Source organism: Croceicoccus mobilis, assembly GCF_001661965.1.
Taxonomy (GTDB): domain Bacteria; phylum Pseudomonadota; class Alphaproteobacteria; order Sphingomonadales; family Sphingomonadaceae; genus Croceicoccus; species Croceicoccus mobilis.
On record NZ_LYWZ01000023.1, the window covers coordinates 285,826 to 342,946 of the forward strand.

General features: G+C 63.3%; 55 protein-coding genes (2 of these 55 running past the window's edge). 25 read left to right on the forward strand and 30 right to left on the reverse strand.

All coding sequences use genetic code 11. The features are described 5' to 3' along the window. On the forward strand, positions 1-334 hold the 3' portion of the coding sequence (locus A9D13_RS13345; RefSeq protein ID WP_066774503.1) for a DUF4136 domain-containing protein. 266 nt of this gene lie to the left of the window's left edge; only the last 334 of its 600 coding nucleotides appear in the window; its start codon lies beyond the left edge, outside the window; its stop codon occupies positions 332-334. A gap of 34 nt (positions 335-368) precedes the next feature. Next, positions 369-1,511: a M14 family metallopeptidase gene (locus tag A9D13_RS13350; RefSeq protein WP_066774505.1), complete on the forward strand. Its 1,143-nt coding sequence runs from the start codon at positions 369-371 to the stop codon at positions 1,509-1,511. A gap of 45 nt (positions 1,512-1,556) precedes the next feature. On the opposite strand, the gene A9D13_RS21295 is transcribed toward A9D13_RS13350, so the two are convergent. Continuing rightward, positions 1,557-1,691 carry a hypothetical protein gene (locus A9D13_RS21295; RefSeq protein ID WP_268235838.1) on the reverse strand — a complete coding sequence of 45 codons (135 nt, stop codon included), beginning with the start codon at positions 1,689-1,691 and terminating at the stop codon, positions 1,557-1,559. Between the two features lie 84 nt (positions 1,692-1,775). On the opposite strand from A9D13_RS21295, the gene dapE reads away from it, so the two are divergent. Continuing rightward, the gene (dapE, locus tag A9D13_RS13355; protein WP_066774508.1) at positions 1,776-2,903 is read left to right on the forward strand and encodes a succinyl-diaminopimelate desuccinylase; all 1,128 of its coding nucleotides are present in this window, start codon (positions 1,776-1,778) and stop codon (positions 2,901-2,903) included. Positions 2,904-2,910: 7 nt separating this feature from the next. Here dapE and A9D13_RS13360 read toward each other — a convergent pair whose 3' ends face one another. Continuing rightward, complete coding sequence (locus tag A9D13_RS13360; protein WP_229665447.1) at positions 2,911-3,342, reverse strand: YigZ family protein; 432 nt, start codon at positions 3,340-3,342, stop codon at positions 2,911-2,913. A 42-nt stretch (positions 3,343-3,384) separates the two neighbouring features. Here A9D13_RS13360 and A9D13_RS13365 point away from each other — a divergent pair, with 42 nt between their 5' ends. Both A9D13_RS13365 and A9D13_RS13370 read left to right on the forward strand, forming a co-directional pair. Beyond that, positions 3,385-4,623, forward strand: coding sequence for a dicarboxylate/amino acid:cation symporter (locus A9D13_RS13365; RefSeq protein ID WP_066774512.1), 1,239 nt, complete (start codon positions 3,385-3,387; stop codon positions 4,621-4,623). Next, on the forward strand, positions 4,623-5,009 hold the full coding sequence (locus A9D13_RS13370) for a hypothetical protein (protein ID WP_066774515.1): 387 nt from the start codon (positions 4,623-4,625) through the stop codon (positions 5,007-5,009). Before A9D13_RS13365 ends, A9D13_RS13370 begins: the two co-directional genes overlap by 1 nt. Before the next feature lies 1 nt (position 5,010). Here A9D13_RS13370 and nth read toward each other — a convergent pair whose 3' ends face one another. Genes nth through A9D13_RS13390 form a run of 4 tightly spaced genes read right to left on the reverse strand, consistent with a single transcriptional unit; the run spans position 5,011 to position 7,107 of the window. Then, complete coding sequence (gene nth, locus A9D13_RS13375) at positions 5,011-5,706, reverse strand: endonuclease III (protein ID WP_066774517.1); 696 nt, start codon at positions 5,704-5,706, stop codon at positions 5,011-5,013. Beyond that, complete coding sequence (gene dapB, locus A9D13_RS13380) at positions 5,706-6,434, reverse strand: 4-hydroxy-tetrahydrodipicolinate reductase (protein ID WP_066774518.1); 729 nt, start codon at positions 6,432-6,434, stop codon at positions 5,706-5,708. Before dapB ends, nth begins: the two co-directional genes overlap by 1 nt. Before the next feature lie 55 nt (positions 6,435-6,489). Further along, the gene (locus A9D13_RS13385; RefSeq protein ID WP_066774520.1) at positions 6,490-6,888 is read right to left on the reverse strand and encodes a hypothetical protein; all 399 of its coding nucleotides are present in this window, start codon (positions 6,886-6,888) and stop codon (positions 6,490-6,492) included. Between the two features lie 12 nt (positions 6,889-6,900). After that, complete coding sequence (locus A9D13_RS13390; protein WP_066774522.1) at positions 6,901-7,107, reverse strand: hypothetical protein; 207 nt, start codon at positions 7,105-7,107, stop codon at positions 6,901-6,903. A gap of 11 nt (positions 7,108-7,118) precedes the next feature. On the opposite strand from A9D13_RS13390, the gene A9D13_RS13395 reads away from it, so the two are divergent. Both A9D13_RS13395 and A9D13_RS13400 read left to right on the forward strand, forming a co-directional pair. Beyond that, complete coding sequence (locus tag A9D13_RS13395) at positions 7,119-7,829, forward strand: NAD-dependent deacylase (RefSeq protein ID WP_066774524.1); 711 nt, start codon at positions 7,119-7,121, stop codon at positions 7,827-7,829. A 136-nt stretch (positions 7,830-7,965) separates the two neighbouring features. Continuing rightward, positions 7,966-8,358 carry a response regulator transcription factor gene (locus A9D13_RS13400; protein ID WP_066774526.1) on the forward strand — a complete coding sequence of 131 codons (393 nt, stop codon included), beginning with the start codon at positions 7,966-7,968 and terminating at the stop codon, positions 8,356-8,358. A 15-nt stretch (positions 8,359-8,373) separates the two neighbouring features. On the opposite strand, the gene A9D13_RS13405 is transcribed toward A9D13_RS13400, so the two are convergent. Both A9D13_RS13405 and A9D13_RS13410 read right to left on the reverse strand, forming a co-directional pair. Then, positions 8,374-8,601: a hypothetical protein gene (locus A9D13_RS13405; RefSeq protein WP_156522063.1), complete on the reverse strand. Its 228-nt coding sequence runs from the start codon at positions 8,599-8,601 to the stop codon at positions 8,374-8,376. Positions 8,602-8,807: 206 nt separating this feature from the next. Continuing rightward, positions 8,808-11,081, reverse strand: a complete 2,274-nt coding sequence (locus A9D13_RS13410; RefSeq protein ID WP_066774530.1) for an NADP-dependent malic enzyme — start codon at positions 11,079-11,081, stop codon at positions 8,808-8,810. A gap of 208 nt (positions 11,082-11,289) precedes the next feature. Between A9D13_RS13410 and mutS the strand changes: the two genes are divergently transcribed. Further along, complete coding sequence (gene mutS, locus A9D13_RS13415) at positions 11,290-13,926, forward strand: DNA mismatch repair protein MutS (protein WP_483294806.1); 2,637 nt, start codon at positions 11,290-11,292, stop codon at positions 13,924-13,926. Between the two features lie 21 nt (positions 13,927-13,947). Next, on the forward strand, positions 13,948-14,418 hold the full coding sequence (locus A9D13_RS13420; RefSeq protein ID WP_066774535.1) for a YidH family protein: 471 nt from the start codon (positions 13,948-13,950) through the stop codon (positions 14,416-14,418). Here the strand turns inward: A9D13_RS13420 and A9D13_RS13425 are convergent. From A9D13_RS13425 to gluQRS, 5 genes are all read right to left on the reverse strand, one after another. After that, positions 14,415-14,735 (reverse strand): hypothetical protein, encoded by a 321-nt coding sequence (locus tag A9D13_RS13425; protein WP_066774537.1) that lies wholly within the window; start codon positions 14,733-14,735, stop codon positions 14,415-14,417. The genes A9D13_RS13420 and A9D13_RS13425 overlap by 4 nt on opposite strands. A 267-nt stretch (positions 14,736-15,002) precedes the next feature. Next, a complete protein-coding gene (locus A9D13_RS20565) occupies positions 15,003-15,890 on the reverse strand; it encodes a hypothetical protein (protein WP_156522064.1) in 888 nt (295 codons plus the stop codon). Between the two features lie 97 nt (positions 15,891-15,987). Further along, entirely contained in the window at positions 15,988-16,572 is a 585-nt protein-coding gene (locus A9D13_RS13430; RefSeq protein WP_066774539.1) for a cob(I)yrinic acid a,c-diamide adenosyltransferase, read from the reverse strand. A gap of 9 nt (positions 16,573-16,581) precedes the next feature. Continuing rightward, entirely contained in the window at positions 16,582-16,809 is a 228-nt protein-coding gene (locus A9D13_RS13435) for an HIG1 domain-containing protein (protein ID WP_066774541.1), read from the reverse strand. A 5-nt stretch (positions 16,810-16,814) separates the two neighbouring features. Then, the gene (gene gluQRS / locus A9D13_RS13440; protein ID WP_066774542.1) at positions 16,815-17,693 is read right to left on the reverse strand and encodes a tRNA glutamyl-Q(34) synthetase GluQRS; all 879 of its coding nucleotides are present in this window, start codon (positions 17,691-17,693) and stop codon (positions 16,815-16,817) included. A 367-nt stretch (positions 17,694-18,060) separates the two neighbouring features. Here gluQRS and A9D13_RS13445 point away from each other — a divergent pair, with 367 nt between their 5' ends. Next, positions 18,061-18,624: an HNH endonuclease gene (locus tag A9D13_RS13445; protein WP_229665451.1), complete on the forward strand. Its 564-nt coding sequence runs from the start codon at positions 18,061-18,063 to the stop codon at positions 18,622-18,624. Between the two features lie 15 nt (positions 18,625-18,639). Here the strand turns inward: A9D13_RS13445 and A9D13_RS13450 are convergent, their stop codons facing one another. From A9D13_RS13450 to A9D13_RS13470, 4 genes are all read right to left on the reverse strand, one after another. Further along, a complete protein-coding gene (locus A9D13_RS13450; RefSeq protein ID WP_229665448.1) occupies positions 18,640-19,518 on the reverse strand; it encodes a hypothetical protein in 879 nt (292 codons plus the stop codon). Between the two features lie 346 nt (positions 19,519-19,864). Next, on the reverse strand, positions 19,865-21,613 hold the full coding sequence (locus A9D13_RS13460; RefSeq protein WP_066774551.1) for an acyl-CoA dehydrogenase C-terminal domain-containing protein: 1,749 nt from the start codon (positions 21,611-21,613) through the stop codon (positions 19,865-19,867). Between the two features lie 99 nt (positions 21,614-21,712). Further along, a complete protein-coding gene (locus A9D13_RS13465; protein ID WP_066774553.1) occupies positions 21,713-22,327 on the reverse strand; it encodes a TetR/AcrR family transcriptional regulator in 615 nt (204 codons plus the stop codon). A 120-nt stretch (positions 22,328-22,447) separates the two neighbouring features. Then, positions 22,448-23,062, reverse strand: a complete 615-nt coding sequence (locus A9D13_RS13470) for an SDR family NAD(P)-dependent oxidoreductase (protein WP_172808175.1) — start codon at positions 23,060-23,062, stop codon at positions 22,448-22,450. Positions 23,063-23,910: 848 nt separating this feature from the next. Between A9D13_RS13470 and A9D13_RS13475 the strand changes: the two genes are divergently transcribed. The 7 genes from A9D13_RS13475 to A9D13_RS13505 all read left to right on the forward strand — a co-directional run bounded on the left by A9D13_RS13475 (position 23,911) and on the right by A9D13_RS13505 (position 29,831). Beyond that, entirely contained in the window at positions 23,911-24,825 is a 915-nt protein-coding gene (locus A9D13_RS13475) for a LysR family transcriptional regulator (RefSeq protein WP_066774557.1), read from the forward strand. 143 nt (positions 24,826-24,968) lie between these two features. After that, positions 24,969-25,895: a dihydrodipicolinate synthase family protein gene (locus tag A9D13_RS13480; RefSeq protein ID WP_066774742.1), complete on the forward strand. Its 927-nt coding sequence runs from the start codon at positions 24,969-24,971 to the stop codon at positions 25,893-25,895. Between the two features lie 3 nt (positions 25,896-25,898). Further along, the gene (locus tag A9D13_RS13485) at positions 25,899-27,122 is read left to right on the forward strand and encodes an NAD(P)/FAD-dependent oxidoreductase (RefSeq protein WP_066774559.1); all 1,224 of its coding nucleotides are present in this window, start codon (positions 25,899-25,901) and stop codon (positions 27,120-27,122) included. Then, positions 27,119-27,388: a (2Fe-2S)-binding protein gene (locus tag A9D13_RS13490; RefSeq protein ID WP_066774561.1), complete on the forward strand. Its 270-nt coding sequence runs from the start codon at positions 27,119-27,121 to the stop codon at positions 27,386-27,388. The genes A9D13_RS13485 and A9D13_RS13490 overlap by 4 nt, the downstream gene beginning before the upstream one ends. Next, positions 27,385-28,806, forward strand: a complete 1,422-nt coding sequence (locus tag A9D13_RS13495) for an FAD-dependent oxidoreductase (protein ID WP_066774563.1) — start codon at positions 27,385-27,387, stop codon at positions 28,804-28,806. The genes A9D13_RS13490 and A9D13_RS13495 overlap by 4 nt, the downstream gene beginning before the upstream one ends. A 111-nt stretch (positions 28,807-28,917) precedes the next feature. Further along, positions 28,918-29,409 carry a VOC family protein gene (locus tag A9D13_RS13500; protein ID WP_066774565.1) on the forward strand — a complete coding sequence of 164 codons (492 nt, stop codon included), beginning with the start codon at positions 28,918-28,920 and terminating at the stop codon, positions 29,407-29,409. Between the two features lie 23 nt (positions 29,410-29,432). After that, a complete protein-coding gene (locus tag A9D13_RS13505) occupies positions 29,433-29,831 on the forward strand; it encodes a RidA family protein (protein WP_066774566.1) in 399 nt (132 codons plus the stop codon). A 115-nt stretch (positions 29,832-29,946) separates the two neighbouring features. On the opposite strand, the gene A9D13_RS13510 is transcribed toward A9D13_RS13505, so the two are convergent. From A9D13_RS13510 to A9D13_RS13545, 8 genes are all read right to left on the reverse strand, one after another. Further along, entirely contained in the window at positions 29,947-30,963 is a 1,017-nt protein-coding gene (locus tag A9D13_RS13510; RefSeq protein WP_066774568.1) for a succinylglutamate desuccinylase/aspartoacylase family protein, read from the reverse strand. Positions 30,964-30,986: 23 nt separating this feature from the next. Next, the gene (locus tag A9D13_RS13515; RefSeq protein ID WP_066774570.1) at positions 30,987-32,198 is read right to left on the reverse strand and encodes a DUF819 family protein; all 1,212 of its coding nucleotides are present in this window, start codon (positions 32,196-32,198) and stop codon (positions 30,987-30,989) included. Positions 32,199-32,349: 151 nt separating this feature from the next. Continuing rightward, on the reverse strand, positions 32,350-34,635 hold the full coding sequence (locus tag A9D13_RS13520) for a TonB-dependent receptor (protein WP_082922405.1): 2,286 nt from the start codon (positions 34,633-34,635) through the stop codon (positions 32,350-32,352). 254 nt (positions 34,636-34,889) lie between these two features. Next, the gene (locus A9D13_RS13525) at positions 34,890-36,554 is read right to left on the reverse strand and encodes a M28 family peptidase (RefSeq protein WP_066774572.1); all 1,665 of its coding nucleotides are present in this window, start codon (positions 36,552-36,554) and stop codon (positions 34,890-34,892) included. A 235-nt stretch (positions 36,555-36,789) separates the two neighbouring features. After that, positions 36,790-37,716, reverse strand: coding sequence for a bifunctional Delta(1)-pyrroline-2-carboxylate/Delta(1)-piperideine-2-carboxylate reductase (lhpI, locus tag A9D13_RS13530; protein WP_066774753.1), 927 nt, complete (start codon positions 37,714-37,716; stop codon positions 36,790-36,792). A gap of 44 nt (positions 37,717-37,760) precedes the next feature. Continuing rightward, the gene (locus A9D13_RS13535; RefSeq protein ID WP_066774574.1) at positions 37,761-39,227 is read right to left on the reverse strand and encodes an indolepyruvate oxidoreductase subunit beta family protein; all 1,467 of its coding nucleotides are present in this window, start codon (positions 39,225-39,227) and stop codon (positions 37,761-37,763) included. Positions 39,228-39,244: 17 nt separating this feature from the next. Beyond that, the gene (locus A9D13_RS13540; RefSeq protein WP_066774576.1) at positions 39,245-41,377 is read right to left on the reverse strand and encodes a ferredoxin family protein; all 2,133 of its coding nucleotides are present in this window, start codon (positions 41,375-41,377) and stop codon (positions 39,245-39,247) included. A 3-nt stretch (positions 41,378-41,380) separates the two neighbouring features. After that, a complete protein-coding gene (locus tag A9D13_RS13545; RefSeq protein ID WP_066774578.1) occupies positions 41,381-42,160 on the reverse strand; it encodes a cyclase family protein in 780 nt (259 codons plus the stop codon). 111 nt (positions 42,161-42,271) lie between these two features. Here A9D13_RS13545 and A9D13_RS13550 point away from each other — a divergent pair, with 111 nt between their 5' ends. From A9D13_RS13550 to A9D13_RS13560, 3 genes are all read left to right on the forward strand, one after another. Further along, positions 42,272-42,736 carry a MarR family winged helix-turn-helix transcriptional regulator gene (locus A9D13_RS13550; protein WP_066774756.1) on the forward strand — a complete coding sequence of 155 codons (465 nt, stop codon included), beginning with the start codon at positions 42,272-42,274 and terminating at the stop codon, positions 42,734-42,736. Between the two features lie 15 nt (positions 42,737-42,751). After that, positions 42,752-43,918: a pyridoxal phosphate-dependent aminotransferase gene (locus tag A9D13_RS13555; protein WP_216635507.1), complete on the forward strand. Its 1,167-nt coding sequence runs from the start codon at positions 42,752-42,754 to the stop codon at positions 43,916-43,918. An 86-nt stretch (positions 43,919-44,004) separates the two neighbouring features. Then, the gene (locus A9D13_RS13560) at positions 44,005-44,376 is read left to right on the forward strand and encodes a RidA family protein (protein ID WP_268235842.1); all 372 of its coding nucleotides are present in this window, start codon (positions 44,005-44,007) and stop codon (positions 44,374-44,376) included. A gap of 15 nt (positions 44,377-44,391) precedes the next feature. Here A9D13_RS13560 and A9D13_RS13565 read toward each other — a convergent pair whose 3' ends face one another. Genes A9D13_RS13565 through A9D13_RS13585 form a run of 5 tightly spaced genes read right to left on the reverse strand, consistent with a single transcriptional unit; the run spans position 44,392 to position 51,272 of the window. Next, positions 44,392-45,105 (reverse strand): GntR family transcriptional regulator, encoded by a 714-nt coding sequence (locus A9D13_RS13565; RefSeq protein ID WP_156522065.1) that lies wholly within the window; start codon positions 45,103-45,105, stop codon positions 44,392-44,394. A gap of 10 nt (positions 45,106-45,115) precedes the next feature. Beyond that, positions 45,116-46,345, reverse strand: coding sequence for a metal-dependent hydrolase family protein (locus A9D13_RS13570; RefSeq protein WP_156522066.1), 1,230 nt, complete (start codon positions 46,343-46,345; stop codon positions 45,116-45,118). 26 nt (positions 46,346-46,371) lie between these two features. After that, a complete protein-coding gene (locus A9D13_RS13575) occupies positions 46,372-47,574 on the reverse strand; it encodes an MFS transporter (RefSeq protein WP_066774587.1) in 1,203 nt (400 codons plus the stop codon). 3 nt (positions 47,575-47,577) lie between these two features. Next, positions 47,578-49,221: a hydantoinase B/oxoprolinase family protein gene (locus tag A9D13_RS13580; protein ID WP_066774589.1), complete on the reverse strand. Its 1,644-nt coding sequence runs from the start codon at positions 49,219-49,221 to the stop codon at positions 47,578-47,580. After that, positions 49,218-51,272, reverse strand: coding sequence for a hydantoinase/oxoprolinase family protein (locus A9D13_RS13585; RefSeq protein WP_066774591.1), 2,055 nt, complete (start codon positions 51,270-51,272; stop codon positions 49,218-49,220). Before A9D13_RS13585 ends, A9D13_RS13580 begins: the two co-directional genes overlap by 4 nt. 213 nt (positions 51,273-51,485) lie before the next feature. Here A9D13_RS13585 and A9D13_RS13590 point away from each other — a divergent pair, with 213 nt between their 5' ends. From A9D13_RS13590 to A9D13_RS13610, 5 genes are all read left to right on the forward strand, one after another. Continuing rightward, complete coding sequence (locus tag A9D13_RS13590; RefSeq protein WP_156522067.1) at positions 51,486-53,732, forward strand: TonB-dependent receptor; 2,247 nt, start codon at positions 51,486-51,488, stop codon at positions 53,730-53,732. Between the two features lie 62 nt (positions 53,733-53,794). Further along, positions 53,795-55,093, forward strand: a complete 1,299-nt coding sequence (locus A9D13_RS13595) for an NAD(P)/FAD-dependent oxidoreductase (RefSeq protein ID WP_082922409.1) — start codon at positions 53,795-53,797, stop codon at positions 55,091-55,093. Continuing rightward, positions 55,086-55,463 carry a hypothetical protein gene (locus A9D13_RS13600; RefSeq protein WP_066774597.1) on the forward strand — a complete coding sequence of 126 codons (378 nt, stop codon included), beginning with the start codon at positions 55,086-55,088 and terminating at the stop codon, positions 55,461-55,463. Before A9D13_RS13595 ends, A9D13_RS13600 begins: the two co-directional genes overlap by 8 nt. Before the next feature lie 41 nt (positions 55,464-55,504). Next, positions 55,505-56,674 (forward strand): pyridoxal phosphate-dependent aminotransferase, encoded by a 1,170-nt coding sequence (locus tag A9D13_RS13605; RefSeq protein ID WP_066774599.1) that lies wholly within the window; start codon positions 55,505-55,507, stop codon positions 56,672-56,674. Positions 56,675-56,728: 54 nt separating this feature from the next. Then, positions 56,729-57,121, forward strand: partial view of a MarR family winged helix-turn-helix transcriptional regulator gene (locus A9D13_RS13610; RefSeq protein WP_082922421.1) — the 5' portion only. 117 nt of this gene lie beyond the right edge of the window; 393 of the gene's 510 nt are visible here — the first part of the coding sequence; its start codon is at positions 56,729-56,731; its stop codon lies beyond the right edge, outside the window.

Sequence of the window (57,121 nt, forward strand, 5' to 3'; positions counted from 1 at the left end):
CCGGATGCGCCGTGACATCTGGCAACCGGGCAAGGACCGCAATCCCGTCAGCGTCGGGGTGGGCGGTTCGACCGGCAGCTATGGATCGGGGCTTGGCGTGGGCGTCGGTATCGACCTGTCCGGCCCTCCGCCCGAACAGGCAACGACGCAGCTTTCGGTGGTCATCCGCGACATCGCGACCGGGCTTTCCATCTGGGAAGGGCGCGCCAATCAGCGTGTTCCGCGCAAATCCCCGCTGGCCATGCCCGAAACCTCTGCCCGGCTGCTGGCAGACGCACTGTTCATGGACTTTCCGGGCGAGAACGGCGAAAGCTTCACCGTAAAGCAGAAATAACCCCGCGAACTCATCACCCCCCAAGGCCCCTTTCATGACCAATATCGCGATCCATTCCGCCTTTGATTCAGGCAATATCGAATTGCGCCGTATCGAAGGCGCGGCCGCATGGCTGCTGATCCCGCCTGACCACGGCAGCAATTTCCGGCAGTGGTTCCATTTCGGCGTGACGGGGGGAAAAGGGCGCGAGCTGGTGCTGAAGATCGGCGATCTCAACGCTTCGGCCTATCCGGGCGGGTGGCCGGGATACAACGCCTGCGTGTCGGAAGACCGCCAGATCTGGACCCGCGCCGCCAGCAGCTTTGACGCAGGTGAGGATAATGGCACGCTGACCATACGCTTCACGCCCGACAGCGATGTGTGCTGGTTCGCCTATTTCGCGCCCTTCTCGCTCGAACGGCACATGGAACTGGTCGCGCGCAGCGCATCGGCGCCGGGCGTTTCGCATCGCGTGCTGGGCCGGACGCTGGATGGGCGGCCGCTCGATTGCCTCGAAATGGGCGAAGGCGAAACGCAGGTATGGCTGTTCGCGCGCCAGCATCCGGGCGAAAGCATGGCCGAATGGTGGATGGAGGGCGCGCTCGACATGCTGACCGATCCGTCGGATCCGGTCGCCCGCAGCCTGCGGCAGAAGGCGCGTTTCCATATCGTGCCCAATTGCAATCCCGACGGATCGTTCCGCGGTCACCTGCGCACCAATGCCGTCGGCACCAATCTCAACCGCGAATGGCACGAACCCACGATGGACAAATCGCCCGAAATCGTCGCCATCCGCGCCGCCATGGACGAGACGGGCGTGGATTTCGCGATGGACGTGCACGGGGACGAGGCGATCCCGCATGTCTTCCTTGCAGGGTTCGAAGGGATGGCCGGGCTGAAATCGGGGCAGCAGGACGGCTATGACCGATTCAGCGCGATCCTTGCCGCGCAGACGCCCGATTTCCAGACGCGCCACGGCTATCCGCGCACCCCTGCGGGCCGGGGCAATCCGGCGATGGCGACGAACCAGCTCGCCATGCGGTTCGGCGCGGTGTCGATGACGCTGGAAATGCCGTTCAAGGACCATGACGACATGCCCGATCCGCTGCAGGCTTGGAGCCCGGAGCGATCCATCCTTCTCGGCCAGTCCTGCATGCGGGCGCTGCACCTGTGGCTGGACGGACGGCACGCGGGCTAGTCGTTAACGCGCATTTACGAATTGGTAGGGTTTGGGGCGCATGATTCATTCATGGCCCAGAGAATCGCCCGCGCAGTCACCCTCCCCCTCCAGCGTCCCGCCGTGGATCTGGTTGAGATTGCGCGGGTCGCGATCGTTGCCGGCAGCGCGATTGCCCTTACCCTTGCCGGGATCTGGCATCCTTTCTGATTTCCTGATGATTTGACGAATTGCGCCACGTGCATGCTTTGCGCGGGCGCAGGCTTGCGCTAGGCGCTCAGCCTTATGACCGATACCGCACTCGACCTCGCCCAGAAGCTGATCGCCTGCCCCAGCGTCACCCCCGCCACCGGCGCTGTCTTCGATGCGCTGGAAGCGATGCTCACGCCCTTGGGGTTCGAGGTGCTGCGCACCGTCGATGGCGAGGAACCCGATGGCCCTGTCGAGAATCTCCTCGCCGTCAGGAAAGGCCCGGAAAACAGCCGCCATTTCGCTTTTGCCGGTCATCTCGATGTCGTGCCTGCGGGCCATGGCTGGTCGACCGATCCTTTCGAGCCGGAAGTCCGCGGCGAGCTCCTCTATGGCCGCGGCGCGGTGGACATGAAGAGCCAGGTCGCCGCCATGGCCGCCGCCGCTGCGCGCATTCCGGCAGAGGCGGGCACGATCAGCTTCCTCATTACCGGGGACGAGGAAGGCCCCGCCATGTTCGGCACCCGCGCGCTGATGAAACACATGGCGCAGCGCAATGTCGTCCCTGACCTGTGCCTTGTCGGCGAACCGACCAGCGTGAATCGGCTGGGCGACATGATGAAGATAGGCCGGCGCGGCAGCGTCAATATCTGGCTGGAGGTGCATGGGACCGAGGGGCATGTCGCCTATCCGCATCTGGCAGAGAACCCGATCCCGAAAATGGTCGCCATGCTGGCCGAACTCGATGCGCTGGTGCTGGATGAAGGGACGGACTGGTTCCAGCCCTCCAACCTTGAGATCACGGAGATGGAGGTCGGCAACCCGGCCACCAATGTCATCCCGGCCGTCGCCAAGGCGCGGCTGTCGATCCGCTTCAACGACCTTCACACCGGGGCGGAACTGTCCGACCTCGTCACGAAAATCGCCGAAAAGCATGGCGGCATTGCGCGGCCCGTCATCAGCGGTGAGCCGTTCCTGACCGAACCGGGCACTTTCTCCAGCCTGCTGGCAGACGCAATCCGCGCCGAAACCGGCGTCGAGCCGGAACTCTCCACCAGCGGCGGCACCAGCGATGCGCGTTTCCTAAAAGACGTGTGCCCGGTGATCGAATTCGGCCCATGCAATGCGACCATGCATAAGCGTGACGAGGCCATCGCGATCCCCGATCTCGAAACCCTCACCCGTATCTACGAACGCACGGCGCGGGCGGCCCTGGCGCTTTAGGGGCGCCCTAACGCTTCAGCGCGTCGAGATAGATGCGCACCGCTTCGGTCACATGACGGAAGCGGTCGCCGCCCAGATGCTTGCCGCCATACCAGCGCGTGACGACGACCAGATGCTCGTACAGCTCCTCCCGTTCCAGCATTTGCAGGATGATCATGCCCGCGCCGCTTTCGCCGTCGTCGTTTTTCACCGGGCCATCGGCGCCGATCAGGCCCCAGGTGTTATGCGTGGCCTTGGCGAATTTCTTGGTGCGCTTCAACTCGGCCAGCAGGGTCGCCGCTTCGTCCGCATCGCGGCAGGGCGCGCCGGACACCGCATATTTCGACCCACGGTCGGAGATGATCTTGTCGAGCACCAGCATCACCGCCTGCGCATAGGCATCCACAGCCCGTTTCGCAAACGCGGCAAACCCCTTGCGGCGCAGGAAAACGCGCGGCACAACACCGTCTTTATTGCCGCATCCTAGGGGGATTGCACTTACATGCTCGGTTTCTGGTTTCGCATTCCCCTATGGCAGCGCGTCATCGGTGCGCTCATTCTTGGCGTCGCGCTGGGCCTGTTCTGGGGGCCGGATGCTGAAGCCATCAAGATCATCGGCGATGTCTTCATCGCCTCGATCAAGATGCTGGTGGTGCCGCTGATCTTCTTCAGCCTCGTTTCGGGCGTGGCGGCGATCGGGGATCTGAAAAAGCTGGGCGCGGTCGGCGGGCGGGCGATGCTGTTGTTCGTAGTGACGGGGCAGATCTCGGTCTGGCTTGGCCTATTGATGGGCACGCTGATCCAGCCCGGCGCAGGGCTTGACCAGTCGCGCATCCAGATGGGCACGGTGCCAGAGGCCGCGACCCAGAGCTGGCGCGAAATGATCCTGTCCATCGTGCCGCAAAGCCCGGTGCAGGTGATGGCCGACGTCAACGTGCTGCCGCTTATCGTCTTCGCGCTGCTGATCGGCATCGGCATCCTGATGGCCAAGGAAGAGGGCGCGCCGCTGATCCGCATTTTCGATGCGGGATCGGTCGTCATGCAAAAGGTCACGATGATCGTGATGGAGCTGACCCCGTTTGGCGTTTTCGCGCTGATGGCGTGGGTCGCGGGCAGCTTTGGCACCGATGCACTGCTCTCTCTGGCGAAGCTGGTAGGCCTTAATTACGCGGGCTGCCTGATCATCATTTTCGGCATGTATTCGGCGATGATCAAACTGCTGGCGAAACTGCCGGTGAAGCCGTTCTTCCACGGCATCGTCGATGCCATGGCGGTTTCCTACTCCACCGCCAGCTCCAACGCGACGCTGCCCGTCACCATGCGCTGCGCCGAGGAAAACCTCGGTGTGTCGAATTCGGTGGCGAGCTTTGTCGTGGCGCTGGGCGCGACGATCAACATGAACGGCACGGCGATGTATCTGGGCCTTGCGACATTGTTCGGCGCGCAGATCTTTGGCGTAGACCTGTCATGGGCGGATTACTTCATGATCTCGATCACCGCAACTTTGGGCGCGGTCGGCGCGGCAGGCATTCCGGGCGCGGGGCTGATCATGATGACCTTGGTGTTCTCGTCCGTCGGCGTGCCGCTTGAGACGATCGCCTTTGTCGCGGGCGTCGACCGCATCATGGACATGATGCGCACCACTACCAATGTGTCGGGCGACGCAGCGGTGGCGACCACGGTGGCAGTGATGACGGGCGAGATCGACCGCGAGACGATGGTGAGCCTCGAGGACGTTTGATGGAAGAGGTTCTCACCCTTGCGATCGTATTCGGCTTTACCGGCTATGTGATCGACCAGCTTCGTCGCGTAATCGTGCGGCTCCTGCTGCATCGAATAATTGGGCGCGCGATGGAAAGGGCGCCGGACCAAGTCCCCAACCTAATTGCGCGCATGGAGTGTCAGGCCGCTGGGCCAGTTTCTGGGCTCGGACTGGCGATTACAGCATTCGGACTGATCGCACTGGTCGCGCTTGGCTTCAACGACAACGCCAACGCCGAGGATTTTGGCATCGGCCTGTCCGTATTGGCTGGGGGCCTCGCAATGGTGGTGGCACGCTGGATAAACTGGCGGCTGAGCTTGCGGCGGGAATCTCGCCTTGCTGCACAGGTGCAAGCAACGAACTAACCTACCGCCCCTTGGGCTTTTCCAGCACCTTGTCCTTATACCCGCACAGATCCACCACCGGGCAGCGCCAGCATTCGGGGGTGCGCGCCTTGCACAGGTAACGGCCGTGCAGGATCAGCCAGTGATGCGCGCCGAGCCGGAACGGTTCGGGGACCTTCTTTTCCAGCTGGGCCTCGACCTTTTCGGGGGTCTTGCCGCGCGCGATGCCTGTCCGATTGCCGACGCGGAAGACATGGGTGTCGACCGGGAACACGGCCTCACCAAAGGCGCAGTTCAGCACGACATTGGCGGTCTTGCGCCCGACGCCCGGCAGCTTGACCAGATCGTCGCGATTGCCGGGGACCTCGCCGCCGAAATCGTCGACCAGCATTTGCGCGGCGGCGATCACGTTCTTGGCCTTGGAATTGAACAGGCCGATGGTCTTGATGTGCTCTTTCAGCCCCTCTTCACCCAGATCGAGCATTTGCTGAGGGGTCTTCACCTCTTCGAACAGCTTCTTCGTCGCCTTGTTGACGCCGACATCGGTGGCCTGCGCCGACAGGGCAACGGCGACGACCAGCTGGTATTCATTGCCGAACTCCAGCTCGGTCTGCGGGTCGGGATTATCCTCGGCCAGCAAGCGAAAGAATTCGAAGAGTTCGGCCTTGTTCTTCGGTGCGTGGCCGCGCTTTTCCGGCTTTGGCTTCTGGGCCGCCATTACAGGCCCAGCACGTCGGGCATGGTATAGCGGCCCGCAGGTTTGCCGATCAGCCAGAGCGCGCCCTTCACCGCGCCGCGCGCAAAGATGGCGCGGTTCTCGGCGCTGTGCGAAAGGGTGATGCGCTCCTGCTCTCCGGCAAGGATCACGCTGTGCTCGCCCGCGACCGTGCCGCCGCGCAGCGCCGCAAAGCCGATCGCGCCCTGCGCCCGTGCGCCGGTTTGACCATCGCGCCCGCTTTCGGTGTTGCCAGACAGGTCGATGCCGCGCCCGTCAGCCGCAGCCTCACCCAGCAGGATCGCGGTGCCCGAGGGTGCATCGACCTTGTTTCTGTGATGCATCTCGACGATCTCGATATCCCAGTCATCGCCCAGCCGCGCCGCCGCTTCGCGCACCAATGCGGCCAGCATGGTCACGCCCAGCGAGGTATTGCCGGTCTGCAGCACGGGGATAGACTTTGCCGCCGCGTCGATGGCGGCGTGGTTGTCCGCCGTCAGCCCGGTGGTGCCGATCAGCAGCGGAATGCCCGCCGCCACGACCGCGTCCAGCGTCGCGCCCAGCGCATCGGGGCTGGAGAAATCGACCAGCGCATCGCTCTTTGCCGCCAGCGCCGCAATGTCGTCGCCGCGATCCGCGCCGCCTGCGTGTTCCTCGCCCAGTTCCTTGATGGCGTCGGCGATGGCGTGCCCCATCCGGCCAGAGGAACCCACGATACCGATACGCGCCATTTCATTCTCCTGTCAGTGCGCGCTTCATGGCGATGAAGGCGCACTTGCGCAATGCTCAGACCGAAGATCGCCGCAGGGCCCATGGCCATGCCAGCCATGCGCACCCGAACAGCAGGCAGGCGATAGCGATCAGCATCATGGCGTTCTCGCGGTTTGGGGTATCGGGCACCGCGACATTATTGTTGCCGGAAGGGACGCCATAACAATCGAACCATTCGCCCCGCCAGCGGTGCAGGATGAAAGCATCGCCCGCCGTATTCTCGAAACCGAATTCGGGCTGCGCCGCGCTACAGGCAAGGCTGCGCCCGCCGGGCCGGGTCGCGCCGAAATCCGTCCATCCGTTGTCGAAACCGCGCCCGGCGGCCCAATCCCTTAGCTGCTTGTCGGTGGGCCAGTTGCCATGCTCGGTCCGATAGGCCTGCGAATAGGCGCTCGCTGCGCGATAGCGCGCCAATTCGGCGGCGGCCTACGCCCGGCGTTCGTCATGTCCGGTAAAGCCACCGACTGCGGCCCAGACCAGCACCGCACCCAGAAAAAGGCAAAGAGCTGCAAGCATCAGCCGCAGAAGATTGACCAGGACAAGCATGACCATGTCGTGCCGGGCGCAGCCGCCGTTCGCAACGCTGGCCGAGCAACGCTCAACACCATTGGACTTCGCCTGCCGATACGCCATGGTGCGCGGCCATGACAGACATTCGCAATATCGTGATCCTCACCGGCGCGGGCGTTTCCGCCGAAAGCGGGATCGACACCTTCCGCGCCGATGGCGGCCTGTGGGAACAACACCGGATCGAGGATGTCGCCACGCCCGAAGGCTTTGCCCGCGATCCCGATCTCGTCCTGCGCTTTTACGAAATGCGCAAGGAGCAGATCCAGACCAAGCTGCCCAACCCCGCGCATCAGGCGCTGGCCCGGCTGGAGGCGGAATGGGACGGCAATCTGCTGCTGGTGACGCAGAACATCGACGATTTGCACGAACGCGGCGGGTCGAAATCGGTGCTGCACATGCATGGCGAGGCGCTGCTGGCCCTGTGCTCTGCCTGCGAGGCGCGGAGCCCATGGCCGGGGGTGATGGTCGAACGCCCGCCCTGCCCTTCATGCGGCGCGGCGGCGCTGCGGCCCGATGTCGTCTGGTTTGGCGAAATGCCCTATCGCATGGACGAGATCTATGCGGCATTGGGGGCGTGCGACCTGTTCGTGTCGATCGGCACATCGGGCGCGGTCTATCCCGCCGCCGGCTTCGTGCGCGAAGCAAAGGCGCATGGCGCCCAGACGCTGGAGCTGAACCTTGAGCGCAGCCAGGGTTCGGGCTGGTTCGACGAAACGCGGCTGGGCCCTGCAGGAGAGATCGTTCCAGAATGGGTGGATCAGATGCTGGGCGGAAGTTTCACCTAAACCCAATAGGTTCCGCCCTAGGTATTGATCCCTAAGCGGAGCCACACGCCACCCTTACCTCCATAGTCGATGGGTCTGAACTTGCCGATCGCAGGGCTTATCGCCCATCCCCCATTGGCGAGGAGGCAGGAGTTTCATGGGCCGCATCATTTACGCCGAAGACGACGATATCGTTGGTGAGATCGCCACCAGTGCTCTGTTTGGCGCAGGCCATGCCGTGGGCTGGCTGCGCGACGGACAGGCCGCGCTGGAGGCGATGCGTTTTCGCACGCCCGATGTCGCCGTGCTTGATCTGCATATGCCGAATATGGACGGGATGCGCGTGGTGCGGGCGATGCGCGTCGATCCGCATCTGGCCATGGTGCCCGTGCTGATGCTGACCGCCGTATCGGGCCGCAGCGACAAGGATATCGCCTTTTACGAAGGGGTGGACGATTACCTGACCAAGCCGTTCGACCCGGATGAGCTGATTTTTCGGGTCGAGCAGCTGATGGGTGGCAATATCCGCCGCACCGGCATGTTCGCCTGACCGGCAGGAAAAACCTCAGCCCGGCTCCTTTGAACGGCTGGCGTATTGGTGCATCATCTTGGCAATATCGACCCTTTCCTCCCGCTCGGCATAGCTTGCGACGGTCAGGAACAGGCTCGTGCACTCGTTGCGCGCACGGCGCTGGAGAAACGGTTCGGAGACACGGGTCTCGACGAGATGGATGATGGTATCGGACAGGGCTGCGGACAAGGTCTCGCAGATGTCGGGGGTTTTGCCCGGCAAGATGACCTCTCTTTTCGTGAAATAGCCGACGCGCTTGGCCGACACGGTATTTGAGCGACCCGTCTAACGGCTGCTCATAATACGATTGAGGTATACAATTGTTCCCGAACAAGCGTTTGTTCGCGCATGCGAAATGCCCGGCCAGCGGGAACCGGCCGGGCATTTCCTGATGCTCTTTTCCGGCGTAGGCCGGACAATTCAAACGATCAGCTTAGCACTCCAGCCGCGGCCAGCACTGCCAGCGTCAGCACATCGGGCGCGATGGCCGTCATCGGCGCGATCTGCACCGGCTTTTCCATGCCGACCATCATCGGGCCGATGGTGGAGGCACCCGCCAGCTCGCGCAGCAACTTGGCCGACAGGTTCGCCGACTGCAGCCCCGGCATGATCAGCACATTCGCCGGCGCCGACAGGCGGCTGAAGGGATAAAGCTTCATCACCGTTGGGTTCAGTGCAGCATCGGGCGCCATTTCGCCCTCATACTCGAAATCCACGCCCTCATCGTCGAGGATATGGACCGCATCGCGCAGGTTCTCGAGCCATTTGCCCGACGGATTGCCGAATGTGGAGTAGGACAGGAAGGCAACGCGCGGATCATGCCCCAACCGCCGCGCGACCTTGGCGGTCTTCTTGGCGATATGGGCGAGCATTTTGGCATCGGGCCGCTCGTTGATCGTCGTGTCGGCAAGGAAGACGGTATAGTTCTTGCCAATCATCAGGTGGATGCCGAACGGCACCTCGCCTTCTTTTTCATTCAGCACGATATTCACTTCGCGCGCGGTCTGCGCAAAGGGGCGTGTGAGGCCGGTCACCATCGCATCGCCCGCGCCGATCGCCAGCAGGGCGGAGCCGAAGATGTTACGGTCCTGATTGACCATGCGGCGCACGTCGCGCTCGGTATAGCCGCGTCGCTGCAGGCGGGCGTAGAGATATTCGACCATCGCGGGCACATGATCGCTGTCGGCCGAATTCTGGATCTCGAAGCTGTCGGGATCCTCGACGCCCAGGGCGATCAGCTTGTCGCGCACTGCATTGGTACGGCCGACCAGGATCGGATGGCCATAGCCGAAATCGCGGAACTGGATGGCGGCGCGGATGACCACGTCTTCCTCGGACTCGGCAAAGACGACGCGCTTGGGGTTCTTCTTGGCGTCCTCATACACCTTGGTCAAAACCGAGGTGGTGGGATTGAGCCGCGACTTCAATGCGAGCTTGTATTCCTCGAAATCCTCGATCGAATCCTGCGCCACGCCGGTATCCATCGCGGCCTTGGCGACGGCGGCGGACACGCGCTCCATCAGGCGCGGGTCGAACGGGGCGGGAATAATGTATTCGCGCCCGAACTGGTGATCGACCCCGTATGCAGCCGCGACCTCGTCGGGCACGCGTTCGCGCGCCAGCTCGGCGATGGCTTCGGCGGCGGCGATCTTCATTTCCTCGTTGATGGCGGTGGCGCGCACATCCAGCGCGCCGCGGAAGATGAAGGGAAAGCCCAGCACGTTATTGACCTGGTTCGGATAATCCGAACGGCCCGTGGCGATGATCGCCTTGGGCTTCACCGCCTTGGCTTCCTCGGGCAGGATTTCGGGGATGGGGTTGGCCATGGCGAAGATGATGGGCTCATCGTTCATGCCCTCGACCCATTCGGGCTTCAGCGCGCCGGCGGCCGACAGGCCAAGGAACACGTCCGCGCCCTTCAGCGCTTCTTCAAGGCTGCGCGCTTCGGTCTGGACGGCATGGGCGCTTTGCCACTGGTTCACCTTTTCGCGGCCCGGATAGATCGGGCCGGACCGGTCGCACATGATGACGTTTTCGTGTTTCACGCCCAGCGCCTTGATCAGCGCGGTGCAGGCAATGGCCGAGGCGCCCGCCCCGTTCACCACCATCTTCACGTCTTCCATCTTGCGGCCCGTCAAATGGACCGCATTGATGAGGCCAGCGGCCGCGATGATCGCGGTGCCGTGCTGGTCGTCGTGCATGACCGGGATGTTCATCTTCTCGCGCAGCGCCTGCTCGATGATGAAGCATTCGGGGGCCTTGATATCTTCAAGATTGATGCCGCCAAATGACGGTTCCATCAGCGCGATGGCGTTGATCAGCGCCTCGGGATCTTCGGAATTCAGCTCGATATCGATGGAATCGACATCGGCGAACCGCTTGAAGAGGACCGACTTGCCTTCCATCACCGGCTTTGACGCCAGCGCGCCCAGATTGCCGAGGCCAAGGATGGCAGTGCCGTTCGAAATCACCGCGACGAGGTTCGAGCGAGCCGTATATTTAGCAGCAAGCGCGGGATCGCGGGCGATCGCCTCGACCGGGGCGGCAACGCCCGGCGAATAGGCGAGGCTCAGATCGCGCTGTGTCGCCATGGGTTTCGAGGGGATGATCTCGATCTTACCGGGACGGATCGTCTCATGGTAAAACAGCGCCTCGCGCTCGGTGAAAGACACGTCTGGCTTGTTGCTATCGTCACTCGACACGGACTGGCTGCTCCTCTTCCGGTCCCTCTCCACGGGATCGACTATCGGCCTATAAACATTTCACCCCTGTGCGACAGGGGGGGCGCTACCCTTTTTTTGCATGGATCGTTGCGCAATGTGCATCGCAGGCGGCAGAAGCGAAGCGCGCCGGGGATAGCCTCGGGCCCGTTCTTGGTCGAATCGAGCCACTCTCGCTAACGCATGCGGCATGGCGAAAACGGCGGAAAAATCGGCGAGCAAGAGCGGCGTTACGCCGATGATGGCGCAATATCTGGAGCTGAAGGACAAGGCCGGAGACTGCCTGTTGTTCTACCGGATGGGCGACTTCTTCGAATTGTTTTTCGACGATGCGAAGATCGCCGCGCAAGTGCTCGACATTGCCCTCACCAGTCGGGGGGTGCACGGGGGCGAGCCGATCCCGATGTGCGGCGTGCCGGTCCATTCCGCCGAAAGCTATCTCGCCCGCCTGATCCGCGCCGGATGCCGCGTCGCCATTGCCGAACAGACCGAGACGCCCGCCGAAGCCAAGGCGCGCGGAGGATCGAAGGCGCTGGTCGCGCGCGACATCGTGCGTTTCGTGACCGCCGGCACCTTGACCGAGGACACGCTGCTGGAAGCACGCCGCGCCAATGTGCTGGCGGCGCTGGCCCCGGTGCGTGGGGCTATCGGCATAGCCGCGATCGACATCTCGACCGGCGAAATGGCGCTGGAAAGCGTGGAGCCGGAAGCGCTTGGCGCGGCATTGGCGCGGATCGGCGCGGCAGAGATCGTGGCGCCCGAAGATGCGGACCCGCTGCCCGACGACGCGATCCTGCGCCCGGCCCGCGAATTTGCGAGCGAAAAGGGCGAGGCGAGGCTGAAGGAACTGCACGGCGTTGCGACCTTGGACGGGTTCGGCAGTTTCGACCGCGCGGCGCTGGCGGCTGCGGGGGGCCTGATCGCCTATCTCGACCATGTCGGGCGCGGCACTTTGCCTTTGCTGCTGCCGCCACGGGCGCGGGCGGCGGGCCATCACCTCGCCATGGACGAGGCGACGCGTTCCAGCCTCGAAATCCTCGTGTCATCGGGCGGCACACGCAAGGGCAGCCTGATCGATTGCGTCGACCGCTGCCTCACTGGCGCGGGAGCGCGTCTTCTGGCCGAAGACCTCTCCGCCCCGCTGTGCGACAGCGGCGCGATCCGGGCGCGGCTCGCTTCGGTGGGCTGGCTCTACGCCGAACCCTTGCTGCGCGAAGCCCTGCGCGACAAGCTGCGGGCCCTGCCCGATATTGGCCGCGCGCTGGGCCGGATCGTCGCGGGGCGCGGATCACCGCGCGATCTGGGGCAATTGCGCGATGGCCTGGGGCTGGCGCTCTCCATCCGCGAGCGGCTCATGGCCAGGGCGGAAGTGCCCGGATTGATCGAGGCGCTGCTGCCGCGCCTTGCCGGGCATGGCGCGCTGATCGAATTGCTGACCCGCGCGCTGGTAGAGACTCCGCCGACCGAGCGGTCGCAGGGCGGTTTCGTCGCCACCGGCTATGACGCGGCCCTCGATGAATTGCGCGAAATCTCGAAGAACGGCCGCCGCGCCATCGCCGCGCTGGAGGCGAAGTACCGCGAGCAGACCGGCATAGCCTCGCTGAAGATCAAGCATAATGGCGTGCTGGGCTATTTCATCGAAGTGCCCGCAGGGCGCGCCGATGCGCTGATGGCCCCCGATAGCGGCTTTACCCATCGCCAGACGATGAAGGGCGCGATCCGCTTCAACGCATTGGCCCTGCACGAGGAAGCCAGCCGCATCGCCGAAGCAGGCGGACGCGCGCTCGCCGCCGAAGAAGCGCATTTCGAGGAGCTGATCGCGGCCGCCGACAAGGCCCGCGAAGCCATCGCCGCCACCGCGCAGGCTTTGGCCCGCATCGACGTCTGCGCCAGCTGGGCCGAGCGCGCAGGCGAACGCGCGGGCTGGGTCATGCCAGAGATTGCGGATGACACCGGCCTTGCCATCAAGGGCGGGCGGCATCCGGTGGTGGAGGCAGCGCTGGCCAAGGATGGCGAGCGGTTCGTCGCCAATGATTGCGCCTTGGCGGAAAAATCGCGGCTGTGGCTGATCGGCGGGCCGAACATGGGCGGCAAATCGACGTTCCTGCGGCAAAACGCGCTGATCGTCCTGATGGCGCAGGCCGGCGGCTTTGTCCCGGCAGAGGCGGCGAAAATCGGTCTTGTCGACCGGCTGTTCAGCCGCGTCGGCGCATCGGATAATCTGGCGCGCGGACGTTCGACCTTCATGGTCGAGATGGTGGAGACCGCCGCGATCCTCAGCCAAGCCAGCGAACGCAGCTTCGTCATCCTCGACGAGGTCGGGCGCGGGACCAGCACCTATGACGGCCTCGCGCTGGCGTGGGCCGTGGCGGAAAGCGTACACACGTCGATCCGCTGCCGCTGCCTGTTCGCGACGCATTACCACGAACTCTCCCGCCTTGCCGAAAGCTGCGAGGCATTGTCGCTGCACCATGTGCGGGCGCGGGAATGGAAGGGCGATCTCGTCCTGCTTCACGAACTGGCCGAGGGGCCGGCGGATCGCTCCTATGGCCTGTCGGTGGCGCGACTTGCGGGCCTGCCCGCGCCGGTGATCGCGCGGGCGAAATCGGTGCTCGCAAAGCTGGAAAAGGGCCGCGCCGAAACCGGCGGTCTGGCGGCGGGGCTGGGCGAATTGCCTTTGTTTGCCGCAGCGGTGGAGGCGGCCGAGGAGCAATGCGACACATTGCGCGAGAACCTGCGCGCACTGGATGTCGATGCGCTATCCCCGCGAGAGGCGCTGGAGATGCTCTACAAATTGAAGGCCGAGGCGGGCGAGGAACCGGCCTGATACTGGCGCATTTCTCCCGGTATGGGAGACTGCGAACCCTATCGCCACGGGGAAGAGACCAACGGCGACAACCGTGAGGAACTCGCCCTCGACCGGACCGAGATGGCCGAAGACCGCACCGTCATGGCGGTCGAGCGGACATTCGCCGGCTGGATCCGCACGGCCTTTGGCGCCATCGCCATCGGCCTCGGCTTCCGCGCCTTGTTCGGAGAACTGGACCCGCCTTGGCTGGCGCGGGTCATCGCCACCATCTTCATCGGGCTGTCTGCCGTGCTGGCCATAGTTGCCGAACGCCGCGCCTGTCATGCGCTGAAGCGGATGCACGGCCACGCCATCGACAGCCCCGATGCGCCGCATTTGCGCTGGATCGCATGGTCGGTCTGCGCCGGTTCGGTGGCGCTGGCCATATCGCTGTGGATGATGGAAAGCGCACCTGATGTCGCCAGCGAGGCCGCCGATATCGCATCATCGGCGGCCAGCGCGATCGATTAGCTGTCGGAGTTCTGCGGCTCGTCTTCCATCACGTTGGACTTGCCGTATTTGTTTTCATTGTCGTCCATGTTCGGCTCACCGCGATAGGCGCTCATGTCGATGCCGCCGGTGTCCATCTGCTTCATGTGATCGACAAGGTCTTCGGTATCGTCGTCCGAAGTAACGCTGTCGGCGCGCTTCTCGCTCGCCTCGTCCAGCACCGCGCCAGAGGGGCGGCGTCCGCGCGCCTGCTCGGCCACGGTCTGCGCCTGCGCGTCCTTGTCGACCTGCTCTTCATTCACCGTTTCGGGCGGGAGATCGTTTTCGGGATTGGCCATGGGTGTTTCCTTTGTCTGGGGTCTTTGGAAAGGAAACGGGTGGGGAGCGCGGGTGGTTCCTAGGCATCGCCCACGAATTAGGGCGAGCATTGCGCAGCAAGCGCAGCGCTAATTCGCCAGAGGCGATGCCGCGGCTGGCGGACGCGAGGGCGTAAAGCCCGCAGCGCGCCGTTCGACGTGACAGCCGCGGCTTTGCCGTGGCTGCGGCGGGTTTTGGGAGTTTGGATTTTATGCGGGAATGACCGGGACGGGGTGGATTGCGGACGTTCAATTTTCGCCTGATTGATCTCTAGCCTCGGCGTTGGGCGCCATCCATAGCCGTTCATGTGGAAATGGTATTCGGTAAGAGGCAGCCCATTTGCGGCCGTTAATCTCTACGGCGCCTTTCGGGTTTCTCCGAGCGAGAAAGCTCTGGAGGGCTCCTAATTCGGAGGAAGGCAAGAATAGGCTGTAACTGTCTCCTCGTTGGATAGTCGACGGTGCAGATAAGTCGGGCCACTCCTCGTTCCAATGAATCGACGGTTCGGGCGCATACTCGTAAGGCCAGATCATCACCTCGACCCTTGCTGGCATCCACGGTTCCGATTGCGCGGAATTGAAAATTCTTACCGTATCAAAAGCTTTGGCTACCGCTGCCGGCAGCCTTGAAGTTACTTGCTCGTCATCAAGTGAACCGTAGACACTAAAAAACATGGACGGATCGCCGTACACAAGCAGACTACTCTCGGGTTGGTCAGTCGCTTCAGCGACGACATATTCCCCATAGAGTTTTGGGGAAGCAGCTTCTGAAAGAAAATTCCTGATTGAAAGTGCCTCTGCTGCCTTCAATCGGACCGAACGGAAGCCATCTTCGGTTCGATAGATCACCTGCCCATCGCTGTAGAGCGCAAATCGCGGTGACTCTGATCCTACGACCATTCCCAAAGGGTCGCGTTCCAGAAGAACTATCTCAGGCACAGGCCCTTTGCCTTGCCGCATCTCTGCAAGCATTTTTGGCCGCTCAAAAAAACGCACATTTTGGGGAAGAGGGGCTATTGGTACATCAGCGTATGGCAAATCGAATGAGGGCGCCTCGGGCGCATCCCCTTTGCTCGCGTCGCATGAAGCAAGCGCAAGACTGATCGTAATCGCAATCGCTTGTTTTGCAGGTAGCATTCACCGAATGTGCATAAAGAGTGTAACGTCCGCAATCGGTCGTTAGCCGACTATCCGCTTTTGCCGAACAAACCGCAAAAGCAGACACCGCCCAAACTCACCGCCCCGCAGCCGGCACCCATTTCACATCGCCCTTGCCGCCATCGTTGGCCAGCCGCGCCAGCACGAAGAGCAGGTCCGAAAGCCGGTTGATCAGCTCCAGCGCCGCAGGGTTCACCTCGTCCGCTTCGGCCAAGGCCACCATCGCGCGTTCGGCGCGGCGGACGCTGGCGCGCGCGACATGGAGGCGCGCCGCTGCCTCGCTGCCGCCGGGCAGGATGAAGCTGGTCAGCGGTTCAAGGCTCGCGGTCGCCTTGTCGATCTGGGTTTCCAGCCATGCGACCTGCGTGGGCACGATGCGCAGCACCATTTCGGATGGCGTGAAATCCGCCCCGCCCACTTCGCCCAAGGGCGTGGCGAGATCGGCGCCAAGGTCGAACAGATCGTTCTGCACCCGGCGCAGCGCATCGGCGGTATCACCCGTTTCAAGCGCGCATATGGCAAGGCCGATGGCGCTGTTTGCCTCGTCCACCGCGCCGATCGCTTCCATGCGGGCGGCGTGCTTGGGAAGGCGCGAACCGTCGACAAGGCCCGTCGTACCATCGTCACCCGTGCGGGTGTAGATCTTGTTCAGTTTGACCATGTGGCCGGATCAGCGCGCGATCAGCAGCAGCAGCGCGACCACCGCGATGGCCGCGGCCTGGTACTTGATGCGCGACATCATCGCCTTGTTCTGGCGAAGCTGCATTTCCTTGATCCGCTCTTCCCCGCCTTCAAGGTCGAGCTTGGTCGTTTGCATGAAAGCGACAATGCCGCGCACGAGCGAGACGACGACCATGATGGCAAGGCCGATGATGACGAGAATGAGAACCGTGTACATGCCCTCTAGATAGGCATGTCCGCGTCTGAAAGCGAGTCCCCTGCCCCTTCGCCTTCCACGCCCAGATGAAGGCCATCGGGAAGCCGCCCTGCCCTGAGCGCATCGGCCAGCGCCAGTCCGTCCTCTCCCGCCAGCCGCATGTCTGCCAGCGAAGGCGAACCGCGCCGTTTCGCCAGCTTGCGCCCATCGCTTTCAAGCAGCAGCGGGTGATGGTGCCAGACCGGCACCGGCAGGCCGAGCAGTTCCTGCAAGAGCCGGTGCACATGGGTGGAGGCGAACAGGTCCATGCCGCGCGTGACGCAGCTGATGCCATCGGCGGCATCATCCAGCGTCACGGCAAGGTGATAGCTGCCCGGCGCATCCTTGCGCCCCAGCACGACATCGCCGAACGCCTCGGGCGCGGCGACCTGAAGCCCGTGCACCTCGTCCTCCCACACCAGCGGGCCTGCGCGATAGACCGCCTCTGCCATGTCGAGCCGCCATGCGACCGGCCCGTCCACCGCGCCGTGACGACCCCGGCAGGTGCCGGGATAGACCGGCCCGTCCGGCCCGGTGCGCGTAGCCGCCGCCGCGATTTCGGCCCGGGTGCAGCGGCAGGGATAGACGAGACGTTCGCGCTTCAACCGATCCAGCGCGTCGGCATGGGCGGCGATGCGATCCGATTGCCTTATCGCTTCCCCATCCCATTGCAGGCCCAGCCAGCGCAGATCCTCCAGCGTGCTTTCCGCAAATTCGGCGCGGCTGCGAGCGCCGTCGATATCCTCGATCCGCAGGAGAAAGCGCCCGCCATCGCGCCGCGCCCGGTCATGCGCGGCGATCGCGGCATAGGCATGGCCCAGATGCAGCGGGCCATTCGGACTGGGGGCAAAACGGGTGACGGTCATGACCGGGCCTGTCTGCCGCGCCGCTGCGCCTTGTGCAAACCTGTGTGGATAAATCCGGGATGGGCTGGGCAAATCATGGGGGTAAACCGCGCATAACCCACCACCAATTGTGGATATTGCCCACAACAGCATCTTGACCGATCGGGCGCTCTTGGGCAGCAATTGCACTTAACATGCGTCATCATGCGGTCATCCAACCCTGCCACTCAGCGCCCGTTACCGGCGCGTTTGGCAATATGGCCGTGTGGCCAATGACCGTCGATGCGCACCGTGGGAGGGCCGTCCAAAGGCCCTTCGCTCAAAAGGAGGCGCGGCGAAGGATATGTTCAGGGCGGAGCTGATCGAACGAAGAGCCAAGCTCGCCAGCATGATGGACGATCCCGTCCGCAAGCTGTCGAGTTGTCCGGCACTGGTGCTGAACGCAGATTTCACCCCGCTATCCTATTACCCCTTAAGCCTGTGGCCATGGCAGACAGCGATCAAGGCGATCTTCCTCGACAGGGTCAATGTCGTCGCCAGCTATGACCGCGAGGTGCACTCCCCCTCGCTCGATATGAAGATCCCCAGCGTGATCGCCCTCAAGGACTTCGTGAAACCGTCCGAGTTTCCCGCCTTTACCCGCTTCAACCTGTTCCTGCGCGACCGGTTCTGCTGTCAATATTGCGGCAGCCCCAAAACGCTGACTTTCGACCATGTCGTCCCGCGCCGCCTGGGCGGCAAAACCAGCTGGGAAAACATCGTCACCGCCTGCGCACCCTGCAATATGAAAAAGGGCGGACGAACGCCGAAACAGGCGCATATGCACCTGCATGTGACCCCGATCCGCCCGACCAGCTGGCAGCTACAGGAAAAGGGCCGGGGCTTTCCTCCCAACTATTTGCACGAAACCTGGCGCGACTGGCTCTATTGGGACATCGAATTGGAGGAATAGCGCAGGCCCCGCGCCCTACATCCCGTAATCGATCCTGATCCGGACCCATTCGCCGACCATCGGGCGGCCACCGATACGCGGGGGCCGCACCTTGAACTGCCATGCCGCCGCAAGGATGGATCGGTTGATGTTCGAGCCCACCGGATATTCGGCAATCGGAACGCAATCCTCCACCCGGTAATCGGGCACGGTCCGGCATGCGATCAGGCCCCAGCCGGGGCCGGTCGCGGTCGACAGATAGCCCCTGAGTTCGCCGTCGCGCGGTTCGCGGTACCATGATGCGGCATATAGCGGTTCGCCATTGGGGCCGGAACCTTCGACCCGGCGGCTATCGGGCGTGCGCGAACGCGGCACGGGCGGCCCCATCATCGGCCCCATCTCCGCCTGCGGCGGCTTGGGCGCGGGAGGGGGCGGAGGGGGTGGCGGCGATGGAGCGGGGGGAGCGGCCTTTGGCACGATCGGCTTTATCGGGATCGGCGGCGGCAGGTCCTCCACCTTCGGCTCGGTCGGCTTGGGGCTGGGCGGCGGCTGTGAAGCGGGTTCGGGTTCGGATTGCGCCGGTTCCAGTTCGGGTTCGCTCGGTTGCGGCGCGGCTTTGATATTGACGCTGGTCAGGCTTTCGGGCTCGGGCGATCCGGGCAGCATCGGCGCACCCAATGTCAGCACTGCGAGGATGAACAGCGCCTCTATCGCCAGCGCGAGCACGATCCCGGCCCCGCGCTGGCCGAATTGCGCCTTTACCCTATCAAGGCTGAAGTTCGCGCGATCTGGAAGGGACAGCGGCATAAAGCTCTGCATATGGCGGGGGGACACGCGGCGGCGCGAAAATCTTACCGCAACTGCGATAAGGCCGCACACGGCGGTGGGCAAGGGCGATCGCGTGTCAGTCTGCATCAGGGCCTCGCCCTGCAATCGCGACGGGCAATTGCTCCGGACCCGCCTCAGTCCGCAATCAGCGCCGCGCGAGGGCCCAGATGTCGTGAACGGCTGTCTAAGCGACAATGCCGGCGCGAAGGATACGGCACAATTGATTGAACGAGCGGGGCGGCGCTCTGCGCTGGTCAAGGGCGATATCGCCTAATCGGAAACTGCCCGAAGGCTGGTCGAGGTGGCCGTTTCAGGCAACTTCAGCCAGCCCGCGGATTGGCGGAATTTGCCTGCATGGCGGATCGCGTTCGATCGTTTTCGCGAGATAGGGCGGTCGCGAAGCTGCCGCGATCGCCCCTGATTTCGCCTCGGTTCAGAACGCCTCGGCGTCCATCGCCATGATCGGCCCTTCCCCTTCGGAAATGCTGGCAGCCAGACCCTCCGTCTGCGGCAGGACGCGGGTCGCGAAGTAATGTGCCATCTCGACTTTCGATTTATGGAAAAGCGTATCGCCGCCAGCAGCGGCTGCGGCCATGCGCGTCCACATCCAGCCAAAGGATACGAGCGCGAACAGCCGCAGGTAATCATGTGCGGCAGCGCCCAGCGCATTGACCTCTGCGCCCTGCAATCCGGCGGTCGCTTCACGAAGAAGGCCCAGCGCCGTTGCCGTGCGCTGCGCGACCGGTGCGGCAGCATCGGTCTGCGCATCCGCCTCAAGATCGGCAGCGATGAGATCGAAGAACTCCTCGGCCACCTTGCCGCCTGCCATCGAAAGCTTGCGTCCGACGAGGTCCATGGCCTGCACGCCATTGGTCCCTTCATAGATCTGGGCGATCCGCGCATCGCGGACATATTGCTCCATACCCCATTCGCGGATGTAGCCGTGCCCGCCAAAAACCTGCTGGGCCTCGACCGCGCCTTCGAATCCGAAATCGGTAAAGGCCGCCTTGACGACCGGGGTCAGCAGCGCGACCAGACCGTCGGCCTTTGCCCTTTCCTGCGGATCGGCATGGCCATGCGCGCGATCAAGCTGCAACGCGGTCCAGCCAGCCAGAGCGCGGCCCGCTTCGACAAAGGCGCGCACGTTCAGCAACATGCGGCGAACATCGGCATGTTCGATGATCGCAACCGGGCTGCGCGCGCCATCGGCGCTACGCCCCTGAAGCCGTTCGCGCGCATAGGCGGCGGCCTGCTGATACGCGGCCCCCGCAATGCCCAGCCCCTGGATGCCGACCATCAGCCGTTCGGCGTTCATCATCGTGAACATTGCCGCCAGCCCGCGATGCGGTTCGCCCACCAGCCATCCGGTGGCTTCATCGTAATTCATCACGCAGGTGGGCTGCGCGTGAATGCCCATCTTCTTTTCCAGCGCGCCGACCGACATGGTGTTGCGGATCGTGAATTCGCCATCGGCATCGGGCAGGAACTTGGGCACCAAGAACAGGCTGATCCCCTTCACCCCCGCCGGCGCATCGGGAAGCCGCGCCAGCACGAGGTGGACGATATTGCCGCCAAAATCATGATCGCCCGAGGAGATGAATATCTTTTGCCCGGTCACGGCAAAGCTGCCGTCGCCCGCATCGACCGCCTTGGTCTTGAGCAGGGCAAGATCGGTCCCCGCACCGCTTTCGGTCAGCGCCATGGCGCCGGTCCATTCGCCGCTCACCATCCGGGGAAGATAGGTCGCCTTCAATTCCTCGGTCGCGTGGTCGGCGATCGCTTCGGCTGCGCCGCGCGTCAATCCGGGGAACAGGCCGAAGGACAGGTTCGCCGCCGACATCATCTCGTCAAGCCAAAGCTGCAGGATGAACGGCAGGCCCTGCCCGCCCCATTCGGGATCGCCTGAAAGCGCCGCCCAGCCGCCTGCCACGAATTCGCGGTAGGCATCGGCAAATCCCGGCGGCGTCCGCACCGCGCCATCGACCAGGCGGCTGCCCTCCTCGTCGCCTTCGCGGTTGATGGGGGCAAGCGTTTGCGCGCACAGCTTGCCCGCTTCTTCCAGCACGGCGGCGGCAAGATCTGCGTCAATGTCCTTGCCCATATCCGCCATGGCCGCCTCGAAATCGAGAACGTCGTTCAGCAGGAAACGATAATCTTCAACGGGCGGCGTATATTCGATCATGCACTCTCTCCGGACCAGCGGCCGAAGCAGCTACACCAAACGACTGTTACAATCAATATGCCACTGCAGCCATGCAGGTGTATTGCCACTTGGCCTGCGTCACTCGTGCCGGAAGATGCCGACGATCTGGGCGGCGATTTCCGCCGGTTCCAGCCTGCCGGGGCGGAACCAGTCGCTGGCGGAATTCAATTGGGAAAGCAGAAGGTTGCGATAGACCGAGCGATCAAACTCGGCCGGCAATGGCAAGTCGTCGACCAGCGATCGGAACACATCCTCGAACGCGTCGCGGCGCGCGATCAGCGCGCTGCGGATCTCGTCAGGCACTTCGCGAAAATCGTTCATCAGCGGCATCGTCAGGGAATCGGGCGCCAGCTGGATTTCCAGCATGGTCGCGCAGGCCGCCTCAAGTCTTTGCCATGCCCCCTCGGCTGCGCCGACAGCTTCTTCGATCCGCACCTGCGCAGCGCCAAGCGCGGCATTGTGCAGTTCGAGGAACAGCGCATCCTTCGATTTGATGTGATGATAGAGCGAACCGCCAAAGACACCGGCCTTCGCCCCGATATCGCGGAGCGACGTGCCCCGATATCCCTTGAGCGCGAATAGCTGCGCCGCGATTTCGAGAATCTCCCGCTTGCGCGGGCTGATATCCCCATCAAAAATGGCTTTGGACGCGGCGCCATGCGGTTCGGGGTTCGACTTTTCAGATGTATTCATGGGCACCGGGTTTAGCGGGTTTTGCCGGGCATGCGATAGCGTTCCGCACCCGCCTGCGCTTTGCGTGCAGCACGCATTAGCTCAACCGCACCGGCGCTGCCCCGCGCCCGTTCGCGCTTTTCAGGCGAGGATGGTCATCGGGTTTTCGACCAGCGCCTTGAACTCTGTCATGAACCGGGCGGCCAGCCCCCCGTCGATGGCGCGATGGTCGAAGCTGGCGGCGACGCCCATGATCAAGGCCTGCGGCGGATTGATCACCGGCACCATCCCGTCAATGCCGGACATGCCGAGGTTAAACAGGGAAACCGTGCCGCCCGAATAGTCTTCGGGGGCAAGCCTGCCTTTGCGCGCTTTCTCGGCCTGTATCTTCGCCTCTGCCGCGATCGCCGTCAGCGATCTGGCCGCAACATCGCGCACCACGGGCGTGACCAGTCCGCCATCGACCGCCACAGGCTCCACCTCGTGCAGCGGGCTTCCACCGGCGCTGCCCCCGGCGTTGTTGAACGCCAGATCGATCGTGCCATAAATCTCGCGCGTCTTCGCCACTGCCTCGGCGACCGATGCAGCGTCGGTGACATCGCAGGCGACCGCGCTTGCGTCCAGATCCTGCGAACGCAGCTCTTCGATCAACTCGTCCAGCTTTTCGCGCCTTCGCGCCGCAGCGACTACCTTGGCTCCTTCTGCTGCAAACAACCGAGCCGCACCGATACCGCTCGACGCACCGGTGATGAGCACGGTCTTGCCCGCCAGACGGTCGTAATGTTTCTCCAGCTTCGGGGGGGCTTTTATAGGTCATGCTCTCTCTCCATCCTGCGGTGTGCGCACCGTCAAAATTCAGAAGCGCGGCATACACGGCGTCTGCCTGGTGCCACCACGCGCGATGGCACGGTGTCAGCCTAGCGCCGCTCTGGCCCCGCACCTCTCACATGGAAGACAAACGCGGCCGAACCCTTCCGGCTCGATCAAAGTCCGGACAATCGAAAGCGAACCGATATGTCTTCTCCGGGAGTGGAAACCGATCAATTGGTTAAGCACAACGGTCCGCCCTCAGGAGATTTGGCATAGAGCTCGTCCCTCGTTTGATGAGTGCTGCCTAGTCTAGAGATGTAATTTCAAGCGACTTCCTCGCGCCGCGCCGCCCAGCACGGCCAATGCGCCATCATAGTCGAGCGCAAATAGCCACGCCGGGAACAGCGAGGTGCGCAATATTATTGGAGTGAGTGAGGGAGTTGCTGGTTGCGGGGGTGCGATTTGACCGCTGTAGAACACAGCTTCGATTATGACGGTATCAGCCTGGTTGGAGACAGGTAGCTTTCGAGCAATTTTCGTCGATAGAATACGATCGCTTCAGCTAACCGATTCTCGCATGACGCAAGCTCATCGATCAAGATCCGACTGAGGTGGCAGGAAGTTCAGGCTCATACGACATTGTTGGCCTTTATCGGTAATGCTCCGAACGCTCACCTTATGTCTTGGCACGCGCTTGGCCTGAAAAACGCTCTCATGCTAGATGCCCGCAGCGCACGATTTTTTCGAAAGCATTGCGCTCAAAGCATCACAGTCACGCCAGCTGGACCAAGGCAATGTCGGAAACCGGACTAAACTATCTCCTTGCCGCCCTCAACGCAGGCTCGATGCGCGCTGCCGCCGACAAGCTCAACGTTGCCGCCTCTTCCATCAGCCGCCAGATCGCGCAGCTTGAACAGGTCTATGGCATGCCGCTGATCGAGAAGGCGCGCCGCGGAGTTCAGCTTACCGAAGCGGGCCGGATCGTCATCGACCATTACCGCGACGAACTGGCCAATCGCGAGGCGCTGTCGGCCCGGCTGGAGGAATTGCGTTCGGTCCGGTCGGGACGCGTGGTCATCGCCGCTGGCGAAGGGTTTCTCGGCGATAGCTTCATGGAACTGATCCAGCGCTTCAACGACGGCAATCCGGATATCCGGGTCGAGATCCAGATCGGAAGCTCAGTGGACGTGACCCATATGATCGTCGACGACGAGGCGCATCTTGGCCTCGTATTCAACACCGCGCCCGACCCGAAAGTTCGCGTGCGCGCCTCGATCGCGCAGCCGCTGATGGCGATCATGCGGCCCGATCACCCGCTTGCGTCGCTTTCCAGCGTGTCGATCGCCGAACTGGCGCAGCACCAGCTTTGCCTTGCGCCGCGCAATTTCCGCCTTGCCCAGATCCTGGCCGCGGCAGAGCAGCAGGCGGGCCATTTCCTCGAACCCTCGATCATGACCAATTCGATCTATGTCATGCGCGAGGCCGTTCGGTCTGGCACCGCGATATCCATCCTGCCGCGCGTCACCGTCTGGTCCGAATTGCAGCGCGGCGAATTCATCAGCATCCCGGTCGCGAACAGCGCGATGGAAACGACCACGCTCAGCCTGATCCTGCGCGCAGGGCGCCAGCTGGAAGGCGCGCCCGTGCGCATGCTGACCCAGCTTGAGGCGCAGATGCGCCAATGGGGCAAGACCGCGACGCAGGGGTAAGCGCCCAGCAGGGCGTTGCTTTTGGCGCAACGAAATTGCCGCTTGCCGCACGTTGTTGATCATCAAACGCTCTGCCACTCCCCATGACAGGGATGGCGGCGACCGATGTTTCCGCCCGATTTCATATCGAGAGCGGAGATTTCATGAGCGCCTCCAAGCGATCCAGAGTGGACTGGAAAGGCTATCTGCCAGCGATCATCACGCCTTTCGGCCAGGACCTTGAGATCGACGAGAATGGCTTTGGCCAGATGCTCGAATGGCTGCATGGCGAAGGCATGCACGGCCTGATCGTGCAGGGCACCACGGGCGAATGGACCGCGATGAGCCGCGAAGAGCGTGCCCGCTTGTTCCGGCTTGCCGGCGCACAGATGGGCGGAAAGCTTCCGCTGATCGCAGGGTGCAGCAGCTTTACCGCCGATGAGAGCATCGCGCTGGCCAAGGTCGCCAAGGAGGCGGGGTTTGAAGGCATATTGCTGACGGTGCCGCCCTATGTCCGCCCGGGCCCGGCAGAGATCCTGAACTTTTACGAAACCGTCTCCCGCGAAGTCGACATGCCGATCTGCATCTATAACTGGCCGCCGGGCACCGGGATCGACATGTCGCTCGACCTGCTGACGCGTCTGGCAGAGATCGAGAATGTCGTGGCGATCAAGCAGTCGACCCCGAATTTCGAGCGCTTCTGTGACACGTTCTTTGCCCTGAAGGACGAGGTGCGCGTCTTCGGCTTCCCCATGAACGAGGCGGGGTTGACGATGCTGCGCACCCATGGCGGCGACGGCACCATGGGCGCAGGCGGCGTGCTGGGCCGGGCGCAAACTGGTTTCTACGACAATCTTTGGAAGGGCGACATTGAGGCGGCCCGCGCCTGCGGCGCCAAGGACCGGGTGCTGATGGCCGAATGGTACACGCCCGATCTCGTCGGCAAGTTCGGCTCCGGTCCGGCTATCCTGAAAGCCGCATTCGAAGCGCGCGGCATTCCGGGCGGACGAGTGCGTTCGCCGCTCCTTGATGTTGCACCGGCGGACCGCGAAATGATCGCAGCAACTTTGAAAAAACTCGGTATGATCTGATTCATGCGATCCAGCGCCCCGCCTTCCCGTGTGCCCGATGTCTTGATCGTGGGCGGCGGCCTGGTGGGGTGCGCCTGCGCGTTTCATCTGGCGCGGGCGGGCGTGCAGGTCCTCTTGGCCGAAGCGTCGAGCCTGAATGCGGGTGCATCGGGCCAGACGGCGGGATCGCTGCATTTCCAGATCGAGCGGCGTTTCCTTGAAGACGACGGCAACGGATCGGGCGAGATCGACCGCATCGTCAGCCTGAACCGGCTGGCGATCGAGGAATGGGCAGGGCTGGAAAACGCGCTGTCGCGCGACCTCGACATCACCATGGATGGCGGGCTGATGCTGGCCGAGAATGAGGCCGACCTTGCCTTGCTGCAGCAGAAATCGGCGCGCGAAGCCGCAGCAGGGCTGGCTACGCGCCTGCTGGACGCAGGCGAGGCACGCGCCATGCTGCCGGGGCTGTCGCCCACGGTGCGCGGCGCGGCGTTCCAGCCGCATGAAGGGCACGCCAACCCCCGCATTCTTGCCGATGCCTATGCCGACGCTGCCCGCCAGCTGGGCGCGACGATCCGCACCGGCACACGGCTGGATGCATTATCCATGACCGAAGCGCGCCAATATCGCGCCACCTTGGTCGGCCCGGCCGGTGTCGAAACGCTCGTGGTGCCGCAGATCTTCGTAGCCGCAGGTGCATGGACTGCGTCGATCGTCGGGCGGCTTGGGCTTCAGCTGCCGCTGTTTCCCGTGCCGCTGTCGCTGAACGTGACCGACAAGGGCGGGCCCGAACTGCCCTATCTGGTGCAGCATGTCGGCAAGCGGCTGTCGCTCAAGCAGAGCGAGGCGGGCAATTTCCTGATCGGCGGCGGCTGGGCATCGCGCTTCGCCTTTCGCGCCGACGGGTCCATCGACCTCGACACCCCGCCCCTGCCCGTGGCCGAAAGCGTAAGCGGCAATTTGCAGGCCGCCATCGACGTGATGCCTGCATTGCGCCACCGCTCGCTTGTGCGGAGCTGGACCGGCATCACCTGCATCAGCGCCGATCAATTGCCCATCGCCGGCATGCTGCCGGCAGCGCCCGGGCTTTTCGTGGCGGCGGGCGGTTCGATGTTCACCATGGGCCCGGTGATCGCCCGCCTGCTCGCCGCGCAAATCATGGGTCGTGCAGAGGAAGCGGATCCGATCGCTCCCTTCACCCCTGCCCGCTTTGCCCATCTCAACGCATTCGCGGTGCTGCCATGACCGGGCCTGTTTCCATCACCATCGACGGCGAAGCCGTCACCGCTCCATCGGGCGCAAGCGTTGCGGCCGCCATGCTGGCAAGCGGGCGGCAGCGGTTTCGGGACGATACGCGCGGATCGTCACGCGGCATGTTCTGCAACATGGGCACGTGCTGCGAATGCATGGTCTGGATTTCCCATGGGACAGGCTGGACCCGGCTGCGCGCCTGCCTTGTCGCTGTCGCGCCAGGAATGGCCGTGCTGAGGCAGGAGCCTGAGCTCGCATGACCGGAACCACCGACAAGATTTACGATCTGGCCATCGTCGGTGGTGGCCCGGCGGGACAGGCGGCGGCGCTGCAGGTCGCGGCGGCCGGGCTTTCGGTCTGCGTCATCGACGAGCAGCCGCTGCCGGGTGGACAAGTCTTGCGCCAGCCTGCCGCGGCAGGCGCGGGCGCGGGCTGGATGAAGGCTGCGCCCTATCGCAGGCTTGCCGCCCAGCACGCCGCGTTCGTCGCGGAAAAGCGGATCGACTGGATCGGCGGTTTTTCCGTCCATACTGCCAGCAGGCAGGCTGAACATTTCCGCCTATCGCTTGTCGGCGCGACATCGCGCAGCATCTCGGCACGGCGCATGCTGATTGCGGCAGGCTGCTATGACATTCCCGTGCCGCTCCCCGGCTGGACCTTGCCCGGGGTGATGAGCGCGGGCGCGGTGCAGACCTTGCTGAAAGCACAAGGTATAGTGCCGGGAGAGCGGTGCCTCTTGTTCGGCACGCATCCCCTGATGCTCGTCCTTGCCGAACAGATCGTGGCGGCGGGCCACCGACCGGCGGCTGTCTGCTTTGCCCAGTCACAGCGCCAGATGCTGGGCCGCGCTCTGCCCCATGCGCTGCGCGCCATGCGCACGCCCGGCCCGCTGCTGGCCGGGTTGGGAGCCATGGCGCGATTGCGGCGGGCTGGCGTGCCAGTGCATTTCGATGCCTCGGTCCAGCGCCTTGTGCCCAGTACCGACGGAAACGGCCTCGGCGCGGCAGAGGTGGCGATTGCGGGCCGGACCTGCAGCATCGATGCCGATCTTGCCGCCATGTGCTTTGGCTTCATGCCGCAATCCGACCTGCCGCGCGCCATGCGCGCCGCTGTCGCCCCGGCACATCCCGCAGGCTGGCGCACATTGAATGACGCGCAGATGATGACCGATGTGCCGGGCCTCTATGTCGCGGGGGAAACCGTGGGCGTTACCGGCGCGGATGCCGCCATGGCCGAAGGCAAGATTGCGGGCGCTGCCATCACGCATGATCTGGGCGCGCTGGATGCCGTATCGCATGCGCGCATCGCCAGCGCCGCGATCAGGCAGCGCGAAAGGCTGAACGGCTTTGCCGACCTGCTGGCAGCCATGGCCGATCCACGCGAACACTGGCCCGAAGTCGAGGCCGACACACTGCTTTGCCGGTGTGAGGATGTGCCCTGCACCGAAGTGGACCGGGCTATCCTCCAGCACGTCGACACCGCCGCCAGCGGCGGAGCCAGCGCCGCCAAGCTGCGCTGCCGGGCCGGGATGGGGCCGTGCCAGGGACGCGGATGCGAACACAGCGTGATGCGCCGCATGGCGCAGGCCCGCGACTTGCCGGTGGCGGACATTGCAGGGTTTCGCGCCCGCTTCCCGATCCGCCCCGTGCCTTTGGGCAGCCTCGTCGATCCGGACTGAGAACCGATCGTGCGTTGCATGCTACGCAACGATTTCGACTGATTGCCGCCATTGTTCGCAGAACCGGTGCGATTAGGCTTTTCCTTCAAGAGCGCAATCGAAGGATAGCCAATGTCAGCCACTCCGCCCGCCGCCCCGCAATTCCTTGCCGCGGACCATGTTTCATGGACCGTCGACGATGCCGACGCGGTCGCAAAGTTCTACTGCGACGTATTCGGTGCGAGCGAGATGTTTCGCATGGGCCCGATGGATGCGGCAGCCATGCCGGTGGACGAAGAAGGCCGTGACTGGATGGAAACCCATGTCAATGTGCCGGGGGCGTGCCTTTCGCTCATCATGCTGAAGCTGACCGACAACCTGAACCTGCAGCTGGCGCAATATGACAAGCCCGCCGACCGCAAGACCGAATTTCCGCGCCACTGCGACGCGGGCGGGCATCATCTGGGCCTGCGCGTCGACGATGTCGAAAAGGCCGCCTCCTATCTGGCCGCCTATGGCTGCACCGTCATGGAGATCATCGAGATCCCCGAAGGGCCGCTCGCCGGCCACAAGAATCTTTACGTCACCGATCCCTTCGGCCTTCCGATCGAGATCGTGGACTGAGCCTGCAGCAAAAGGATAATTCCATGGCAGCAAAGCGCATCAATCCCGCCAGCCTTTACGAAAGCGTCGGCTACGGCTTTTCGCATGCCGCGCTCGATGAAGCGAATGGCACGCTTCACCTCGCCGGGCAGGTTGCCTGGGACAAGGATTACAACGTCATCGGCGAAGATGTCGCTGCACAGGCGCGGCAGGCGCTGGCCAATATCAAGATTGTGCTGGAAGAAGCGGGCAGCAGTATCGACAAGCTGCTGCGCCTTCGCACCTATATCGTCGATTACGATCCTTCAAAGCTGGAAGCGCTGGGCCCGGTGCTGGGCGAATTCTATGGCGATGTCGTGCCTGCTCCCAACAGCATCATCGGCGTGCAGGCACTGGCCCTGCCCCCCTTCCTGATCGAGATCGAGGCGATTGCCACGGTCTGAACCCGTTCCTCCCGCCGGCCTCCCTCGCCGGCAGTCCCAAGGAAAACGCCCGGTCTTTCGGCCGGGCGTTTTTTTATTTCGCAATGGGATGCCGGGGCCGTGCCCCGGCGGCTAATCAGACGACGTTGCCCATCACGTAAAGCATGTCGCCCGGGTTCGCGATGCCCAGCACAATGGTGTTCGAAACGACGCAGTGCCCCGGCGCGCGGATCTCTTCCAGCACCTCGCCCTTGATGTCGAGGATGGTGCCCAGCACTTCGCCTTCGGTCACTTCCTGCCCGGCCTTCGTGCGGTTGAGGAACAAGCCGCCTCGCGTGGCGAACAGCACGTGGCCGCCGACATAGGTGCGAACCGGTCGTTCCTGCGCCTCGCCCGCGATCATGCCATATTTCTTGAAAACATTGTCGATGCCCGCGACGGTCTTGTCGACGAGCGCTTCATCGAGATGCCCTTCGCTACCGACTTCGCAATAGACGGCGGGCTTGCCGGCCTTCATCGCCTCCATCACCGCGCCGCCGCGTTCGGGATAGCTGGGCATTTCGGGGATCGAACCCTGCGGCACTTCCCAGATTTCGTCGAACAGGAAGGCGCGGGCGAATTCGCGGCTGCGCTCGTTCGTCTCGTCATCGGCGACGGTCAGGATCTCGATGTTTTCCTTGAGCGATTCGAACAATTCGCCGCCATGCAGGTCGATCAGCATGTCGGCAGGCGCGATGATATGATCCCAAACCGCCTGCGCCGTGCTGAACGACAGCGACGTGCCCTGGTGCGAAACATTGCCCGTGCCCTCGACCGTGACGCCCGCGACCGGGAAAGCCTTGCCGAAGTTCACCCCGTCGAGCGGGGAGGCGTGGCCCTTCTTGTGTTCGAAGCCCATCACGTTTTGCACGTGCACGATCAGCACGGTGCCCTTCAGCTTTGCCGGGTCGATCATTTTCGCGACCTTGGCCGCGATCAGCACGCCGTTCAGCTCCATCGGATGGCAGGCGGCGGTGATGGCGATGGTCGGCCCGTCCTGCGCGCCGCGGATCGCGGTGACCGGCACGGTAACCTTGCGCAGCGCGGTTTCGCCAGCGGGAAGGTCGAATTCGATCTTCTCACCCGGTTCCAGCGTATGCCCAGCGACGTTCATTTCCACTTACTCCAAAAAATAGGTCAGCCGGCAGCGCGCAGCACGATCGCCACGCCAAGACCGGCCCATGTTCCGATGAGATTGCCAAGCAGGCCAAGCAGCAAGCCCAGCGCCGCCAGCGGCTTGTTATATTCCGCGCCCACGATCGCGGCCGTCGACGGGCCTGAGATATTGGCGATGCTGGCGACCGCAGGCAGGTAGAGCGGGGCGCGCATGATGCGGCTCGCCAGTGCCATGATCGCGATATGGATCGCCATCCACAGCGCCCCTGCCAGCACCAGCGCGGGCATGTCGACGATTGACGACAGGTCCGCCTGCGCGCCCAGCGAGGCGAAGAAGATATATTGCGTGAGGTAACCGATCTGCGTCGCGCCCAACCGGTCAAGCCGGCGCATCGGCGTGAACGACAGCGCGGTCGCCGCCAGCGTGATCAGCACGATCCCCAGCGTATAGCCCGACAAGACGCCGTTCCACATCGGCGATGCCGCGACCGAATTTTCCAACGCGGCAAAGGCGGCATTGCCCGCCCACATGCACACAACGGCAGCAGGCACGCCCACGCCCAGCACGATGGCCAGCCCTTCGCCCGTCAGCGGTTCCTTTGCCGCTTCGGCGCCGGGATCTTCCATATGCTCCAGCGCGGCGGCGTTTTCACGCGGGGTATAGAAACGGCGCACCCAGTTCTGGTGCCGCGCCATGAACAGCACCACGCCCAGCCATGCGAAACCGATGGTCGCATCGACGACGATGGTCGGCCCGGTCAACGTGTCGGGCATTTGCACCGATTCGCGCACGGCGGCGAAATTGCCACCACCCCCGGTCCAGCTTCCCGTGATGACCGCAAATGACGTCCACGCATCGGGCGGCAGGATCGAACGGAAAGTGAAGAACGACACGATCGCGCCGACCACCACGCCGAAGGTGCCGACCAGCATCATGATGATCGTGCCCCACCCCAGCCGAACAATAGCCGGGATGTCGGTCGTCACCACCAAAAGGAACAGGCCCATCGGCAATAGATAGGTAGCGATCCAGTCATAGGCCGCCGAAGAGCGCGGCATCACGCCGATCGTGCCCAGCACGGCGGGCGCATAGCACAGGATCAGGATTGCCGGGACGATCGCAAAGAACCGGCGCAATTCGGGCCTCGCCGCCGCCCACATCACCAACCCTGCAACCGCGCAGCAGATGGCGGCAACGGCAGTGGGGGAATGAATGGCGGAAAGGTCGAACATCGCGGACGCTATAGCGGGCCTTTGGCTTAGGGGAGAAAATTTCGGCCAATGGCCCGGCGGCCCCCTGGAGAAAGAGCCACCCGCCATCTGACCTTCAAATGCCGACAGGCAGGCCGCGTCGGGGGCGCAGCCTGCCCGTCAACTCAGCGCATCAATATGCGCCGAAACGGAAGCGGACATCGACACCGAAGGTGCGAACCGAAGGCTCGATCTGCACGCCGCTGTAGAAGGCCTGCTCATAGCTGGAATTGAAGTAATCCGCCTTGAACAGGTTCTCGACATAGACGGTGAGGTCCCAGCGGTCGGTGCTGACACCTGCACGCAGGTTGGTCACGTCATACCCCTTGGTGATGAACGGCCAGGTCTTGTAGAGATAGGCGTAGGAGCTGGTCAGCTGGCCCGAACGATACATCCATTCGGCCCGCGCAAAACCTTCCATCCCATCCTTGATGTCACGGCGATATTCGGCGTGGGCGTTCAGTGACCACTTGGGCGAATTGACGAGCCGCATGCCGGTGGCATCCACCGTCGTGCCGTCGATCAGCGCATTGGCGTAATCGTCGTATTTCGCATCGAGATAGCCGACATCGCCGCCGATACGCAGCTGGTCGGTGACAAGGCCCTCGACGCTCAGCTCGACGCCCTTGCTGGTGGCCGACGACGCGTTCGAAATCGCGGTCGCTGAACGCAGCAGGCCATCATCATCGAGATACTGGAACTGGATGTACTGCTGCACGTCTTTCCAGTCCATATAGAAGGCCGCGGCATTCACGCGCAGGCGGCGGTCGAAGAAATCGCCCTTCCAGCCCAGCTCGTAGTTCCACAGCGTTTCCGGCTTGTACTGGTTATCGAGGTTTTCAAGGCTCGTGTTCTGCACGCCGCCCGCCTTGAAGCCCTTGGACACGGTGGCATAGAACATGCCCAGATCCATGGGTTCATAGCTGACGGTGAAACGCGGCGAGAAATCGTCGAAGGTCGCGCTGCGGTCGTTCGTGTCGGTCAGCACGCCGGCTGAACGGCGGATGCCCTCGAAATGCGTCTTTTCCCACGAATAGCGGCCACCGACGATCAGCTTGAGCGAATCGGTCGCGTTCCACGTCGCCTGTCCAAAGACCGCCCAGTAATCATTGGTCACGTTCGAAATGGCGGCGGTAATCTCGCTGCCCGCATCCATGCCGATGGGGTTCTCGGTGCCGTTGTAGGTCAGCGCAGACAGGTCGCCCTTGTCCTGCCCGACATTGGCGCCGATGCTCCATTCGATGGCGCGCGGACCATTCGACTGCAGGCGCAGTTCGCCGCTGGTCGAAGAGCGGTTGATGTTGCGATATTCATAGAACGCATCGACGCTGCCGCCATCGACGTCGCCTTCATTGTAGATATGATTGTCGAGCGTGCCCGCGACCGCAGTCAGGGTCATGTCGTCGAATTCATATTCCAGGCGCGAGCTGACATATTCGAACTCGGTGCCGACCGACGTGGCGCGGTTGAAGTTCACCTCGTCATCGTTTTCCGGGTAGAAACCGATGCCGTCCTCGTCTGCGACGAAGCCTGCGTCCTCACCGTAATAAAGCGAAGCCCATGTCGCGGTGTTGAAGCCCGAAGGCACGCCGACAAAGCCGTTCTGCTTGCCCGTGCTGTAGCTGTAGGTGGTGTCCCAGGTCAGCCGGTCGTTGGGCGTGACGCGGGCGGTGATGCGGCCGGTCTTGAACGTGCCGTCGCTGCCGCCGCCGATCTCGTTGATGTTCTTGATGTTGCCATCGGTCGCGCGCAGCTCACCCGAAGCGCGAACCGCCAGAAGCCCTTCCACCACCGGCACGTTGATGATGCCGTGCACCTTGCGCGTGTCAAAGCTGGAGTAGCCGCCGCCGACTTCGGCGAACCATTCGTCGTTCGGCTTCTTCGTCGTGATATTGATCGCGCCGCCGACCGAGTTGCGGCCGAAATAGGTGCCCTGCGGGCCGCGCAGCACTTCGATCCGGTCGATGTCGAGGATCTCCGGATTGCTGGTGCCGACCGCGACATTGTACTCGTCGATATAGAAGGCATAGGCCTGCTGGCGACTGGCGCGATAGGCGTCAAGCTGGTTCGAAATGCCGCGGATCGAGATTTCCTTGCGATCGCGCGAACCCTGCGAAACGAAGCTGACGTTCGGCATGTCGTTGAAGACGTCGTCGATGCCGGTGACGTTCTGTTCGGTGATCGATTCCGCGTCGATCGCGCTGATCGCGATCGGAACGGAGTTGATCGATTCCGTCCGGCGCTGCGCCGTCACAACGATATCGCCGAGGCCGGTGCTCGCCGTATCGGCGCTGGCGTCAGAGGCCGCGTCCTGCGCATGGGCGGCGCCTGCAGAAGCGAACAGCGCAATGGTGGAAGCGGCGGCAACCAGCGCGTTCTTGCGCCTATCAAGATTGCGAATATGGCCAAGATTCATCATCAAAAAACTCCCCGATTGCCCGGCGCGCGACGCGCGGCGCGGGACCGATCCGTTGTTCTCCTGCTCCGCTTGGCGACTGGGGCTTTCGCGAAACTGAAACAGTGCGCGGCCATGTCTTTTTCGTTGGGCTGATGTTCACGCCGTTGGTGATCACAAACAACGACACACGGTGGTGTCTTTTGTTGCGCTGAACGCAATCAACCTCGCAAAATCGTAGCCAGACTCGCACGCAGGGTCCGGCCACGGGTCAAACCTCAACGCTCATCGGCGCTGGCATCGCGAATGGCCCTGAATTCAGAGGTAGGCGTCCAGTTCGGCCACGCACTGCTGTCAGCAAGTTCGCGCGTCAAGCGATAGGTCAGTGTCAGTTCCTGAATCGCGCCAGACCAGTCCCAATCGGGATCATATGCATCGGATGGCGCATGATAATGGCGCGCGATGTAATCGCGGGCCGCCGCTTCGCCCCGCGCCTTGCCGCCTTCGACAAGGTCCTGACCATTGGCGAAATAGGCCATCGGCACGCCGCGCTTGGCAAAGCTGAAATGGTCGGACCGGAAATAGTTGCCGTTCTCGGGCATGGATTCGGCTTCGACGCTCTGCCCCTGTTGACGCGCAAGGCGCGCGACATCGGCCTCCATCTCGTGGCGGCCAACGCCGGTGATCGTGACATCGCGCGCTGCGCCATAAATGCTAAGCCCGTCGAGGTTCACGCCGCCTGCCGTGCGCGACAGCGGGTAGATCGGATGGCGCGCGTAATATTCCGATCCGGCGAGCCATGATTCCTCGCCCGTGGTGGCGATGAACACGGCGGTGCGGTCCGCCGGCCCTGCCTTGCCATAGGCCTCGGCCAGCGCGACCAGCCCTGCCGTCCCGCTGGCATTGTCGAAAGCGCCATTGCAGATGTCGTCGCCGTCCACCGGCTCGCAATGGCCGAGGTGATCCCAGTGCGCGGTCAGCATCACATATTCGCCGGGACGTTTCGCGCCCGGCAGGACCCCCACGACATTATGCGATTTGATGCGCCGCATGGTGTTGTCGATCCGGGTCGTAAGGCGAAGGCCGAGGGGGACCGAGCGGAAGCCCTTCTTCCCAGCCGCTGTTTCCAGCGCGTCCAGATCCTGTCCGTTCGCTGCCAGCACGCGGCGGGCCGCGTCATGCGATATCCAGCCGATCGCATTGGCCTCGGGCGCGCTTTCGCTGGCATCGTCGACGATCAGCTGCGTGCCGGTGTTCGAACTGACGACGACGTTCCAGCCATAGGCCGCGCGCTGATCGTCGTGAATGACGAAAGCGGCCGCCGCGCCCTGCCGCGCGGCCTCCTCGAACTTATAGGGCCAGCGGCCGTAATAGGTGAGCGCCTTGCCGCCGAACGGGCCAGAGAGCGTTTCCTCGTCCCAGTCGGGGTCGTTGACCATGACCAGCACGGTCTTGCCGCGCACGTCGAGCCCTTCGTAATCGTTCCAGCCCAGTTCCGGCGCATTGATGCCATAGCCGACAAACACGACATCGCTGTCCGCGATATCGATATGGGCGACGGGGCGATGGGTATAAACCGCCATGTCCCGCTTGTACTCAAGCGTCAGCGGCGCATCGCCGCCCGCAATTTCGAGCGTCATCGACGGATCGGGCGTCAGCTCGACCATGGGCACGTCCTGGTACCAGCTGCCATCGGCGCCCGGTTCAAGACCCGCAGCGGCGAAACGCTGCGCGATATAAGCGATGGATTTCTCTTCCCCCACCGTACCGGGGGCACGGCCTTCGAATTCGTCGGAAGCGAGGGTGCGGGTCACATCCTTCAGCGTTTGCGTCGAGAGCCCGACATCTGCTGGGGCCTGTACGGTCGCGTGCACTGGGGTCGCCGTTTCCTGCGCATGTGCCGAAACGCTGACAGTCAGCGCGCCAGCGGCAGCGCCCGCCATGGCTGCACGGATGAACGATCGGTGCGGCGTAATTATCGAAATATTCACGGAATCCTCCCCTTGAGGTCCGAGAAATCAAGACGACGCAAGTAGGTGTCACCGGTCCGGACGCGGCTGGATGCCGGGTAGTAAATGGCAGCGGTCAACCTGCTGCAATGCCAAGGGATGGCCGATTTCGTTGCGCCAAAGGCAACGGGGCGAAGATGCGGAATGGCGCCTCTCGCTCCGATACCGCTCAGCCACCGTGCAATGCGATCCGTGCGGCGAACAGGTCGGCGGCAGCCGTTCCGACCGCTTTGAACACGGTGATCTGCGCATCGCCCGATCGCCCTGCGCCGCTTGCCAGATCGGTAATGTCGCCCAAGATGTCGCCCTTGCCGATCACGCCATTGTTGATGGGATGCAAGAGATCGCCCGACTCCGCCAGCACCGCATCGCGCGCGTCGACATAAATCGACGCCCGCGCAAAGCAGGCGTCATCGGCCTCGCGCATATCGGGGCGATAGCCGCCGACCAGATCGAGATGCATGCCCGCAGACAGCCAGCTCCCTTCGATCAGTGGCTCTGCCGAACTGGTCACGCAACTGATCACGTCGGCGGCCTTGGCGCTATCGGCTAGATCCTGCGCGACGCGCACATCCACATGCCCCGTTCGATTTGCGATCAGCCTGGCGGCAGCGGCGGCGCGGTCGGGGTTTCGGCCCCAAATGTCGATACGCTCGAACGGCCTCACGGCCAGCATCGCCTCGGCAAAATAGGGAGCAAGATTGCCGGTGCCGACCACAAGCAGCCGCGATGCATCCCTGCGGGCCAGGCAATCGGCTGCCAGCGCCGAGACAGCCGCCGTGCGCCGCGATGTCAGTTCGGCGGCATCCAGCACGCCGATCGGGCAGCCGGTTTCGAAATCAAAGACGACATAAGTCCCCTGAATCACCGGCTGGCTCTTGGCGGCGTTGTCCGGAACGATACTGAGCAGCTTGGTCCCTGCCAGCCGGTCCGTCACAGCCGGCATGACCAGCAGTTCGCGCCCCCGCGATGCCGGAACGACAAGCCGCTGCGGCACGTCGATCGCGTCGTTTTGCGCGTAGAGGCCGCGAAGGCCTTCTATCAGCCTGCCGAATGGCAACGACCGGGCAAGGCTGGCGGCGTCATGGAACTGCATGGGAAACATGCCTCTTCGTGTGCGATGGTGGGGCTTGCGCCCGTTCAGGCCGACAGTGCCTCGTTCAGTTGGGAGCAGCCCTCATCAGCCAGCGCCAGTTCGCGCAGGCGCGCGATTTCTGCGGCGGGCAGGTCCTTTGCCTGATGATGCGCGACAATCCGGTTGAAATTGCCAAGACCGCGTTCGAACGTATCGCCATATCCCTTGATCAGCCTCTGGCAGCGGATGATCTCGATCGCGCGGTCGCGATCGTGCAGCGCCTGCTCCGACGCCAGCGCGAGCCAGTTTTCGATCCGCTCCTGCTCTTCGGCATAGCGCAGCGAGCGCGGGCGCATGCCCCGCATCGCCGCGACGAGCCTGAGGGCGGCAAACCAGCGCAGGCTGGTCGTCTCAACATGGCGGCCCTTGGCGAAGAACCGGCCCACCAACCTTTGCGCCAGATCGCTGTTGAGGAGCCATCGCCCCAGCCCTTTAGGCAAGGTCTCGCAGATTTCCTGAAACCGCGGATGCATGAATTCGGTCACGCCCATCAATTGTTCGGGCTGAGCCTTAACCTCGCTACGGATCTTGTCGGTTCGTCCGGCGCGCGTCTTGATGTCGGCCACGCGGATCGTATCCTCATAGCTCATCCACAGAGCGAGGTGTCGCGCCGTTTCCGCGGTCAGCGTAAAGGGGGCGAAATCAAGCGCGCGGATCGCGGCCAGCCGGTCGAGGTAAAGCGCGGCATAGCCATGGTCCTGCCAATCGATCAGCCGCGCCACGCCGCGCAGCGCCGCTTCGCGTGCGATGGCAGGCAGTTCGGCTTCGACCCTCGCGGCCAGCCTGCGACCCTCAGCCGTCGTCGGCGCGGGCACAGGCGTTTGGGTTTCAACCGGCATGGCGACGGGCTGCTGCGCAGCGGCAAAGCCTTCGTCGAAGCCGGCGAAATTACTTTTGACCGCGATGCCGCTGTGCTCGATCGCGGCGCGGAAGCTTTCGGTCGGGAATGGAAGCGCGTCGCTACCTGCCAATGCGCCGAACATGATCGCGCTGATGACGCTGCCCGAACGATCGGTCGCGGCTTCCATGTCGAAACCGATGAACCTCTTCGAACGCTCATGCGCCGCCTCGAGGATGCGCTCTCCGCTGCCGCGCCCGTCGCCCATCGCCTGCTTTTCGCCGATGGCATAGATGCGGTGCGTCGACCCGATCAGCGTGGTGCGGTTCGCAGTCGAGAACCCGCGCAGCAGGGCGCGGCCCGTTTCCATCAGTTCGGATGCGATCACGATGTCGACATCGCCGGGCATCGGCATCTGCGCCATCACCGGCAGGCGGCCCGTGCCATCGTCGCGGGCCAGCTCGACGTAATAGACGGTCGAACCGGTGCGCTGCGCCACACCCGGCACCGACGTGCCCTGCGCCAGCCAACCTTCCGACCGGGCAACATGCTGGATCCATTCGGCCAGAACGCCCCCGCCCTGCCCGCCAAGGGCGAGAATGGCGATGGTGATGCGGTTTGCTTGTTCGGTCATGTTCGTGAGTTCCGGGGTCAGAATGCGCGGGCGGCGCGCTTGCGTTCGATGGCGCCTTGCCAGCTGCCGATCACCGCGCCGGCGATACGCGCCTTCGCCCGTTCCCAGCGCGAGGGATTGGCCACGATGCGCGCGCGATAGAAGCTGGGGCACAGCACGGCGGCATGGCTCACCTCTCCGCACAGGCCGCAGCCCACGCAGCTGTTTTCGACATGGGCGACAGGGTCCTGCCGCAGCGGATCGGGATTGGGCTTGATAGTCAGCGACGGACAGCCCGACAGCCGCACGCAGCTGTGATCGCCGGTGCAGGTCTCGGCATCCACGCCAAAGCGTTCGCGCACGACGCGTTCACCTGCCTTTAGCGCGGCGGCCTTCTGCTTTTTCTCACGCCGCTGGCGATTGAGCATGCATTCCGATTGCGCGACGATGACCTTCGGCCCCTTTTCGGGCGACGTCATCGCCTCACGCAGCGTGTCGCGCATGCGCGGCACGTCATAGGTGCGCGTGATTTCCCGCACCCATGTCGCCCCCACGCCGCGCACCGCGCGGGTGATCGGGTTGTTGGTGGTGCGGTTCTCGTTCTTCGCCCGCGATGACAAGATGTCCTGGCCGCCGGTGGCTGCCGAATAGCCATTATCGATGATCAGCGTGACGGTATCGTCCTTGTTGAACACCGCGTTGCCGATGCCCGACGTCAGCCCGTTATGCCAGAAACCGCCATCGCCCATCACCGCGATCGCCCGCTTGTCCTTGGGCTTGAAGGCGGACGCGCCCGCACTGCCAAGGCCATAGCCCATGGTCGTGTTGCCGATGTTGAAAGGCGGCAGGATCGAGAACAGGTGGCACCCGATATCGGCCGAAACATGCGCGGGGCCAAGCTCGCGCTCCACCAGCTTCATGGCGGTGAAGATCGGGCGTTCGGGGCAGCCGGTGCAAAAGCCCGCAGGGCGCGGCGGGATCTGGGTGGCGACCGCCGGGGCGAGCGGGCTTTCCACCTCTTCGGCAGGGGCCATCGCGGGGGCTTCGGCACGCAGGAATGCGGCCAGCCCCTTGGAAATCGCCTTGGCGGTATATTCGCCTGAACGTGGCAGCACGTCCTTGCCCGCGATGCGCGTGTCGAGCCCTGCGCGGCGGACGAGCGTATTGAGTTCATGCTCGATAAACTCGGGCTGGCCCTCCTCGATCACCAGCACGGCGCGCTTGCCGCGGCAGAAATCGGCGACCTCATCCGGCACCAGCGGATAGGTGACATTGAGGCAATAGATCGGCAGCTTGCTTTCGCCATAGCTGTCGGCAAGCCCGGCCAGTTCCATCGCACGGTTGAGATTATTGTAAAGGCCGCCCTGCACGATCAGGCCAATGCCTTCGTCGACTTCCGCGGGGCCGAACCATTCGTTCAGCCGATTGTCGCGCACAAAGGCGAGGCCTGCTGGCCAGCGCTTCTCGATCTTCTCCACCTCGTGCAAGAAATTCGCAGGAGGGAGGACGATGCGGTCGGTATCGCGGTTGGGGTTGCTGGCCGCGTCGCCCACGGTCATGGGCGGTCGGATATTGTCTTTCGCGGTAAAGCTGCCCGTCATGTGGCAGGAACGCACCCGAAGCTGCAGCATCACAGGCGTATTCGACGCTTCGGAAAGCTGGAACGCCTGTTCCACCGAATCCACGATGGAGGTCAGGTTGGGCCGCGGATCGAAGAGCCACATCTGCGATTTCATGGCAAAGGCGTGGGTTCGCTCCTGCATGATGGAGGAGCCTTCACCATAATCCTCGCCCACGATGACCAGCGCGCCGCCGGTCACGCCGCCCGATGACACGTTGGACAGCGCATCGGACGCGACATTGGTGCCGACCACCGATTTCCACGCCACCGCGCCGCGAAGCGGATAATTGACCGAAGCCGCCAGCATCGCAGCCGCGGTCGCTTCCGACGCGCTGGCTTCGAAATGGACGCCAAGGCTTTCGAGGAGGTCGTTCGCATCGGCGAACACGTCCATCAGATGGCTGATCGGCGATCCCTGGTAACCGCCGACATAGGCAACGCCCGATTGCAGCAGCGCCTTGGTCACGGCGAGAATGCCTTCGCCGGTAAAGGTCTCGCCCTCGCCCAGTTCCAGTTTGCGGACTTCGGACTTGAAGGAACGCTCTGCCATGGATCAGCCCGCGACCAGCGCGAAAACGCGCAGCGGGCTGCCCGAACCGTCGCGGATCTTCAGCGGCGCGCCCGCGACGATCGCGCCCTTCGGCGGCAGCTGGTCGAGGTTTTCAAGACATTGCAGGCCATACAGCCCTGCACCGTGCAGGAGCGTGTGAGCGGGATAGGCAGGCTCCAGCAGATGGGCTTGCCCGGCATCGGTGCCGATGGTCTCCACGCCGAAACCGATCACCTTCCTTGCAATCATATATTCGACCGCGTCGGTGTCGGGACCGGGGGTGTGCGCCCCGTCCTCGCGCCGGTTGGTATAGGCGTCGGTCTCGCGCTTCGAGAAGTCGGTGCGGAAAAGCACCCAGCTGCCCTCCTCGATCTCGCCATGCTCGGCTTCCCATGCCTTGATGTGATCGGCTTTAAGCAGGAAATCGGCATCGGCAGCACATTCGGCCGAGAAATCGAGCACGCAGGCAGGCGCGACCAGCTTCTGGAGCGGCGCCTTGTCGACGGTGTTGTCGGCAAGATCCTTGCCCGACACCCAGTGAACCGGCGAATCGAAATGGGTGCCGGTATGTTCGCCCACGGTGAAATTGTGCCAGTGCCACGCGACCCCGCGTTCGTCATAGCGCGAGATTTCCTCACGCGAGAAGGCCGCGGTCTGGCCAAAGGGTTCGGGCAGGACCAGCAGCGGCGTGTCCTCACTCAACTCCTGCGTCAGGTCCACGATCCTGATCGCGCCTGCGGCGATGTCGGTGGCAAGGGCGGCAAGAACATCGGTGCTGGACATGACTTCTCCTATGCGTGCATCTGCAACACGAAACCTACCTATTTTACTTGCATGTGCAAGTAAAATATTGCAGCTGCGAACAGGTGGCGAGGCCCGCTGCCGGAGACGATGATGAGCGAAGACCTGCGCCCGATTGGCAATCCCGGCTCGGCCGACTTCAGGCTCGAAGCCTATCCGTTCTACCTCCTCAATCGCGCGGCGAGCCGCTATAATGTCGAGATCGAGGCCGCGCTTCGCGAGCTTGGCATCGATATTCCGACCTGGCGCGTGCTGATGATCCTTGGCGAAAAGGAGCCGCTGGCGATCGGGCAGGTCTCGCGCTCTGCGGTGATCAACCTGTCGACCATGATGCGCATCGTCGGCCGCATGGAAAAGGCAGGGCTGATCGTGGTGACGCCCAGCGCCCATGACCGGCGGGTCAAGGAGATCGGCCTGACTGCGCTCGGCCGTGAAAAGCTGGCCGATGCGCGCAAGGTCACCGCCCCCCTCTACGAACGCATCATCACCGGGTTCAGCGCGGCGGATTTCGCCCGCCTGCTCGACCTGCTCGCCCGCCTGCACGATAATCTGGAATAGGGCGGCAGGGATCCGATGACCGGCAACGCAGACTTGCGCCAGATCGCCACCGAACTGCCCGGATCGCTGATCCGGCGGCTGGCCAATGCCAATATGGGGCGCAGCGATGTCATCCCGCTCTGGTTCGGGGAAAGCGATCTCGCCACCGATCCCGCAATCGCGGCGGCGGCGGCTGAAAGCCTTGGCCGGGGCGAGACTTTCTATGGCCCCAATCTCGGCCTGCCTGAATTGCGCAAGGCGCTGGCCGAATATCAGCAGCGCATCTTCGCCACGCAGGCCGGTTTCGCGAATATCGCGGTCACAAGCTCGGGCCTCAATGCGCTGCTGCTGGTGCTCTCGGCACTGGTCGATCCGGGGGACGAGGTGGTCGTCCCCGTCCCCGCGTGGCCCAATCTCGTCGCCATGCCAAAGGTGTTGAGCGCCAGTGTGCGCGAAGTGCCGATCACGCTGGAAGCAGGCCGGTTCGCCCTGCCGCTGCAGCGCCTGCTCGACGCGTGCGGGCCACGGACGAAAGTCGTGATCCTCAACAGCCCCGGCAATCCGACCGGCTGGCGCCTGCCCCCTGCCGAGATGGCGCAGCTGGTCGCGGAACTCGACCGGCGCGGCATCTGGCTCTTGGCTGACGAGGTCTATTCGCGGATCCTGCCCGCGGGCGTGGCCCCGGCCTCTTTCGTGGAGCATTTCGACGAGGACCGCCGGATCGTCACCGTTAACAGCTTTTCGAAAAGCTGGGCGATGACAGGCTGGCGGCTTGGCTGGATCACCGCGCCGCGCCGTCTGGTCGAGGTGCTGGAGCGGCTGATCGAATTCAACACTTCCTGCGCCCCGACCTTTGTCCAGCGCGCCGGGATCGTGGCCCTTGGCCCGGTGGGAGAGGCGTTTCTGGCGAGCCAAACCGCACGGCTGGACACAGCGCGCCTTGCTGCGCTGGAGGTCTTGGCAGACGAGGAGCGCATCACCGTGCCGCATTGCGACGGCGCATTTTACCTCTTCCCCCGGATCGAGGGGATGGACGACAGCGTCGCGCTGGCCGAGCGGGCCATTGAAAACGGTGTCGGCGTCGCGCCGGGCGCAGCCTTTGGCGCAGGCGGCGAAGAGCATCTGCGCCTGTGTTTCGCCCGCGATCCAGCACAGGTGCGCGAGGCGATCCAGCGCCTTGTCAGAACCGTGCGTGAGATTTGATCGTGCAGGCGGCTTGACGGCCAGCTCCGCACCCTCCAGGTATTGGATCCAATTTTTGACAACGAACGGATTCCATCATCAAACGCATATCATCAGGTTCACGCTTCGAGACATTGGCCGCCTATTGCCGCGCCGTGGTCGAGGGGGACTACATCCATGTTTCCGGCACAGTCGGCGCTGACCCGGAAACAGGCGAGATGCCCGAAGATGCGGGCCTGCAGGCGCGCAATATCTTCCGTATTGTCAAACCGGTGCTTGAAGAAAACGGCAGCGGCATCGACCTTGTCATCCGCAACCGCGTCTTCCTGACCGATATCGAACATCTTCAGGCCGTGGCCGAAGTCCTGCGCGAAAATTTCGCCGATAACCCGCCAGCCAACACGACCCTGCTGACCGGCATTCCCGCGCCGGGCGCAAAGGTCGAGATCGAGATCACGGCAAAACGCCGCGACGCGTGACGGAAAAGACCGGTGCTAGCCCTTGGCCTTGTCAGCCTTATCGGCCGGGGCGGCATCGTTGAACCCGATGGTGCGGCGAAGGTCCTGCGCGTTCCAGCTGATATGTTCGCGCAGCGCCTCAATCGCGCCGTCCTCGTCGCCCTCCTCGATCAGATCGAGGATGCGCTGATGTTCGGCGTCGCTTTCCTTTTGCGTTTCGTTGGACAGAAAACGCTGAACCTTGAGATAGCGGTCCGCCCTTACCAGCAGGTTCTCAAGAATCTGCAAGGACAAGGGCCGCCCGGCAAGACCATATAGCGTATAGTGGAACTGCATGTTCAGTCCCGCCCATTCGCCCATGTCATCGGTGACCCGTGATTTATCGACCACTTCGCGCAGGCTGGCGATCACCTCTGGCGTGATATTGGAAAAGGCTGTGCGCAGCAGATAGGGCTCTATCATGCCGCGCATCTCGTAGATTTCCTCGATCTCGCTCAGCGAGAGCTTGGGGATCAAAGCGCCGCGGTATTTTTCGCGGATGACCAGACCTTCGGCTTCCAGCTGGGCCAGCGCCTCGCGCACGGGAATACGGCTGACGCCCAGTTCCTGCGCGATCATTTCCTGGCGGATATACTGGTCTTCGGCGTAATGGCCCGACAGGATGCGATCGCGCAATATGCGCGCGACATCGACCGCAGTGGTGCTGCGGACCAGCTTGCTGCTTTCCGCCAAGGTGGAACTATCAGGCAAGGCCGAGCCGTCAGCCAATATCTTGCTTGTGAAAGCGACCGTCCTTCATGATGGCGACGATAGCGTTGTAACGGGTTTCTAGCAACTCGATCCGCTCATCCGGATTGCCGTCTATCACCAATAAATCGGCCAGCGCACCCGGCGCGATACAGCCCAGCTTACCGCCCTGCCCCAGGATTTCGGCGTTGATCGATGTGGCCGACTTCAGGATCTCCATCGCGGGCAGGACGTCGGCGCGCAGCTTGAACTCCTTGGACTGCGCCTCGATCATCTCGCCCATGAGATCGGTGCCGAATCCCATGGTGGCCCCCGCCTCGCGGCAGATGCCCAGCATGTTGGCGCCCGCTTCGTTCACTTCGGCCAGCTTGCGCTTTACTTCAGGGCGCAGGCCATAGAAATCGGCATTGTCCGCGCTTTCGCGATAGCAGATCAGCGTAGGCACGATGAACGCGTTCTTCTCGGCCGCCAGCTGCGCGGTCTCAAGGTCGATGAAATTACCGTGCTCGATCGTGCGAACGCCGCCTTCCAATGCGTTGCGGGTGCTCTTGGCAGTGTAGCTGTGCGCCGCGACATAAGTGCCGCGCGCACTCGCCTCGGCCACGGCGGCGCGGATTTCGTCCATCTGGTACTGCGTGTGGTCAAGCGCGTCATGCGGGCTGCCGACACCGCCCGACACCATGATCTTCAGATGGTCGGCACCCTTGCGCAGTTCCTCGCGCGCGCTGTGCTGCACCTGGTCGGGGCCGTCAGCCAGCCGGGTCATGATGTCGAGCGCGGAGGTGCAGGCGCAGGGGATCGATTCATCGGTGATGAAGCGATGGTCGCCATGCCCGCCCGTCTGGCTGAGCGCGCGGCCCGAGACATAGAGCCGCGGCCCTTCGACCAGCCCCAGTTCGATCGCGGTCTTCATCCCCCAGTCGCCGCCTGCGACATCGCGCACGGTGGTAAAGCCGCGCATCAGCATGTCGCGCACCCGGTGGATGGCATGCGCCATCATCAGCGTGTGCGGCATGCCGCGTTCCTTGTCGGAATTGAGATGCACCGAATAGACGTGGACATGGGCGTCGATCAGGCCGGGCATCACCGTCTTGCCCTTCAGGTCGATAATTTGCGCGCCCTCTGCCGTGATCGGCACGTCGGACACTTCGCGGATCTCGTTCCCGTCGACAAGGATATGCATGTCCTCGCGCACGGTGTCAGACACACCGTCGATCAGGCGGCAATTAGCGAAAACGATCATGGGGGAAGCTCCGTCGGTATCGTGTGTCATGCCGCGGTGGCCGCGGCGGCGCGGCCGTGGCGATTGGCCAGCGGCGCGATGGCGATGATGATGATGGTGAAAATGACGAAATGGATGAACGCTGCCCAGGTCAGGCCCGACCAGCTGGCGCTTTCAAGGCTGACGCCCCCGACCCACGCGCCCAGCGAACTGCCTGCCGTCATCGCGGCCGACGATGCCGCCGCCAATCGTCCCGCCGGATCGGCCAGCGAAAGAACGCCCATCACATAGGGGGTGATGAACAGCGACAGCAGCATGAAGGCAGGCACCGCGATGGAAAACGCCTGGCTGGTCGCCACAAAACCGATGACGAACACGGCCACGACCTTGAGCACGATGGCACCGATCATCGGCACACCATAGCCAAAGCGCGTGTCGAGCATGCGCACCAGCCCCGGTCCCGCGATGGTCAGGAATGCCGATAGCGAAAGCACGGCCCCGATCTCGGTAATGTCCATCCCGTCGCGTGCGCCAATGCGTTCGATGAAGGTCCAGATGACATTATGGCCCGACCACAGGATGATCAGCGCGGCAAATGCAAGGAAGCCAAACAGGGGCAGGCTTCGCAAAGACAGGCCGGTAAGTTCGCTCGAAGTCAGCCGCTCTGCCGGAAAGCCGACCATGAAGATCGCGCCGATAACGGCCACGATCCCCATCGACACGAATGCTCCGCCGGCCCCGTCCCACTGGATCGCGAAAGGCACGGCCAGGTAGAATGCAGCGGAAAACAGGGCATAGACGATGTTAAGCAGTGCAAAGGCCCGCGTCGGGCGCGACGATCCGGCGGCAAGGCTGAAGGCGATTGCCACCACCAGCCCCTTGCCAAGACCGCACAGCATGCGCGCCGCGATCAACTCGATCTCTGTCGAGGAGAAGGCCGAGGCGAAATTGCCCGCGACCAGCAGCACGATCCCGATCGCCGCTGTCAGCCGGGTCGGGAATTTCTGGATGCGCAGCGCCACCAGCAGCGAAACCGCAGCCACCGCCATGAATTCGAACGAACCGATCCGGCCAGCAGCCGCTTCGGAAAGGCCCAGATCGTCGATGACCGCCCCCACCCAAAGCGGCATCACCATTTGCGAGGAAAAGGCGCTGCAAACGACGACCAGCAGGGATACCCACTGAAAGCGCGTGAAATCCGTGGCTTCGGCGGCGGGGCCAGTGCTGGGTCCGGTGGGGGCTGCTGGCATCGCTCAGCCTGCCTTTGCGACAATGCCGTCGGCGATGTCGGCGGCCTGCGCCTCGGCGCTGCGTTCGCTGGCCGGGCCATAGCCGCCGCCGCCGCCGGTTTCGGCGGTGAAACGGTCGCCAGTGCCCAGCGGCAATTGCTCTGCCTTGCGCACGACAAAGCCCTCGGGATGCTCAGCATTGACGACGGTGACGACGGGGCTCGAGCCGTCCTCGCCGCCGAACAGGCCCCACTCGGGCGTTTTCGCGCGATCGAAATGCAACGTCACGGTCATGGGGGCGAGCGCCTCATACTCCTTGACGCAATTCTGCCCGCCACGGAACTTGCCAGCACCACCGCTGCCCGCGCCCAGTTCAAGGCGGCGGATCCGCACCGGAGCGCGATGCTCCAGCGTCTCGACGGGCATATTGCGGAAATCGCCTGCGGCAGAGTGGATGACCGCGCTCGGGCCATCACCCTTTGCGCTGGCACCCCAGCCGCCATCCAGCGCCTCGCCGCTGGTGAAATGCTTGCCGCTGCGCGGGTCCATGCCCATCAGGAACACGTTCCAGCTATCTCCCGGCAGTCCGGCCGCCACGTCATCGGGCAGCACGTCGGACAGCGCCTTGATAATCAGGTCGATCAGCAGCATCACCGGATGCGGGCGCATGCACGGCGCGGGCGCTTCGGCAGCATAGATCGAACCGCTTTCGGCCTTCACCTCCATCGCGCGGAAACTGCCATCGTTGATGTCGGGCTCGGCTTCGGGATACAGCAGGGCCAGCGCCAGCCGCACGGCAGACACAGTGTTGGCAAAACCGGTGTTGAGATTGCCCGGCCGCTGCTTCGACGATCCATGCGTATCGACCAGCATGGTGTCGCCCTTGATGGTAACGGTCACCTTCGCCTCGACCGGATCGTCGGTAACGCCATCGTCGTCCGAACAGCCCTCTGCCGTATAGACGCCATCGGGGATGGAGGAGATGAAGGCGCGGAATTTCCGGTCGGTGGTGTCGAAGATCTGGTCGGCGCAGGCCTCGATCACGTCGCGGCCAAATCGTTTTTTCAGCCAGATCATCCGGTCGCTGCCCAGCCGGATCGCGGCCAGCTGCGCCTTAAGGTCGCCCATCAACGTGCGCGGCACGCGGCTATTGAGGCAAAGGAGATCGATGACGTCGCGCACGAATTCGCCGCCCTCGACGATCCGCGTCGGCCCCCAGCGCACGCCTTCCTGAAAGATGTTGCGGCTGTTGACGGGAAAGCCCGGTTCGGCGGTGCCAATGTCGGCCCAGTGGGCACGGATGGCGATGAAGCCCAACACTTCTTCTTCATCCGCGATCACGCCGATCACGTCGACATCGTTGAGATGGCCGCCGGTGATGAACGTGTCGTTCACGGTAAACACATCGCCTGCGCGCAGGTTTTCCAGCCCGTAACGTTCAATCGTCGCCTTCAGCCCTGCGTCCAGTCCGCCGGTAAACAGCGGAAGGCCCGCATATTGGCCCAAAAGGCGGGCATGGCGATCAAATAGCGCGATGCCATAATCATGCGCCTCATAGATGATCGGCGAATAGGCCGAACGCGCGATCATCGCGCTCATGTCGTCGGCGATCGCGTTATAGGCGTTGCGGATGACTTCGCTGGTGATAGGGTCGATGCGGGCGGTCACTTCGAGATCTCCTCGTAAGTCAGCACGAGATTGCCGAGCGCATCGATTTGCGCCGAGAAATCGGGTGGCACGATGGTCGTTGCGGTCGATTCCTCGATCACGCACGGCCCCTGATAGGCCTGTTCGGGCATCATGGCACCACGTGCGATAAATCGGGTTTCGTGCGCATTTCCATCAAAGATGATGCTGCCGGTGCGTTCGGCCCGGTCGCTTTCGGGAACGGCATCATTTGCAGCCAGCAGCGTGCGCGCATCCAGTGCGCTGCGCCCCGTGGCGCGAAGGCGCAGCGTAGCAACTTCCAGCGCCTCTTCCGGATTGGAGTGGCCGAACACCTGCCGATAGGCATTTTCGAACTTATCGCGCAGCGCGCTAGCGCAGCCATCGCTGCTCGCAAACAGCTCCGCTTCCAGCGTGATGGCGATGGTGTGCTCCTGCCCGACATAGCGCACGTCGACCATGCGTTCGAGCATGATGCGCTCTTCGGGCACGCCTTCGGCTTTCAGTCTCTCGGTCAGGGCGGTGCCAGCATCGGCGTACCATGAATCGAGTTCGGTCCAGTCGATATCCTCGACCGGTGACAAGATCGTTTCGGCGTGATCGTGGACAAGATCGGACTGCAGCATGCCCCAAGCCGAAAACGCCCCGGCCGCCCGCGGCACGACGACTTTGCCCACGCCCAAGAGGCGCGCAATGTCGGCCGCGTGCATCGGCCCTGCCCCGCCATAGGCGACCAGCGCGAATTCGCGCGGGTCGATGCCGCGGCGCACGGTAATGGTGCGGATGGCATTCGCCATCTGTTCGTTGATGACGTCGAGGATACCCTGCGCCATCGTGTCGCCCGGCATGTCGAAGCCCGATGCGAAATCGGCGATAGCTGCCTTCGCCTTATCGGCGCTCAGCTTAAGGTCGCCAAAGGCGCAACCGTCTTCAAGGCGGCCGAGCGCGATATTGGCATCGGTCACGGTCGGCTGCGTACCACCATGGCCATAGCATGCCGGCCCAGGCCGCGCCCCGGCACTTTGCGGGCCGACGCGCAGCGAACCGGCATCGTTCCACGCGATGCTGCCGCCGCCTGCGCCAATGGTGTGGATGTCGACCATCGGCGACAACACGGGAAAGCCGCCAATCTCGCGCTCGTTCTGCACGACCGACTGGCCGTCGATGACAAGGCTGGCCTCGAAACTGGTGCCGCCCATGTCGATGCAGATCAGGTTGGGAAAGCCCGCCTCCTCTGCCAGCGCGCGCCCGGCGACATTGCCGCCCACGGGGCCCGACAGCAGCGAGAGAATGCCGCGATCGCCCGCGTCCTCGGCCTTCATCAACCCGCCGTTCGATTGCAGCAGGAACAGGCGCGTATTGGCCTTTTCTTCCAGCGCGCTCAGCAGGTCGGACAGATAGCGCTTCAGCACCGGCGAGGCATAGGCGTTGATGACCGAGGTGCTGGTCCGCTCATATTCGCGCCATTCGCGGCAAACCTCGTGCGAGGGGCCGATCAGCATGTCAGGCAGCGCCTGGCGCAGCGCGTCTGCCACGCGGGCCTCATTCGCGGGGTTGCGGTAGGAATGGAGGAAGCAGATCGCCACCGCCTCATAGCCGCCCTCGCGCAGCTGCTCGGCCAAGGCGGCAATCTCGGCATCGTCCGGCTCTGCAATAATCGAGCCATCGGGCATCGTACGCTCATCCACGGTGAAGATGTCGCGCCGCTTCACCAGCGGATCGGGATAGCGGAAATGCATGTCATAGGGCGTCGGTCGATTGCCGCGGCGCATTTCATAAACGTCGCGGAAACCCTGCGTCGTCACCAGCGCCATGCGCGCACCGCGCCGTTCGAGAAAGGCGTTGAGATGCACCGTAGTGCCATGCAGCACGGTCGCATCGCGTGTCGCATCGATGTCCGCCGCATCAAGCGCGCGGATCACCGAGGGCCAGAATTCGGGTGGGGATGACGGCACCTTGACCGTCGAGAACAGGCCGCTCGCTTCGTCATACATGGCAAGGTCTGTGAATGTGCCGCCGACATCTATGCCGACATAGGCGCGGGATGAAACCATCCTGGGGGGAGCTCCTTGGTCGCTTGGTCGAGCCGGAACCTAGACGAGAATTTTTCTTCTGCAAGTGGGATAATGGATATTGGATCCAAATTTGTTCCGTGCTAGCTGATCGCTCGGACGGAGAGATTTCGGGCCAAGAGCGTAAGGGCGCCGCGGTCCCGGGCATCACGAAACTGCCGCATTCCCATGGCGGTGATTTGAGGAGTTTTCAAAGTGACTCGGACCCAGACATTATTCCTGGCAGGCGCATCGGCATGCGCAATGTTCGCTGGTCAGGCCCACGCACAAAGCGCCGGTGATTCGGCCCAGACGACGGCAGGTTCGGTCGCAGGCGACATCGTCGTCACAGCGCAGCGCCGTGAAGAGACGGTCCAGGACGTGCCGGTCTCGATCAACGCCTTTTCATCGGAACAGCTCGACGAGCTGGGCGTAGCGACCGTTACCGACCTCGCCAGCCTAGCCCCGGGCGTTTCGATCAATTCCGTCCAGGGCGGCAGCAACCCGATCATCTCGATCCGCGGGCTCAGCCTCAATGACACATTCGGCAACAACAACCCGACCGTCGGTGTCTATCTCGACGAGGTGATCCAGCCCTTTACCCCGATGCTTTCGGGCCAGATCTTCGACGTGGAACGCGTCGAGGTGCTGAAAGGCCCGCAGGGCACGCTTTACGGCCGCAACACCACCGGCGGCGCAATCAACATCATCAGCGTCAAGCCCAGCTTCGAAACCAATGGCTATGTGAAGGCGAGCTATGCCCGCTTTGACCGTGCCGAGATCGAAGGCGCGGTCGGCGGCGGTATTTCCGATACGCTGGCGGGTCGCTTCTCGTTCAAGACCACGCAGCAGCGCGGTGGCTGGCAGACCAATGCGCTGACCGGCGAAAAGATCGGCGACGTCAACGAAAGCTCGTTCCGCGGGCAGCTGCTTTGGGAACCGACCTCGAATTTCGATGCCACGCTAAAGCTGGGCTACACCAAGACGAAGCGTGACAACCAGCTGCGCGAACATGTCGGCTACTACTCGCCCGAAGGCGGCTATTGCGCGTCTGCCCTTGCCGGCATCCGCGACGAGGCGAACTGCGTCGATTTCTTTGGCTATCAGGACCTCACGGGCAAGCGCCGCACGGTCGAGAACAGCTCCTACTTCGGCAATGAGCTGAACGCGCGCAACTATCTCGGCCAGCTGACGATGAACCTCGACCTTGGGGCGGTTACGCTTACCTCGGTCACGGCGTATAATGATTACCGCCGCGTGCTGGGCGACGATTCCGATGGCGGCGCGCTGATCGAGCTGGATTCGCAATTCACCGACGACATCAGCTCGTTTACGCAGGAACTGCGCGCGACTTCGAATGGCGACAATGTCCTCGACTGGGTCGCGGGCCTTTACTTTTCCAGCGATGAGATTTCGGGTTCGGCCGTGCAGGCGCTGACCGACACGTTCTTCCACACCATCGCCGACACCAGCTATACCCAGCAGACCGACGCCATCGCCGCATTCGGCCAGGCCGGGTTCGAGATCACCCCCTCGCTGGAGCTGATCGCAGGCTTGCGCTTCACGCATGAGCAAAAGGACTTCGCCTATGATGCGATCGATCTCGACCCCTATGGCGACAGCGGCTTGCCGACGCTGGTCGCGGGGATCGACAACACGCTGAAAGAGGACAATGTGTCGGGGAAGATCGGGCTGAACTTCGACCTTACCGACGATGTCATGCTCTATGCCAGCGTCTCCAAGGGCTTCAAGAGCGGCGGCTACAAGGCGGCAATCGCCTTTTCCGCGGCGGAAACCGATCCCTTCGACGGTGAAACCGTATGGGCCTATGAGGCGGGCGTAAAATCGACCCTGCTCGATGGCAAGATGACCCTGAACCTAGCCGGCTATTATAACGACTGGCAGGATTTCCAGGCGATGGTCACCGAAATCCGCAGCGGCGTGAACGTGATCGTTCTATCAAACGCGGGCGATGCGCGTGTCTATGGCGTGGAAGGCGAATGGATGTATCGCCCCACCGATGCGCTTTCGCTGCGTGCTTCGGCAAACTGGATGGACAGCAAGATCACCCAGTTCAACAATGCCGAGGGCGGTGACGATTATACCGGCAACCAGCTCGCCAATGCGCCAAAGTTCACCTTCACCGGCCAGGCCAAGTGGGAGCTGCCCGTCAATCTCGAAACGATGGGCGTCTACGTGCTGGGGGATGCCTCGTACAAGTCGAAGACCTACTTCTCGCTCGCCGAACGCGATCTCAGCTCGCAGGACGGCTATTGGCTCGTGAATGGCCGGATCGGCCTGCACGATAAGGGAGATGTCTGGGAAGTCGCCGCCTTTGCGAAGAACATCCTCAACAAGCTGTATGTCAGCTCCTCCTATGACAACTGGGGCGGGATCTTCCCGAGCCAGAACTTCCTGGGCGATCCGGCAACCTACGGGGTCGAGGTCAGCTACAAGTTCTGACGCCCCTCTCCCGCCCGTCTCCGCGGCCTCCCCCGGGGCCGCGGAGACCAAGCCGGTGTTACATGACAGAAAATAAAAACAATCTCTGGCGGGCTACCGCCCATGACAGGCCCCCCTTTGCCGCCCTCTCAGGCGACAGGCTTTGCGATACAGTCGTTGTCGGCGCGGGCATCATGGGCCTTTCCGCGGCGCTTGGGCTGGCCAAGGCCGGAGCCTCGGTCACCGTGGTGGAGGCCGACCGGATCGGATCGGGTGCCTCATCGACTCCCGGCGGCTTCGTCGTTCCGCATTTCAGCGTGGGTTCGCCGCGCAGCTTGGTCGACGAACACGGCAGCGCGGGCGAAGCGCTGGTCGAGATGGTGGGCCATTCCGCCGACCGCCTGTTCAAGGCGATTTGCGAACTCGAACTCGATTGCGATGCGCGGCAGGACGGGTGGTATCATCCCGCAACGCCAGCCGCGCTTCCACGCCTTGACGCGACCATCGGCCAATGGCGCGAGGCAGGTTTCGATGCCGAGCGGCTGGATGCTGCGGAAACCACGCGGCGCACAGGTATCGAGGGATATGGCGCCAGCTGGTACGCGAAGACCGGGGGCACCATCCACCCGCTCAAGCTTTGTCAGGAACTGGCCCGCTGCGCTGCCGCGCATGGCGCCATGATCCACGAACACACGCCCGCCACGGATATCGTACGGCATGGCAGACTGTATCACGTCCAGACCCCGGCAGGACTCTTAAAGGCGGAAAAGGTCATCATCTGCACCAATGGCCTTTCAAAAGGGCTGTCATCGCTGGTGGACCGCACCATCGTGCCTATGCGCGTCTGGCAATGCGCGACCGCGCCGATCCCGGCAGAACAGCGCGCCCATCTCTTTCAGGGCGGGGAGTGCCTGTCCGACACACGCCACAATCTCTTCACCTATCGCTTCGATGTCCAGCACCGGCTGATCACCGGGACCTTTGACGCGCTTGGCGTTGACGGCCCGGCGGCGGCGCAGGCGATGGCCCGGCGCCTGCGCGACATGTTGCGACTGCCCAAAGTGCCGGAAATCGAATTCTGCTGGTCGGGCACCAGCGCGATTTCGGCCAGCCGTATGCCTCTGTCGCTCCATGTCGATGGCGGTCTGCTGGCGGCATCGTCGTGCAACGCGCGCGGTATTGCACTGTCGTTCGCCACAGGCGGCATATTGGCCGATCACGCGCTCGGCCGGCACGTCCCCCCACTTCCCATGCTGGGCCAAGGCGGGCGGACCAGCGCGCTCGTCCAGTCGCGGCTTTCGCGCCTCTATGCCCATTTGACCCCGCTTTTCGACTGGTACGAAGATCGAAAGGCGCACAACCGGAGTTCAGCAAATGGCTGAAGACACCCACGGCAACCCGATCGTCGCCTTTTTCACATGGTGGAACCAGGCGATGGCCGATACCGACAAGCTGACCGAAGAGGGTTTCGCCCGCTTTTTTACGCCCGATGCGCAAATCCGTGTGCGCGACAATCTGCGCGCCGGCTGCCCGGCCGAAATGGTGCCGCATTACGCCGCCATCGCCGCCAGTTTCGACAGCGTGCAGATGGTCCTGCCAGTGACGCGCGAAATGGCGACTGGCGATCTCGCCTTCGTGCACTGCCATACGCGCGTCATCGACAAGGGCGGTTCGCGCGACGATGCCGCGCTCGCCTATGCCGAACTGGTCGATGGCAGGATTTGCCGCCTCACCGTCGCCCCGATGGTCTGAACCGACCGCATCCCCAGACAGATAGACCGAGGAATTCCCCCGTGATCTCGCTTGCCGACCGCATCACTTCCAGCTCCAAGAAAAGCTATGGCATGTATGAACAGGCCCTCCGTCTTGAAGCCGAGGGCGTGGACCTGATCCATCTCGAATTTGGTCGCCCGATCTTCGACACGCCCGATCACATCAAGCAGGCGACAATCGATGCACTGAACGCAGGCGATGTCCATTACGGCGAAATGCCCGGCTCCACCGCCTTTCGCAGCGCGATCCGCGACAAGCTCGCCCGGTTCAACAAGATTGACGCTGGCCTTGATGAGATCATCGTCACCAATGGGCTGACGCAGGCATCCTATGCCGCTTTCATGGCGCTGGTGAATCCAGGTGACGAGGTAATTCTCCTCGATCCCTATTACCCGCAGCACGTGGGGAAGATCGAACTCGCAGGCGGCAGACCGATAATGGTCCCGCTTGACCGGGACAATGATTTCGCCATCCGCGCCGACTGGATCGAGCAGGCGATCACCCCGGCAACGAAGATGATAGTCCTCGTCAATCCGGCCAACCCCACCGGGCGCGTCTATAGCCATGAGGAACTGGCCGCGGTGGCCGAAATCGCCGTGCGCCACGACCTCGCCGTAATCTCGGACGAGGTGTACGAGATGATCACCTATGACGGGGCAGAGCATGTCTCGATCGCGACTCTGCCGGGCATGCGCGAACGCACGATCTCGATGTTCGCCTTTACCAAAGCCTATGCCATGGACGGCTGGAGACTGGGCTATGCCGTCGCGGACAAGGCACTGATGCCCGGTCTGATGACCATTTCGACCTCTGCCGTCACCCATGTGAACAGCTTTATCCAGGCAGGCGGTCAGGCAGCGCTCGAACAATCGCAGGAGCCGGTGCGCGAAATGGTCGAGGAAGACCGGGCGCGCCGCGACATCGTCATCTCCGCGCTGGCTGCGATGCCGGGCGTCACCTGCCCCGCCCCGCAAGGCACGATCTATGCCTTTCCCGATATTACGGGGACCGGCATCGCATCGCAGGAACTCGCCGAACGCATCCTTCACGAAGCGCATGTCGTGGTCGAGGCAGGCTCGTTCTATGGCCCTGTCGGCGAAGGCCACCTACGCCTGTGCTTCGGTTCCGAAACGACCGAACGCGTCGCCCTCGCCATGGAGCGGCTGAAGGCATTCTTCTCTTCGCTCTAGGGCTGCATCTTGGCGCTTGGATCATTCGCGATCCTGTCGCTATAGGCCATGGCCATGCAATCTGGCGGAGCGATACAGACAGGTGATGCCCCCGATCATTCAGGGGGCCGGGGCTCCTCCGGCGGCACCCCCCGCCCGAACGAGGACCTGCGCCTGTGGGTCCGACTTCTTTCCTGCGCCAAGGTCATCGAAAAACGTCTGCGCCGCAATTTCGCCGATGAGTTCGACACGACCCTGCCGCGTTTCGACGTAATGGCCGCGCTCGACCGTGCAGGAGAGCCGCTCTCCATGAGCGCGCTATCGCAGGCGTTGCTGGTATCGGGAGGGAACGTCACCCATGTCGTGCGGCAGCTCGTCACCGACGGGCTGGTCGAAACCGCCCCGTCCCCCGATGATGCGCGGTCCGCGCTGGTCAGCCTGACTGCGGAAGGATCGGCCCTTTTCGCC

Bases quoted from the DNA above. Each gene is read 5' to 3' on its own strand.
- A9D13_RS13430 (WP_066774539.1), bottom strand. From the start codon at position 16,572: ATGGTCAAACTGAACAAGATCTACACCCGCACGGGTGACGATGGTACG.
- A9D13_RS13350 (WP_066774505.1), top strand. From the start codon at position 369: ATGACCAATATCGCGATCCATTCCGCCTTTGATTCAGGCAATATCGAA.
- A9D13_RS13510 (WP_066774568.1), bottom strand. From the start codon at position 30,963: ATGAACGTCGCTGGGCATACGCTGGAACCGGGTGAGAAGATCGAATTC.
- dapB (WP_066774518.1), bottom strand. From the start codon at position 6,434: ATGGCGCGTATCGGTATCGTGGGTTCCTCTGGCCGGATGGGGCACGCC.
- A9D13_RS13515 (WP_066774570.1), bottom strand. From the start codon at position 32,198: ATGTTCGACCTTTCCGCCATTCATTCCCCCACTGCCGTTGCCGCCATC.
- dapE (WP_066774508.1), top strand. From the start codon at position 1,776: ATGACCGATACCGCACTCGACCTCGCCCAGAAGCTGATCGCCTGCCCC.
- A9D13_RS13505 (WP_066774566.1), top strand. From the start codon at position 29,433: ATGGCAGCAAAGCGCATCAATCCCGCCAGCCTTTACGAAAGCGTCGGC.
- A9D13_RS13365 (WP_066774512.1), top strand. From the start codon at position 3,385: ATGCTCGGTTTCTGGTTTCGCATTCCCCTATGGCAGCGCGTCATCGGT.
- lhpI (WP_066774753.1), bottom strand. From the start codon at position 37,716: ATGCAGTTCCATGACGCCGCCAGCCTTGCCCGGTCGTTGCCATTCGGC.
- A9D13_RS13370 (WP_066774515.1), top strand. From the start codon at position 4,623: ATGGAAGAGGTTCTCACCCTTGCGATCGTATTCGGCTTTACCGGCTAT.
- A9D13_RS13595 (WP_082922409.1), top strand. From the start codon at position 53,795: ATGACAGAAAATAAAAACAATCTCTGGCGGGCTACCGCCCATGACAGG.
- A9D13_RS13570 (WP_156522066.1), bottom strand. From the start codon at position 46,345: ATGATCGTTTTCGCTAATTGCCGCCTGATCGACGGTGTGTCTGACACC.
- A9D13_RS20565 (WP_156522064.1), bottom strand. From the start codon at position 15,890: ATGCTACCTGCAAAACAAGCGATTGCGATTACGATCAGTCTTGCGCTT.
- A9D13_RS13450 (WP_229665448.1), bottom strand. From the start codon at position 19,518: ATGCAGACTGACACGCGATCGCCCTTGCCCACCGCCGTGTGCGGCCTT.
- A9D13_RS21295 (WP_268235838.1), bottom strand. From the start codon at position 1,691: ATGCCAGATCCCGGCAAGGGTAAGGGCAATCGCGCTGCCGGCAACGAT.
- A9D13_RS13535 (WP_066774574.1), bottom strand. From the start codon at position 39,227: ATGACCGAACAAGCAAACCGCATCACCATCGCCATTCTCGCCCTTGGC.
- A9D13_RS13585 (WP_066774591.1), bottom strand. From the start codon at position 51,272: ATGGTTTCATCCCGCGCCTATGTCGGCATAGATGTCGGCGGCACATTC.
- A9D13_RS13500 (WP_066774565.1), top strand. From the start codon at position 28,918: ATGTCAGCCACTCCGCCCGCCGCCCCGCAATTCCTTGCCGCGGACCAT.
- A9D13_RS13490 (WP_066774561.1), top strand. From the start codon at position 27,119: ATGACCGGGCCTGTTTCCATCACCATCGACGGCGAAGCCGTCACCGCT.
- A9D13_RS13465 (WP_066774553.1), bottom strand. From the start codon at position 22,327: ATGAATACATCTGAAAAGTCGAACCCCGAACCGCATGGCGCCGCGTCC.
- A9D13_RS13400 (WP_066774526.1), top strand. From the start codon at position 7,966: ATGGGCCGCATCATTTACGCCGAAGACGACGATATCGTTGGTGAGATC.
- A9D13_RS13475 (WP_066774557.1), top strand. From the start codon at position 23,911: ATGTCGGAAACCGGACTAAACTATCTCCTTGCCGCCCTCAACGCAGGC.
- A9D13_RS13395 (WP_066774524.1), top strand. From the start codon at position 7,119: ATGACAGACATTCGCAATATCGTGATCCTCACCGGCGCGGGCGTTTCC.
- A9D13_RS13545 (WP_066774578.1), bottom strand. From the start codon at position 42,160: ATGTCCAGCACCGATGTTCTTGCCGCCCTTGCCACCGACATCGCCGCA.
- A9D13_RS13540 (WP_066774576.1), bottom strand. From the start codon at position 41,377: ATGGCAGAGCGTTCCTTCAAGTCCGAAGTCCGCAAACTGGAACTGGGC.
- A9D13_RS13425 (WP_066774537.1), bottom strand. From the start codon at position 14,735: ATGGCCAATCCCGAAAACGATCTCCCGCCCGAAACGGTGAATGAAGAG.
- A9D13_RS13525 (WP_066774572.1), bottom strand. From the start codon at position 36,554: ATGGCGGGCGCTGCCGCTGGCGCGCTGACTGTCAGCGTTTCGGCACAT.
- A9D13_RS13435 (WP_066774541.1), bottom strand. From the start codon at position 16,809: ATGTACACGGTTCTCATTCTCGTCATCATCGGCCTTGCCATCATGGTC.
- gluQRS (WP_066774542.1), bottom strand. From the start codon at position 17,693: ATGACCGTCACCCGTTTTGCCCCCAGTCCGAATGGCCCGCTGCATCTG.
- A9D13_RS13575 (WP_066774587.1), bottom strand. From the start codon at position 47,574: ATGCCAGCAGCCCCCACCGGACCCAGCACTGGCCCCGCCGCCGAAGCC.
- A9D13_RS13520 (WP_082922405.1), bottom strand. From the start codon at position 34,635: ATGATGAATCTTGGCCATATTCGCAATCTTGATAGGCGCAAGAACGCG.
- A9D13_RS13495 (WP_066774563.1), top strand. From the start codon at position 27,385: ATGACCGGAACCACCGACAAGATTTACGATCTGGCCATCGTCGGTGGT.
- A9D13_RS13485 (WP_066774559.1), top strand. From the start codon at position 25,899: ATGCGATCCAGCGCCCCGCCTTCCCGTGTGCCCGATGTCTTGATCGTG.
- A9D13_RS13550 (WP_066774756.1), top strand. From the start codon at position 42,272: ATGAGCGAAGACCTGCGCCCGATTGGCAATCCCGGCTCGGCCGACTTC.
- A9D13_RS13445 (WP_229665451.1), top strand. From the start codon at position 18,061: ATGATGGACGATCCCGTCCGCAAGCTGTCGAGTTGTCCGGCACTGGTG.
- A9D13_RS13480 (WP_066774742.1), top strand. From the start codon at position 24,969: ATGAGCGCCTCCAAGCGATCCAGAGTGGACTGGAAAGGCTATCTGCCA.
- mutS (WP_483294806.1), top strand. From the start codon at position 11,290: ATGGCGAAAACGGCGGAAAAATCGGCGAGCAAGAGCGGCGTTACGCCG.
- A9D13_RS13460 (WP_066774551.1), bottom strand. From the start codon at position 21,613: ATGATCGAATATACGCCGCCCGTTGAAGATTATCGTTTCCTGCTGAAC.
- A9D13_RS13600 (WP_066774597.1), top strand. From the start codon at position 55,086: ATGGCTGAAGACACCCACGGCAACCCGATCGTCGCCTTTTTCACATGG.
- nth (WP_066774517.1), bottom strand. From the start codon at position 5,706: ATGGCGGCCCAGAAGCCAAAGCCGGAAAAGCGCGGCCACGCACCGAAG.
- A9D13_RS13420 (WP_066774535.1), top strand. From the start codon at position 13,948: ATGGGAGACTGCGAACCCTATCGCCACGGGGAAGAGACCAACGGCGAC.
- A9D13_RS13555 (WP_216635507.1), top strand. From the start codon at position 42,752: ATGACCGGCAACGCAGACTTGCGCCAGATCGCCACCGAACTGCCCGGA.
- A9D13_RS13390 (WP_066774522.1), bottom strand. From the start codon at position 7,107: ATGGCGTATCGGCAGGCGAAGTCCAATGGTGTTGAGCGTTGCTCGGCC.